The 57,671-nt window shown below is 61.2% G+C and carries 48 protein-coding genes and 1 pseudogene (1 of these 49 running past the window's edge); 35 read left to right on the top strand and 14 right to left on the bottom strand.

The genetic code is table 11. From position 1 onward, the window contains the following. The 3 genes from KVT38_RS22660 to KVT38_RS22650 all read right to left on the bottom strand — a co-directional run. Positions 1-435: the 5' end (the start) of a carbohydrate ABC transporter permease gene (locus tag KVT38_RS22660; RefSeq protein ID WP_217596020.1), read on the bottom strand. Its footprint begins 444 nt before the window's first position; 435 of the gene's 879 nt are visible here — the first part of the coding sequence; it begins with the start codon at positions 433-435; its stop codon lies beyond the left edge, outside the window. A gap of 18 nt (positions 436-453) precedes the next feature. After that, positions 454-1,446 carry an ABC transporter permease gene (locus KVT38_RS22655; RefSeq protein ID WP_217596019.1) on the bottom strand — a complete coding sequence of 331 codons (993 nt, stop codon included), beginning with the start codon at positions 1,444-1,446 and terminating at the stop codon, positions 454-456. Between the two features lie 382 nt (positions 1,447-1,828). Beyond that, positions 1,829-4,171, bottom strand: coding sequence for a helix-turn-helix domain-containing protein (locus tag KVT38_RS22650; protein ID WP_217596018.1), 2,343 nt, complete (start codon positions 4,169-4,171; stop codon positions 1,829-1,831). 313 nt (positions 4,172-4,484) lie between these two features. Between KVT38_RS22650 and KVT38_RS22645 the strand changes: the two genes are divergently transcribed. The 12 genes from KVT38_RS22645 to KVT38_RS22590 all read left to right on the top strand — a co-directional run bounded on the left by KVT38_RS22645 (position 4,485) and on the right by KVT38_RS22590 (position 20,701). Further along, positions 4,485-7,676: a fibronectin type III domain-containing protein gene (locus KVT38_RS22645; RefSeq protein ID WP_217596017.1), complete on the top strand. Its 3,192-nt coding sequence runs from the start codon at positions 4,485-4,487 to the stop codon at positions 7,674-7,676. Positions 7,677-7,836: 160 nt separating this feature from the next. Next, positions 7,837-10,008, top strand: a complete 2,172-nt coding sequence (locus KVT38_RS22640) for a right-handed parallel beta-helix repeat-containing protein (RefSeq protein WP_217596016.1) — start codon at positions 7,837-7,839, stop codon at positions 10,006-10,008. Positions 10,009-10,218: 210 nt separating this feature from the next. Further along, positions 10,219-11,532: an aspartate aminotransferase family protein gene (locus KVT38_RS22635; protein WP_217596015.1), complete on the top strand. Its 1,314-nt coding sequence runs from the start codon at positions 10,219-10,221 to the stop codon at positions 11,530-11,532. Positions 11,533-11,550: 18 nt separating this feature from the next. Next, a complete protein-coding gene (locus KVT38_RS22630; protein ID WP_217596014.1) occupies positions 11,551-12,342 on the top strand; it encodes an IclR family transcriptional regulator in 792 nt (263 codons plus the stop codon). Positions 12,343-12,378: 36 nt separating this feature from the next. Next, positions 12,379-12,774: a RidA family protein gene (locus tag KVT38_RS22625; protein WP_217596013.1), complete on the top strand. Its 396-nt coding sequence runs from the start codon at positions 12,379-12,381 to the stop codon at positions 12,772-12,774. Further along, entirely contained in the window at positions 12,771-14,303 is a 1,533-nt protein-coding gene (locus tag KVT38_RS22620) for a M81 family metallopeptidase (RefSeq protein ID WP_217596012.1), read from the top strand. The genes KVT38_RS22625 and KVT38_RS22620 overlap by 4 nt, the downstream gene beginning before the upstream one ends. Before the next feature lie 17 nt (positions 14,304-14,320). Further along, complete coding sequence (locus KVT38_RS22615) at positions 14,321-15,208, top strand: fumarylacetoacetate hydrolase family protein (protein WP_217596011.1); 888 nt, start codon at positions 14,321-14,323, stop codon at positions 15,206-15,208. After that, on the top strand, positions 15,208-16,344 hold the full coding sequence (locus tag KVT38_RS22610; protein ID WP_217596010.1) for a Gfo/Idh/MocA family protein: 1,137 nt from the start codon (positions 15,208-15,210) through the stop codon (positions 16,342-16,344). The genes KVT38_RS22615 and KVT38_RS22610 overlap by 1 nt, the downstream gene beginning before the upstream one ends. A 405-nt stretch (positions 16,345-16,749) precedes the next feature. Then, positions 16,750-18,084, top strand: a complete 1,335-nt coding sequence (locus KVT38_RS22605; protein WP_217596009.1) for an ABC transporter substrate-binding protein — start codon at positions 16,750-16,752, stop codon at positions 18,082-18,084. A gap of 83 nt (positions 18,085-18,167) precedes the next feature. Further along, positions 18,168-19,040 carry a carbohydrate ABC transporter permease gene (locus KVT38_RS22600; protein ID WP_217596008.1) on the top strand — a complete coding sequence of 291 codons (873 nt, stop codon included), beginning with the start codon at positions 18,168-18,170 and terminating at the stop codon, positions 19,038-19,040. A gap of 13 nt (positions 19,041-19,053) precedes the next feature. Further along, the gene (locus KVT38_RS22595; protein ID WP_217596007.1) at positions 19,054-19,872 is read left to right on the top strand and encodes a carbohydrate ABC transporter permease; all 819 of its coding nucleotides are present in this window, start codon (positions 19,054-19,056) and stop codon (positions 19,870-19,872) included. Positions 19,873-19,903: 31 nt separating this feature from the next. Further along, positions 19,904-20,701: an SDR family oxidoreductase gene (locus KVT38_RS22590; RefSeq protein WP_217596006.1), complete on the top strand. Its 798-nt coding sequence runs from the start codon at positions 19,904-19,906 to the stop codon at positions 20,699-20,701. Here the strand turns inward: KVT38_RS22590 and KVT38_RS22585 are convergent. Continuing rightward, the gene (locus KVT38_RS22585) at positions 20,673-21,350 is read right to left on the bottom strand and encodes a FadR/GntR family transcriptional regulator (protein WP_217596005.1); all 678 of its coding nucleotides are present in this window, start codon (positions 21,348-21,350) and stop codon (positions 20,673-20,675) included. The genes KVT38_RS22590 and KVT38_RS22585 overlap by 29 nt on opposite strands. A 224-nt stretch (positions 21,351-21,574) precedes the next feature. Here KVT38_RS22585 and KVT38_RS22580 point away from each other — a divergent pair, with 224 nt between their 5' ends. The 11 genes from KVT38_RS22580 (at position 21,575) to KVT38_RS22530 (ending at position 34,909) form a co-directional block, all read left to right on the top strand. Continuing rightward, a complete protein-coding gene (locus KVT38_RS22580; protein WP_217596004.1) occupies positions 21,575-22,252 on the top strand; it encodes a FadR/GntR family transcriptional regulator in 678 nt (225 codons plus the stop codon). Positions 22,253-22,357: 105 nt separating this feature from the next. Next, positions 22,358-23,314 carry an aldo/keto reductase gene (locus KVT38_RS22575; protein ID WP_217596003.1) on the top strand — a complete coding sequence of 319 codons (957 nt, stop codon included), beginning with the start codon at positions 22,358-22,360 and terminating at the stop codon, positions 23,312-23,314. A gap of 42 nt (positions 23,315-23,356) precedes the next feature. After that, positions 23,357-24,562 (top strand): pyridoxal-phosphate dependent enzyme, encoded by a 1,206-nt coding sequence (locus KVT38_RS22570; RefSeq protein ID WP_217596002.1) that lies wholly within the window; start codon positions 23,357-23,359, stop codon positions 24,560-24,562. 25 nt (positions 24,563-24,587) lie between these two features. Further along, entirely contained in the window at positions 24,588-25,604 is a 1,017-nt protein-coding gene (locus tag KVT38_RS22565) for a Gfo/Idh/MocA family protein (protein ID WP_217596001.1), read from the top strand. Next, the gene (locus KVT38_RS22560; protein ID WP_217596000.1) at positions 25,601-26,341 is read left to right on the top strand and encodes an MBL fold metallo-hydrolase; all 741 of its coding nucleotides are present in this window, start codon (positions 25,601-25,603) and stop codon (positions 26,339-26,341) included. Before KVT38_RS22565 ends, KVT38_RS22560 begins: the two co-directional genes overlap by 4 nt. A gap of 51 nt (positions 26,342-26,392) precedes the next feature. Beyond that, positions 26,393-27,337 carry a succinylglutamate desuccinylase/aspartoacylase family protein gene (locus KVT38_RS22555; protein ID WP_217595999.1) on the top strand — a complete coding sequence of 315 codons (945 nt, stop codon included), beginning with the start codon at positions 26,393-26,395 and terminating at the stop codon, positions 27,335-27,337. Positions 27,338-27,396: 59 nt separating this feature from the next. Further along, entirely contained in the window at positions 27,397-28,323 is a 927-nt protein-coding gene (locus KVT38_RS22550) for a dihydrodipicolinate synthase family protein (RefSeq protein ID WP_217595998.1), read from the top strand. 43 nt (positions 28,324-28,366) lie between these two features. Continuing rightward, a complete protein-coding gene (locus KVT38_RS22545) occupies positions 28,367-31,342 on the top strand; it encodes a DUF2341 domain-containing protein (RefSeq protein ID WP_217595997.1) in 2,976 nt (991 codons plus the stop codon). A gap of 34 nt (positions 31,343-31,376) precedes the next feature. Further along, positions 31,377-31,853, top strand: coding sequence for a NanQ anomerase/TabA/YiaL family protein (locus KVT38_RS22540; RefSeq protein ID WP_217595996.1), 477 nt, complete (start codon positions 31,377-31,379; stop codon positions 31,851-31,853). Positions 31,854-32,110: 257 nt separating this feature from the next. After that, on the top strand, positions 32,111-34,561 hold the full coding sequence (gene nirB, locus KVT38_RS22535; protein WP_217595995.1) for a nitrite reductase large subunit NirB: 2,451 nt from the start codon (positions 32,111-32,113) through the stop codon (positions 34,559-34,561). A 12-nt stretch (positions 34,562-34,573) separates the two neighbouring features. Further along, the gene (locus KVT38_RS22530; protein WP_217595994.1) at positions 34,574-34,909 is read left to right on the top strand and encodes a nitrite reductase (NAD(P)H) small subunit; all 336 of its coding nucleotides are present in this window, start codon (positions 34,574-34,576) and stop codon (positions 34,907-34,909) included. 3 nt (positions 34,910-34,912) lie between these two features. Here the strand turns inward: KVT38_RS22530 and KVT38_RS22525 are convergent, their stop codons facing one another. After that, positions 34,913-36,085, bottom strand: a complete 1,173-nt coding sequence (locus tag KVT38_RS22525) for an oxalate decarboxylase family bicupin (protein ID WP_217595993.1) — start codon at positions 36,083-36,085, stop codon at positions 34,913-34,915. A gap of 227 nt (positions 36,086-36,312) precedes the next feature. Between KVT38_RS22525 and KVT38_RS22520 the strand changes: the two genes are divergently transcribed. The 4 genes from KVT38_RS22520 to KVT38_RS22505 all read left to right on the top strand — a co-directional run bounded on the left by KVT38_RS22520 (position 36,313) and on the right by KVT38_RS22505 (position 42,435). Continuing rightward, on the top strand, positions 36,313-39,657 hold the full coding sequence (locus tag KVT38_RS22520) for a discoidin domain-containing protein (RefSeq protein WP_217595992.1): 3,345 nt from the start codon (positions 36,313-36,315) through the stop codon (positions 39,655-39,657). Positions 39,658-39,811: 154 nt separating this feature from the next. Then, positions 39,812-40,828 (top strand): class II fructose-bisphosphatase, encoded by a 1,017-nt coding sequence (gene glpX, locus KVT38_RS22515; protein ID WP_217595991.1) that lies wholly within the window; start codon positions 39,812-39,814, stop codon positions 40,826-40,828. 128 nt (positions 40,829-40,956) lie between these two features. Then, entirely contained in the window at positions 40,957-41,604 is a 648-nt protein-coding gene (locus KVT38_RS22510; protein ID WP_217596029.1) for a helix-turn-helix transcriptional regulator, read from the top strand. A gap of 24 nt (positions 41,605-41,628) precedes the next feature. Next, positions 41,629-42,435: a pyruvate, water dikinase regulatory protein gene (locus KVT38_RS22505; RefSeq protein WP_217595990.1), complete on the top strand. Its 807-nt coding sequence runs from the start codon at positions 41,629-41,631 to the stop codon at positions 42,433-42,435. 113 nt (positions 42,436-42,548) lie between these two features. On the opposite strand, the gene KVT38_RS22500 is transcribed toward KVT38_RS22505, so the two are convergent. Beyond that, on the bottom strand, positions 42,549-42,701 hold the full coding sequence (locus KVT38_RS22500; RefSeq protein WP_217595989.1) for a DUF1540 domain-containing protein: 153 nt from the start codon (positions 42,699-42,701) through the stop codon (positions 42,549-42,551). Between the two features lie 268 nt (positions 42,702-42,969). Here KVT38_RS22500 and KVT38_RS22495 point away from each other — a divergent pair, with 268 nt between their 5' ends. From KVT38_RS22495 to KVT38_RS22480, 4 genes are all read left to right on the top strand, one after another. Next, positions 42,970-43,416 carry a MarR family winged helix-turn-helix transcriptional regulator gene (locus KVT38_RS22495; protein ID WP_217595988.1) on the top strand — a complete coding sequence of 149 codons (447 nt, stop codon included), beginning with the start codon at positions 42,970-42,972 and terminating at the stop codon, positions 43,414-43,416. A gap of 70 nt (positions 43,417-43,486) precedes the next feature. Next, positions 43,487-44,452, top strand: a complete 966-nt coding sequence (locus KVT38_RS22490; RefSeq protein WP_217595987.1) for a ring-cleaving dioxygenase — start codon at positions 43,487-43,489, stop codon at positions 44,450-44,452. Positions 44,453-44,494: 42 nt separating this feature from the next. Beyond that, entirely contained in the window at positions 44,495-45,097 is a 603-nt protein-coding gene (locus KVT38_RS22485; RefSeq protein WP_217596028.1) for an alpha/beta hydrolase, read from the top strand. Positions 45,098-45,222: 125 nt separating this feature from the next. Further along, positions 45,223-45,573 (top strand): VOC family protein, encoded by a 351-nt coding sequence (locus KVT38_RS22480; RefSeq protein ID WP_217595986.1) that lies wholly within the window; start codon positions 45,223-45,225, stop codon positions 45,571-45,573. A 352-nt stretch (positions 45,574-45,925) separates the two neighbouring features. On the opposite strand, the gene KVT38_RS22475 is transcribed toward KVT38_RS22480, so the two are convergent. The 3 genes from KVT38_RS22475 to KVT38_RS22465 form a co-directional block, all read right to left on the bottom strand. Further along, positions 45,926-46,198, bottom strand: coding sequence for a hypothetical protein (locus KVT38_RS22475; RefSeq protein ID WP_217595985.1), 273 nt, complete (start codon positions 46,196-46,198; stop codon positions 45,926-45,928). A 118-nt stretch (positions 46,199-46,316) separates the two neighbouring features. After that, positions 46,317-46,559: a hypothetical protein gene (locus KVT38_RS22470; protein WP_217595984.1), complete on the bottom strand. Its 243-nt coding sequence runs from the start codon at positions 46,557-46,559 to the stop codon at positions 46,317-46,319. A gap of 83 nt (positions 46,560-46,642) precedes the next feature. Further along, positions 46,643-47,215 carry a xanthine phosphoribosyltransferase gene (locus KVT38_RS22465; protein WP_217596027.1) on the bottom strand — a complete coding sequence of 191 codons (573 nt, stop codon included), beginning with the start codon at positions 47,213-47,215 and terminating at the stop codon, positions 46,643-46,645. A gap of 148 nt (positions 47,216-47,363) precedes the next feature. Between KVT38_RS22465 and KVT38_RS22460 the strand changes: the two genes are divergently transcribed. Beyond that, positions 47,364-48,290: a divergent polysaccharide deacetylase family protein gene (locus KVT38_RS22460; protein ID WP_217595983.1), complete on the top strand. Its 927-nt coding sequence runs from the start codon at positions 47,364-47,366 to the stop codon at positions 48,288-48,290. On the opposite strand, the gene KVT38_RS22455 is transcribed toward KVT38_RS22460, so the two are convergent. Continuing rightward, positions 48,197-48,955: an N-acetylmuramoyl-L-alanine amidase family protein gene (locus tag KVT38_RS22455; RefSeq protein WP_254639455.1), complete on the bottom strand. Its 759-nt coding sequence runs from the start codon at positions 48,953-48,955 to the stop codon at positions 48,197-48,199. The genes KVT38_RS22460 and KVT38_RS22455 overlap by 94 nt on opposite strands. 144 nt (positions 48,956-49,099) lie before the next feature. Next, on the bottom strand, positions 49,100-50,329 hold the full coding sequence (locus KVT38_RS22450) for a nitrate/nitrite transporter (RefSeq protein ID WP_217595981.1): 1,230 nt from the start codon (positions 50,327-50,329) through the stop codon (positions 49,100-49,102). 443 nt (positions 50,330-50,772) lie between these two features. Between KVT38_RS22450 and KVT38_RS22445 the strand changes: the two genes are divergently transcribed. The 3 genes from KVT38_RS22445 to KVT38_RS22435 all read left to right on the top strand — a co-directional run bounded on the left by KVT38_RS22445 (position 50,773) and on the right by KVT38_RS22435 (position 55,359). Then, positions 50,773-52,851 (top strand): FAD-dependent oxidoreductase, encoded by a 2,079-nt coding sequence (locus tag KVT38_RS22445; RefSeq protein WP_217595980.1) that lies wholly within the window; start codon positions 50,773-50,775, stop codon positions 52,849-52,851. Positions 52,852-52,926: 75 nt separating this feature from the next. Then, positions 52,927-55,098: an assimilatory nitrate reductase catalytic subunit NasC gene (nasC, locus tag KVT38_RS22440; protein ID WP_217595979.1), complete on the top strand. Its 2,172-nt coding sequence runs from the start codon at positions 52,927-52,929 to the stop codon at positions 55,096-55,098. A gap of 57 nt (positions 55,099-55,155) precedes the next feature. Further along, a complete protein-coding gene (locus KVT38_RS22435; protein WP_217595978.1) occupies positions 55,156-55,359 on the top strand; it encodes a YqzE family protein in 204 nt (67 codons plus the stop codon). 43 nt (positions 55,360-55,402) lie between these two features. Here KVT38_RS22435 and KVT38_RS22430 read toward each other — a convergent pair whose 3' ends face one another. From KVT38_RS22430 to KVT38_RS22420, 3 genes and pseudogenes are all read right to left on the bottom strand, one after another. Then, positions 55,403-56,302 (bottom strand): hypothetical protein, encoded by a 900-nt coding sequence (locus KVT38_RS22430; RefSeq protein WP_217595977.1) that lies wholly within the window; start codon positions 56,300-56,302, stop codon positions 55,403-55,405. A 137-nt stretch (positions 56,303-56,439) separates the two neighbouring features. After that, a complete protein-coding gene (locus KVT38_RS22425; RefSeq protein WP_217595976.1) occupies positions 56,440-57,366 on the bottom strand; it encodes a YqhG family protein in 927 nt (308 codons plus the stop codon). A 3-nt stretch (positions 57,367-57,369) separates the two neighbouring features. Beyond that, positions 57,370-57,671 (bottom strand): annotated as a pseudogene (locus KVT38_RS22420) (ATP-dependent helicase); the annotation flags it as partial.

Genomic DNA, 57,671 nt, shown 5'->3' with positions numbered 1-57,671 from the left:
GAGCGCGGGGATGATGAGCGCGGCGAGCGAGTTTTTCAAGTGCAGGTACTGCGTCATTAAGATGTAGAACGGAATCAGGCCGCCGTTGAACAGCATTGTGAAAAATACGTAAAACGTAAGCGGCCGATTGTACCTGAAATCGCGCCGCGAGATCGGGTACGCCATGAGCGCCGTGAGCAGTAGCGACAAGAACGTGCCGATGATCGTGATCATGATCGTGACGCCGTAGCCGCGCAGAATCGTATCCGGTTTTTCGAAGACGATCCGGTAAGCTTCACCGCTCCATACCCGAGGGACGAACTGGTAGCCGTACTCGAACAGGCTGTCTTCCGAGGAGAGCGAGATGGAGACGACAAGGATGAACGGCGCGACGATCAGCAGGCAGACGACGATAAAAAACGCGTTGATAAACCAATTGTTCGATTTGACGGTCATAGCGGATTCGCCTCCGGATTAGAAAAGCGCGTTGTCGCGGTCGATGCGGCGGACGATATAGTTGGCGGACACGACGGTGACGAGGCCGACGAACGACTGCAGGAATCCGACGGCTGCTGCGGAGTTGATGTCGCCGAGCTTCGTGAGCGCGCGGTACACGTACGTGTCGATGATGTCGGTCGTCGGGAAGTTCGGTCCGACGTTGTTAGGGATGAAGTAGTGGAGTCCGAAGTCGCCGCGGAAAATGTTGCCGAGTCCGAGGATGAACAGAATGATGACGAGCGGCTTGAGCAGCGGGAGCGTGATCCGCGTCATCATCTGAATGCGGGTCGCGCCGTCGAGCTTGGCGGCTTCGTAATACTCCGTGCTGATGCCTGTCATCCCGGCGTAGTAGACGAGCGTCAAGAAGCCGACGCCTTTCCAGAGTGCGATTAGCGGCAGGATGTAGATCCAGGGCGCCGTCTCCAAATACCAGTTGTGCTCGGGCAGTCCGAGGAAGGCGAGCACCTTGTTCGCGAAGCCGTTCTCAAAGTCAAGAAACGCGTTGCCGATGTAGCCGACGAGCACCATCGAGAGGAAGAACGGGAGGAACAACACGGTCTGGTAGATTTTCATCAACCGTCCGGACAGCTCGTTCAGCAGCAGCGCCAGCAGCAGCGCCGCGATCGTTCCCGTAATGATGTAGGCGAAATTGTACAGCAGCGTATTTCGAATGATCCGGTACGCGTCCTCCGCCTTGAATAAAAACTCGAAGTTGCGGAATCCTACCCACTCGCTTCCGAAGATGCCGCGGTCATATCTGAAGTTTTTGAACGCCAGTATGAGGCCGATCATCGGCAGGTAGGCGATGACGAGCTTGAACAGAATGCCGGGCAGCGCGAGGATGAGCAGTTCCCGGTTTTTGCGCAGCAGCCGGATCTCGTTGCGGATCCAGCCGGTTCGCTTTGCCTGCGAATCGCCCGGAACGAGGGAATCCGCGGCGCTTAGCTTGACGGGTTGAGTCTTGGCCATGGGGATCACCTCCAGCTTGGATATGAACCCATCATGCCACGGGCCACGCATAGGAGATACGATTCGATGTTCGAATAACTGTCCGGCGGGCGTGTATTAAATGCGAATTCATATGTTTTTTGAGAAAAGGGAGCCAAAATGAGGCGCGGGCGCGCGGGGGAACGGAGATAACGGGAAAGAACGCAAAAAGAACGAAGCCGGGCCGGCTTCGTTCAGGCAAGTAAGAATGCGATACTTCGCTATCCGGCCGATCCGATCGCCAGTCCACCGAATAACAGTGCCGCACATCGCTATCCAGCCAGTCTGATCGCCGATCCGCCAAATAATACGACCGCACATCGTTATGACAAGACTCGGCTTGTCTTGGTGCGACCGCTGTCACTCACGAGCTCAGCGACCGCTTGATGCGATACTCCTTGGGCGTGCTGCCGAACTTGCCCTTGAACAGGCGGAAAAAGTAGCTCTGGTTCGAATAGCCGCACTGGTCCATGATCTCGGCGATCGTATCGTCGGTCTGGAGCAGCAGCCTGCGCGCGTGAGCGAGCCGCACCTCGTTGATGTACTCGGTGACCGTCGTGCCGCAGTGATCCTTGAACAGCTTGCCTACGTAGGCGGACGTCAGCTTGACGGTGGAAGCGATCGATTGCTGGCTGAGGTTCGGATCCTGGAATTTCTGCTCGATGAGTGCCTTGATCGTGCCGACGAGCCATTCGTAGCGCTCTGTGCCGGGCGTGCGCTGCGCTTCGCAAATTTGCGCGCATGCGGACAGGAAGGACATGTAGATGTCCTCGAGCGAACGGTCGCCCTCGGTGATCCGCGGGATCTGCTCGGGATCGAGGGGCAGCGCGGCGAGCCGGTTGTTGATCATGTCGGCCGCCGTGTTTTTGACGGCCCAAGCGAGATCGGATACGGCGCGGAGCATGTCGTCGTACTGGAATTCGGCAAGCAAGGCAAACGCTTTTTCGAGCTCGCCGCCGGCGTTTGTCATCTGGCCCTTTTTCAGCGCTTCGGTCAGTCGCCGCTCGATGTCGGCCGGCAGCGTCCGGCGTCCGCCTGACAGGTTGGCACGCACGTCCGTGGGCCGGACGATCGATCGATAGCCGCGCGCGAACATATACAAGCAGAGCTGGTAGGACTGGCGGTAAGCGGCGGACAGCTGGCTCAGCCTAGGGACGGGATCGCCGATGCCGCAGGTGAGCGACAGTCCGTAATAGCGCTCGATCGTATCCTGGATCTCCCGAACGATCGGAAGCGCCTTGTCCATGTCCGCATCGACGCCGGGACCCGACAGGACGAGCACCGATTGCCCGTCCGGCATGTCGACGGACTCGCAGCGGTAGGCGGCGGACAGCTGCTCCTGCGCGATGTTGAGGATGGCGAAGCCGTGAAGCTTCCTGGCCGCGGGCGCCGTCGCGCGCGCGTAGTCGACGTAGCGGTCGATGCGCAGAACACAGACGCAATAGGGACCTTTGGGATCGAGCTGCAAACCGTGGCGTTCGATCAGCTGCGCCATGTCCGCCTCGAGGATGCTGCCGCCGTCCGACAGAAACGTTCGCAAGTAATGCTTCTCCACGATCTGCTCCGCGCTGATCTCCCGCAGCTTTTCCGACAGCCGCAGCACGTTGTCGCCCATCAGGTCGAGCTCGTTCTCGCCGCCGCCCGTCGCCGCGTCGCTCAGATGCGGCCGAATGCGGCGCAGCATCGCGTCGATCGGACCGTACAGCTTGAAGGACAGCCAAATCGAGACGGCCGCCGCAATCAACAGAAACGCGCCCGTGACGAGCAGCGCCTTTTCGCGATTTTCCCCGACTTCCTTCATGAGCGGCGCATAGGGTTGTATGTACAAAATCGTCCAGTCGCCGATTCCCCGCATGAACGTGACGATGCTCTTGCCGTCTCCCGCGTTGCCGACGACAAAGCCGGATTGCGCTTCCTGCTTAGGATCGGCGCCCGCGACCAGAGCAGTGACGGCTTCCGGCTTGGGCGCGTACACGTCGCCCGAATGACCGTCCGACAGCAGACGGCCGTCCGGCGTTCGGATGAAGATCGCGCCTTGGCCGCTGCCGGCACCGTTCATTCTGCGCAGACTGTCGAACACCCAGTCCGGCTTGACGTACAGGATCAACGCGGACTCTTTGCCGTCATAGGCGCGCAGCGCGTCCGTCACGATAAAGGCGAACGCGTCGACGCCTCCGCCTTCGCCTGCACCCTTGTCTCCGCCGCTCAGGCTGACGGGGATGAGCCTGGACGTCGGCAACGGCACGGGCGAGCGGAGCAGCCAGTCCAGCATTTTTCGCTTCGTCTCGCCGCCGTCCACGAGAAATTCACTCGACGAGCCGTACAATTCGCCGCTTCCCGCGTTGTAGACGGCCATCGAGTGCAGGAAGGAGGAGCTTTCCATCAGCTTCTCCATCTCGTTGTACCCGCGGATATAATCCATCTGCGGGAGCGGCTCCGAATACATGAGGGGAATCAGGAAGTTGTCGTCGTAAGCGAAGGTGGACAATCGGACGATAATCTCGTTCATATAGGACAAATTGTACTGAATCTGCGTCAATACCTTCAGGTTGGAATCCTCCTGCACGCTTCGGACGGATCGCTCGAGCACGTAGGAGTTGACGGCGGACAGCCCGGTCAGGATGAGCGCCATGGCGATCATGATCGAGAACAGGACACGCTGAAAATAACGCCTGGACTTGTAAAAGCCGAACCCGAATCCCTTCATCGTTCGCTGTTCCCCCCGCCGCCGTGTTGACTTCTCTATTTTTAAATGGAATCGCTTTAAATTGCAACCGGTTACTTAAAGGAAATGCGAGCGCCGCTCCTTCCTGCGGAAAAGAGTTATTCACGCATTTCATAGCCGTCTGGGCTTGCTTTTCCAACTTTGTACAGTTTAACGGCGGACGATTCCGTGCGACGATGGATTCACGGAGGAGGTGAGTGCGGCGCCGTCGAATAGAATGCCCGCAGCGCGGGCCAGCATCACGGAGCGAAGCGGAGCCATACCAACCTAATGATGAAAAGAGGGATTCGTGAAGATGTCCAAAAGGAACGGTTTGTCGGCCCTATTCAATCGGAAAGCCGCCGGCGTGTTCTGCGCATTGACGATCCTGGCGCCGGTCGTTCCGGCGCCTGCCGCTTTTGCCGCGACAGTTAATGTAACCGCTTACGGTGCAAACGGAAGCGACAGCGCAGACGACTTGACGGCCATTCAAAACGCGATCAACGCCGCGTCCAGCGGGGACACCGTCTACGTGCCGTCGGGCACCTACTATTTATCGGGCAGTCTTCAAGGCAAGACCGGGATCAAGCTGCTCGGCCAAGGCCGCAATACGACGATTCTTAAGTACAACGGCACCGGCACGGGCGCCATGGTGTCGCTGAACAGCACGAGCAACGTCGAGATCGGCGCGCTGACGCTCGACGCGAACAACAGCACGACGCTGGACGCGGGCATCTGGAGCGAGCCGGGCAGCGGCCACAACATTCACGACAACCGGATCAAAAACCTCGCCAAGACGAGCGGCTTCGCGCCTTTCGGCATTCTGATGTCGGCTTCGCCGAACGTGACGATCAAAAACAACGATTTCGTCAACATGGGCACCGGCTCGATGTGGGGCGCCGCGATGCGGGTCGGCTGGGGCTCGAACGCACCGGTCATCGAAGGCAACACGATCGCGAACACCGGGCGCGGCGGCATTTTCGTCAACGACGGCGTCGACGGCGCCATTATCCGCAACAACGTCATCGCCGGCTCGGGCATTTTTAACGAAGGTCTCGGCATCGAGCTCCATACGAACGTCAACCACTCGATCGTCGAAGACAACCAGGTCGACCACTGGCTGTCCGTCGTGCGCTCGGAGTACAACGCGATTCGGCGCAACACGGTGCATACGACCGACAATACGGTCAAAGGCATCGGGCTCGAGATCATGTCCAACCATTCCGTGACGTCCGACAATCTCGTCGACGGCGGCCAGCAGGTCGGCATGCAGCAGTCGCCGGGCACCGGCTACCAGCTGTGGAACTACAACACGATCCAAAACATCGTCATGTGGGGCATGCAGCTGCAGGGCGAGGGAACGGGCGAGACGGAGCAGTTCCAATACTTCTATAAAAACACGATTAAGGACGGTCCGATCGGCAACCCCGCTGCCGCCTATCCCGGCTACGACGGCAACGCAGTCCGCATCCACGGCAACTCGAAAAACATTACCTTCGACAGCAATACGATCACGAACAACGGCCGCAAGGCGATCGAGATTACAACCGCCGCGGGCACCGACCGCATCAGCTTCGTGAACAATGTCATCACGAACAACGGGGGCCCGTCCATCGATCAGTATCCGTCGTCCGCGGCGGATCTCGAGTGGGCGAACAACACGGTCACCGGCAACGGCACCAACACGCAGCTGACGAGCCGCGGCTTCGCAGGCGACGCCAAGCCGACCGCGAACTTTACGGCGCCCACGAGCGTGCAGCTCGGCCAGCCCGTAACGTTCACCAATACCTCGTCCGACAACGGCTCGATCGCCGAGAACCTGTGGGACTTCGGCGAAGGCGTGCCGGTCACGACGGTCAACCCGACGTACACCTACCAGAAGGCGGGCAACTACCGCGTCTCGCTGGTCGTCTGGGACAATACGGGACGCGCCAACATCAAGGAGCAGACGATCAACGTTTATTCCGGTCCGCCCGACACGACGGCGCCGAGCGCGCCTTCGAGCTTGACGGCACCCTTCAAATCGAACGTGACGGTCAATCTGTCCTGGAATGCATCTACGGACAATGTCGGCGTCGTCGGCTACGACGTCTACCGGAACGGCACGCTGCTCGGCTCCACGACCGGCGCGACGACGTATAACGTGACGGGACTTACGCCGAGCACGACCTATATGTTTACGGTCAAGGCGAGGGACGCGGCGGGCAACGTATCCGCGGCCAGCAACACGCTGTCCGTCACGACGGACGCGGGCGATACGCAGGCCCCTACCGCGCCGACCGGCTTGACTTCGACGGCCAAGACAGACACGACCATCACGCTAAGCTGGAACGCGTCCACGGACAACATGGGCGTCACGGGTTATAACATTTACAACGGTTCGACCCAGATCGGCTCCTCGGCCGGCGCGGTGTCGATCACGCTGACGGGTCTCAGCCCGAGCACGGCATACACGCTGACCGTCAAGGCCAAGGACGCCTCGAACAATATTTCGGCGGCGAGCAACGCGATCACGGTCACGACGAATCCGCTCGCGAACTGGGTGAACTGCGCGGGCGAAAACAATCCCTGCAACTTTACAGGTACGAAGGAGGTGCGCTACGGGGCGAACGGCAGCTATGTTTACGGCACCTACACGAACACCGTCTTGTGCTCGAACAACGGCTTCGGCGTCGACCCGGCGCCCGGCTATTACAAAACATGCGACGTCAACATGGCCAGCAGCGGCGGGAGCGGAGATACGCAGGCGCCTACCGCGCCGTCGGGCCTCACGTCGCCGTCCAAAACCGCGAATTCCGTCAATCTGTCGTGGACGGCTTCAACGGACAACGTCGGCGTGACGGGCTACGACGTCTATAACGGCAGCGCGCTTGCCGGCTCTACGACAGGTGCGACGACATACACGGTGACGGGCCTTGCGGCCAGCACCACGTATAGCTTTACGGTAAAAGCGAAGGACGCTGCGGGCAACCAGTCGGCCGCGAGCGGCGCGCTGTCGGTCACGACGAGCGCCTCCGGCGGCACGACGCCGACCGGCACGATCGTGCGCGAGTACTGGACCGGCATCACGGGCCCGACCGTCGCCAGCATCCCGGTGTCGACGACGCCGACGGGCACGGCCGTCCTGACCAGCTTCAAGGGCCCTACGAACTGGGGCGACAATTACGGCGACCGGATTCGCGGCTACATCGTGCCGACCGTCACCGGCACGTACCAGTTCGCCATCGCGGGCGACAACAACAGCCAGCTGTACCTGAGCAAGGACAGCACTGCAGGCAACAAGGTCAAGCTCGGCGAAGTCGTCGACTGGACCAACGAAGAAGAATGGGACCGCAACGCGTCGACGCAGCAGTCCGGCTCCATCACGCTGACGGCGGGCCAGCGCTACTACGTCGAAGTGCTGCACAAGGAAGAAGGCGGCGGCGATCATGTCGCGGTCGGCTGGAAGACGCCGGGCGCGAGCGCGTTCGTCGTCATCGACGGCGCGCATCTCGCGCCGCTTCAATAATCGAATCGGCCTGACTCGACGAGGCAGCCGGCAAGCGGAGCGTTACGGGCCGCGAGCCGCGCTGCCTTAGGCGGCGAAGGGACATAAGGGCATGGACCGGGAGGAGTCGAACGGGATGGCGAATCGGAAAAAGAGTGACGCCGAAAACGAGGGCGCTCGTATGGCAGGGGTAAGCGAAGACATCGGCGGGGACGCCGCGGAGATCGATGTGGACGGTGTCAACGGCACGTCCGTAGCGGCGGACGGCAGCACGGCTCGTCCGTACCCGACGGTACACGCCGCGCAGGCGGCTGCCCGCAAGCTCGCGGCCGGCGGGTACGAAGGCCGGATCGTCGTCCGCATCCGTCCGGGGACGTATGCACTGCCTGAGCCGCTGCGCCTCGGCAGCGCGGATACGGGCGGCGGACGCTGCGCCGTCGAATACTGCGGCGACGCGAGCGGCGGCGGCGAACTGCCGGTCCTAAGCGGCGGCGTCGAGATCGCGGGCTGGGAGCCTTGGCGGGACGGCATCTGGCGGGCGGCGGTGCCCGCGGGCGTGCGGCCGCGTACGCTGTACGCGGACGGCGCGCGTATCGCCAAGGCGCGGCTGCCGGCCGTCGGCTACTACGAGACGGGGCATGCCGAGCCGGGCGGCGAGCGGGACGGCATCCGCGTCGGCGAGCTGCCCGCGGACCATGCGGATGCATTCGAGGCGGCCGCGCGGAACTGCGCGGGCATGCAGGCGTTCGTATGGCCCGGGGAAGGCGAGTGGAATTGGTTTTCCGAGACGATTCCCGTCCGCGAGGCGAGTGCCGAGACGGGGCGCATCGTCTTCGCTCGCCCGTCCACCTGGGGCATCGGGGGCGGTTCGCGCTATTTCTTGCAGGGCTCACTCGCATTTTTGCGAGAGCCGGGCCAGTTTCATTTCGACGATACCGCCGGCATGCTCTACTATCGCCCCGTCTTGGGGAAGCCGCTCGCGCAGCGCGTGATCGCGCCTGCCCTGCATCGCATCGTCGAGATCGCCGGCGACGGCGAGGGACGTCCCGTCTCAGGCATCGTCCTGCGCGGTCTGGAGCTGGTGCATACGGATTTTTACGACGATTACCGGATCGTCTCGGACGAAGAGGCCGCCAACACCGAGCCGGACGTGCAGCGCAACGGGCTCATCTACGTGCGCGACGCCGAAGACGTTAAGGTCGAAGGCTGCCGGCTCCGCTTGGCCGGTTCGTCGGGCGTGCTCCTTGATCGCCGCGCCTTGCACGTTGAGCTCACGCGCAACGCGATCGAGCACGTGGGCCATCACGGCATTTACGCGGTCGGCTACGCGCCGGGAGAAGGCGATTTTCAAGATCCCGCCGCCGCGAACCTGAATAAGAGGCATCTGATCGCGGACAACGAGATTGTGCACGGCGGCGAGCTCGTCGGCCATGGGGCGGGCATTCAACTGTACCAATGCGGGGGCTGCGACATCGCGCACAACCGGATCGCCCACATGCCCCGGTACGGCATCTCGATGAAGGGCGTCCGCCAAGGGGCGATGCCGCCGTCGCTGTGGGGCATTCCCGTTACGTGGGACAATCACTACGACTTTCTATTCGCGCGGGACAACGTGATCCGATACAACGACATTTCGGACGTCATGACCGACAGCCAGGACGGCGGCCTGATCGAATCGTGGGGCGTCGGCCTCGGCAACCGGATTCACGGCAACCGGCTGCACCACAGCGGCATCCGTTTTTCGTTCGGCTTCGGCATTTATCTCGACGACGCCTCGGACGGCTTCACGGTGACGCACAACGTGCTCGATCATCTATACGGCGCGAATACGGGCAAGCTGTGGATGGCGATATTCGCCAAGGGCATCGGCAGCGTGATCGCGAACAACCTGATCGTCGACAATACGGACGCCGTGAACGCGATCGGTACGCAGGAAATGGTCGGTGAGGCGAACCGGGATCTCGTGATCGAACGCAACCTCGTATCGAATTCCGGACGGATGTTCTGCTTCGTCAACTGGAGCCCGGAGCGTCTTGCGCGCGCGGACCGCAATTTGTACTGGAACGGTGGCGCGCCGCGGATCGTGTCGGGCGAGCTGCCTTCGCCCGCCGTCTCGCTGGCCGAAAATCCGGCATGGGGCTTCGACTACGATTGGGAGTCCTGGCTCTCCGTGTCCGGGGGCCGCTTCGAAGCGAACTCGCTCGTTGCAGATCCGCTGTTCGCCGCAGGCGAGGAAGGCGGCTACAAGCTGCAGCCGGATTCGCCGGCCTATCGGCTCGGCTGGGAGGACATCGACTGGTCGCTGATCGGGCCAAGGCATCGGCGGCAAGAAAATTCATATGAATCGCCATAGGCACGCTCAAACGCCGCCGCCGGACCTGCTCCGGCGGTTTTTGCGTTCCCGGCGTTCACGCCTTTTCTGACGTTTCCGGCCCGGCCGAAACGATCGTCTACGATCTTTTCGCGCACGAGCATATACAATCCGGATTTTCGATGCTATATTAAAAATGAAACAATGGTTTTAATAAGTGAAACCAAGTAAAAGAGGAGTGGACAAAAAGAGATGAGCATCTACGAATTATCGAGAACCCGCTACGATCAATCCAAGCGCTATTTGGCCGGCGGCGTGGCCAGCTCGCTGCGGGCGGCGATGAAGCCGGTGCCGTTGTTCGCGGAATCCGCCGAAGGGGCGGTCGTTCGCGACGTCGACGGCAACGCGTACATCGATTATTTGCTCGGCTACGGTCCGCTCATTCTGGGACACGCCTACGGGCCGGTGAATGAGAAGGTGTATGCGGCGATGCAGCGCGGCATTACGTTCGGTCTCCAGCATCAAGGCGAGATCGAGCTCGCCAAGCTGCTGACCGAAGTGCTGCCGTGCGCCGACAAGGCGGTGCTGAGCGGTTCGGGCACCGAGGCTGTCATGCTGGCGCTGCGTCTGGCCCGCGCGTATACGGGAAGGTCGAAGATTATCCGGTTCCACGGCCATTACCACGGCTGGTCGGATTCGATCTATACGTCGTTCCCGAGCGCCGACATGCCAAGCGCGTCTGCGTCCGCGGCGACGACAGGCGCCGTGCCTCCGGGCACTGCCGGACAGAGCGAGCTTAGCCTGCACGACGTCATTCTGCTCCCATGGAACGACCAAGCCGCGCTCGAGGCCGCGCTGGCCGAGCATGAAGGAGAGATCGCCGCGGTCATTTCCGAGCCGGTCATGTGCAACTCGGGCTGCATTGTGCCGCGTCCGGGCTATCTGGAATTCATGCGTAAGGCGACGGCAGATCGCGGCATCGTCCTGATTTTGGACGAGGTCATTACCGGCTTCCGCCTCGGGCTCGGCGGCGCGCACGGCCGCTTCGGCATCAAGCCCGATCTCGTCACGATCGGCAAGGCGATGGGCGGGGGCTTCGCGGTGAGCGGGGTAGCCGGAAGAGCTGAGCTGATGGCGCTGATCGAGAACGGGACGGTGAGCCATCTCGGCACGCTGAACGGCAATTGCGTCGCGACGGCGGCCGCACTGGCGACGATCGGCGAGCTGGCTAAGGACGACGGAGCCGCTTATGTTAAGATGGAGAAAAACGCAAGCAAGCTCACAGCCGGCCTTCGGACGCTTCTGGGCAAGCACGGCATTCGAGGCGTCGTCAACGAGATCGGACCCGTATTCCACTTCATGTTCACGGAGCAGCCCGTCGTCGAGGACTTTGCGTCGTTTAACCTCCGCGACTCCGCCAAATACGCGCTGTTCGCGGAGCGGATGCTGGACGCGGGCGTGCTCGTGCGCCCGAACGGCCTGTGGTATGTGTCCGCGGCCCACGGGGACGCCGAGATCGAAGCGACGCTTGATGCGGCCGATCGCGTATTGGGCGGCTTGCGATAACGAAACGGAGAGAACGAGATGGACAAGGACCTGGCCGACAAGCCGGATAGATACACGATCCAGACGATCGACAAGGCGCTGACGCTGATCGAACTGTTGGCGGAGCGGGGGTCGCTTAGCTTGATCGAGCTGACCGAGCTGCTGGATCAGCCCAAATCGTCGACGTACCGGATTATTCTGACGCTGCAGAACCGGGGATTCATCGACCGGGACGACGAGGACGGCAAGTACTGCCTCGGCTACAAGCAGCTGATGCTGACCCGCAGCATGCTGGAGCGAAGCAGCCTGAGGACGGCGGCGCTCGCGGAGATGAAGAAGCTGTCGGAGCGGTACGGAGACACGGTGAACCTGGGCGTGCTGGTGGACGGGGAGGTCCTGTACATCGAAATTCTCGAGAGCCAGCACCCGCTGCGAATGACCGACACGGTAGGTTCGCGTTCGCCGTTTCACGCGACGGGCATCGGCAAGGCGATCGCCTCGCAGCTGCCGGAGGAAGAGGCGCGCGAGCTTGCGGAGCGCTGCGGGCTCAAGCGGCTGACCGCGAACACGATCGGCGAGTGGGACCGGCTGCGCGCCGAGCTGGAAGCGGTTCGCGCCAGGGGCTATGCGTTGGACGACCAGGAGATCGTCGAAGGCGCTCGCTGTGTCGCCGCTCCGGTATTTAACCTGCACGGCAAGGTGGAAGGCGCGATCAGCCTTTCCGGGGCGATGCATCGCTTCGGGGCAGACAAACTGGACGACATCGCGGCGCAGGTCGTACTGGCTGCGAACGCCGTCTCGCGCAAAATGGGCTATAGACAGATCGAATAGACGAATTCAATACAATAGAAGAAAGAAGGAATCCATATGTCCGAATGCATCCAAGCCGGCCGAGCGCCGCAATTTCCGTTGCCGTTCTCTCACGCGGTCAGATCCGGCGACCATGTCTACGTCTCGGGGCAGGTCGGCGTCGATCCGGCGACGCTCGCCAAGGATGGGGATACGATCGAGAGCCAGACGATTCGGGCGTTTCGCAACATCGAACTGATTCTGAACGAAGCCGGCCTGACGCTGGACCATGTCGTTAAAGTCAATGCGATTCTGTCGAGGGGCGAAGATTCCCCGGGCTACAACAAAGCGTATGCCGAGATTATGAAGGCGCCTTATCCGGCGAGGACGACGGTTCATGCCGGCATCGGCGACTACCTGGTCGAGATCGACGTGATCGCCAGCGCGACTTCCGTCCGGGGAGAAGCCCGATGATTGCCGAGTCCGGACGAAGCGCGCGGTCGTTCGCCGTGGCGGGTCTCTTGCATGAGACGAACACGTTCGCCCCGTTCGCGACGGAGATCGATGCCTTCTCCGCCGAGAGGATCCGGGGTGCGGAAGCTTTTGTCGCTCGCTACGAGGGAACCCGAACCTCGATGGGAGGCGCGATCGCCGCGGCGAAGAAGCTTGGCGTCGAGCTGAAGCCGGGCGTTTATGCGGCCGCGACGCCAAGCGGAACGTTGGCGGACGCGGCGGCGGAGGAGCTGATGGCAGAGGTCGTCGCATCCGTCTCTTCCGAATCGGCCGGTCTGCTGCTCATCGTGCACGGAGCCATGGTGGCGGCTTCCTATCCGGATCTGGAGGGCGAGCTGCTGCGCCGGCTTCGCGCGAAGCTCGGCCCGGGCTTTCCGATTGTCGCGACGATCGACCTTCACGGCAACGTCAGCGCCGATATGGCGGAGCTGGCAGACGTCATCGTCGGCTATGATACATACCCGCACGTCGATATGTTCGAGCGCGCGGAGGAGGCGTTCGAGCTGCTCGTCGGATGCGCGGCTGGGCGGATTCGCCCGGCAAGAGCGCTCGCCCATACGAACATGCTCGTCGTTCCGCAAGGGATGATGACGGAGCAGGGGGCGATGAAGGAGCTCATGGAGCGGGCATTCGCGATGGAGCGGACCGCGGGCGTGCTGAACGTGACCGTCGCCGGCGGATTTCCCTACAGCGACGTCGCCGATGCGGGCATGAGCTTCATCGTGACGACGGACGGGGACGAAGCGCTCGCCTCCCGGCTTGCGAAGGAGCTCTGCCTGATGGCGATAGGCTTTAAGGAACGGTTCGGCATATCGGCCTTGTCGCCCCGGGATGCGATCGCCGCAGCGCTCGCCGCTCCAGAAGGGCCGATCGTCCTCGTCGAAGGCTCGGACAACGTGGGGGGCGGCGCTCCGGCGGACGCCACGCATACGCTGGCATGCCTCACGAATCTTCCGAAGCGGGCGCTGGCCGTCATCTGCGACGAAGCGGCCGTTAAAGCCGCTATGCTCGCCGGCATCGGCGGCACGTTCCGGGGGCCGGTAGGCGGTCGGCACGACGAGCTTCACGGGCTGCCGGTGGAATTGGAGGGCAGGGTCCGTCTCGTATCGGATGGCGAGTACCGCCATGTCGGCCCCTACATGACGGGGCAGTTGGCGTTCATGGGCCTTACGGCCGTCGTACAATGCGGCAACCTGACGCTGGTTCTGACCGAGAGGCGGGTGCCGCCTTGGGATCTCGGACACGTACGTTCGCTGGGGCTGTGGCCGGCGGACTACGATATCATTCTGGCGAAGTCGGCGATCGCCTGGCAGACCGCCTTCGGTCCCTTTGCCAAAGGCGTCGTTCACGTGGATTCCCCGGGCTGCTGCAGCGCGAATCTCGCTCATTTCCGTTACGCGTCCGTCACGCGCCCGATCTATCCGCTGGATGAAGGAGAACCGCGTTTGCGCCTGTCCGTTTTTACTTCGGCTTTTAAACTTGATCGCTGAGAAAGGAGCACTTATCGATGAAATTGCTTCATTTTATCCGGGACGGCGCGAGCCGCCTCGGCATTCGGATTGCGGAGGGTGCCGTACTGGACGTAACGGAGGCGCGCGGCGCGATGTCGGGCGGAGCGGACGCCGCCGTTCCCGCTACCGTCGGCGACGCGATCGAAGGCGGGCCGGAGGCGATCGCCGCTCTGCGGGCGCTGGCTGAGCGTGCGGAAAGCGCTTATGTGCTCCGCGAGGAGGAGCTCGTCTTCGCGCCTTGCGTGCCGAAGCCGGGCAAGATCGTCTGCGTCGGCCTGAACTATCGCAAGCACGCCGAAGAGACGAATGCGCCGATCCCGCAGTCGCCGATTCTGTTCAGCAAATACGGCAACGCTCTTGCCGCGCATCGGGAAGACATTCCGCTGCCCGCCGTCTCGGACCAGGTCGATTACGAAGCCGAGCTTGCCATCGTCATCGGACGCAAGGCCAAGGATGTCGCCCGCGAGGAGGCGCTGGACTATGTATTCGGCTACTGCAACGCCAACGATCTGTCGGCAAGGGATCTGCAGCTGCGCACCTCCCAATGGCTGCTGGGCAAAACCTGCGACAAATTCGCGCCGATCGGGCCCTGGCTGGTGACGGCGGACGAGGTCGGCGATCCGAACGCGCTCTCCATCTCCTGCTCGGTGAACGGGGAAACCCGGCAATCGTCGAATACGGCGGATATGATTTTCCATTGCGACGAGATCGTTAGCTATCTGTCCCGGCATATGACGCTGGAGCCGGGAGACCTCATTCTCACGGGGACGCCCGAGGGCGTCGTGCTGGGCTATCCGGCCGAAAGGCAAGTCTATCTGAAGTCCGGAGACGTCGTCTCGGTTGAGATCGAAAAGCTCGGCCGCCTGACGAACAAGATGGTCTGATGGCAAGCATCGGCGTCGGTGTGATCGGCTGCGGATATTTCGGCGCGGAGTTCGCGCGTATTCTTGGCGGAATGGAGGACGTTCGCTTGGCTGCCGTCTGCGGCGGCGGGAATCGCGATCTCCGCGGCTTGGCCGACATGCTTCGCTGCGATGCGGAGTCTGACGCGGACGCGCTTCTCCGTCGCGCGGATGTGGATGCCGTAGTCGTGGCCAATCCGAATCATTTGCACAAGGCGTCCGTTATCGCGGCAGCCTCGCAGGGCAAGCACGTCTTCTGCGAGAAGCCCGCCGCCCTGTCGCTGACCGATTGCATGGAGATGGTGAACGTTTGCCGCGAGAACGGCGTGCGGCTCATGCTGGGCCACATTTTGCATTTTCTCCCTGGCATCGGGCAAGTGAAAGCCTGGGTGGCGGCAGGAGAGCTCGGCACGCTCACGACCGTTCACGCGGCACGAACGGGCTGGGAGGACGCGCGTCCCCAATCAGCATGGAAAGGAAATCGCGCTCAATCCGGAGGACAGCTGTTTCACCATATACACGAGCTGGATTTGCTGCTGTCGCTGATGGGACCGGTCGAGCGACTCGTCATGCTGGGAGATCGGGGCGCCCATCGCGAAGAGCACGGCTTCTCCGGCGAAGACGACGTGCTGCTGTTGAGCCTTCGATTCAAGAGCGGGGCGCTCGGCACGCTTTATTACGGATCGAGCTATCGCCGCGGCGAGCATTACGTGAAGTTAAACGGAACGAACGGCTCCGTCTGGGTCGACTGGCATCAATCCGCGATTGAGTTCAGGAAAGTAGGAGAGCCGCCTGTCCGCGTCGGGATAAACGGGGACGCGCAGGAGGACGAGCAACGTGCTGCATGGTTTCGCGGCGAGCGGGGCGGCGGAGTCGTATTCGGAAGCCCCGAGGAGCGCCCGCCCGATTTCCTGCGGACGCCGATGAAGCGGGAAATGCTTGCATTTCTCGCTGCCGTCGGCGGCAAGTCGATCGAGACCGACTTTCAAGCGCTGTTTGACGGAACGGCGGCGCTTCGTTCGGTAGCGGTGGCCGAGGCGTCTATGAGATCCGCCGCGAAAGATCGCATGATTAAGCTGACATCCGACTGCTTTGATTGCGATTACAATGGAAAATGACGTTATATTACCTTACACATTTTGCGAAAATGAATCAAAATGATTGACAGGCGTGGAGCAACAGTGTAAGCTTTATCTATCATCTGGTCATACCATACTCTTCATTTTTTTGAACGGCTGAGAGATATATACGATCGGACTTTTGTAGGAAGATCTGAAAGCGCCGTTGTGAAAAGGAAAACGGGAGAGGCTTTTGTTCATGCCTGGTGGTATGACCATAATACTAATTCGGGGGTGTCTCTCAAAGCTTGAGGTTTGGTTGAAGAGTGGATCTGGCAAGGTTGCGCATGAAGAGAGCTTGAGCAGCGAAGAGACGCAAGCTTAACGACTTTAGGTCGGTTCGGAATCGAGAGGATGAACAACCGGAAGGCGGCAACTCGAACTTCAAACCTTAGGGGGATACGCATGAGAAAAGCGAACGGGATAGCGGGCGCACTCGTCTTATCGATCGGATTTATCGCAGGCTGCGGCAATGGCGGCAATAACGAACGGCCGGCGGAAGGCAGCGCTACGGCAAGCGGGAGCGCGTCCGGGCAAAAGGTGGAGCTGACCTGGTGGGTCGATGCGCGGGAGGACTTGCAAAGCGCCTATGCATCGATCAAAAGTGATTACGAGACCGCTCATCCGGGTACGACGATCAAGCTGGTCAAGACGCCGGATGACAAGATCGCCGAGAGAATCAGCATTGCGATCAACACCGCAGAGCTCCCGGACGTCCAGCAAGGCGCCATCGGCTGGCCGCTCACCTACGCGAAGAAAGGGCTGCTCGTTCCGTTGGAGGAAGCGATCGACAAGGAAGATTTCGAGACGGGCGTTCTGGATTCGCTATCGGTCGACGGGCATCTGTACATCATTCCGAACAGCATTACGGCGCCGGGTATGATGGTGAATCTGGATCTGTTCGAGGCCAAGGGAGCAACCGATCTGCTGCCGAAGAACATGGCGACGTGGACGTACGATCAATTCAAAGAAGCGGCCAAGGCTGTCAACGACCCGGCAGCCGGCATTTATGGCTTCGGCACGTATGCGGGCGATACGGGCGGCGATCAGAGCCACCACCTGTTCCTGTGGGGCTTCGGCGCCAGCACCTGGTCCGACGACAAGACGAAGGCGGTCCTAAATTCTCCGGAAGGGGTCGAAGGACTCGATTACCTGACAAGCCTGATCGACGAAGGGTTGACGCCGCCTGGCGTGCCGGGCCTGAAGGCGGGCGCGGTCATCAACGAGATGTTCCTGCAAGGAAAGATCGGCATGACCTTCGGCAGTCTGGCGAACTTCGGCGCATTCGACAAGGCGTTCGCGGAAGGCTCGGCCAAGAAGTTCAACTACGACATTGTTCCCTACCCGAGCAAGGACGGCAAGAGCTCGAATTCGCTTCTTCTGGGCTATGGCACCTGGGTCTGGAATACGAAGGACGAAGCGAAGATGAGCGCCGCCAAGGACTTCGCGACCTTCGCCAACAGCAAGGAAAGCATGGCCAAGATGGCGGAAGCCGCCAGCGTCATCGCGACGCGCAAGTCGATGGCGTCGAGCTATGCGGAGGATTCCCCGCAAGGCAAGACGATCAAGCTGTCCGCGTACGCGAAAGATATCGGACTGTCGATTCCGGGCTACGCCGAGACTCGCAACGCGTTTTTCCCGGAGCTTCAGGCCGCATTCACGAAGCATAAGACGGCGCAGCAGGCGCTCGACGACTGGGTCGCCAAGGCGAACGAGATCATCGCATCGAACGCCAAGTAGATTGCAGGAGCCAGGCCGGAGGGTTCATCCGTGAGGGCATGAACGCCTCCGGTCAAGTTCATGGAGAGAGTTGGGATAGGAACATGGCATCTAGAGCTTACCGGGAGTTTTGGGGTTTCTTCTTCATTTTGCCGTTTCTCCTCGTATTTGCCGCCTTCGAGATTTATCCGTTTCTTGACGCGATTTACCTGAGCTTGTTCGACTACGGCATTGGCCGCAAGGAATGGGTCGGCTTCGGCAACTACGCGCATCTGCTCGGAGACGAAGTATTCCTCAAGTCGATCCGCAATACCTTCCTGCTCGTCCTGGGCGTCGTGCCTTTATCGGTAGGCTTCTCGCTCGCGACGGCCAGCATCGTCATCCACAAGTCGGCGGCCGTCGCTTCGTTTTTCCGGGCGAGCTTCTATCTGCCGATCGTCACTTCGCAGGTCATTTTGTCGATCGCCTGGCTGTGGATTTATAATCCGATGACAGGGGTCGCGAATTACGGACTCTCCCTGCTTGGGATCGGGCCTGTCATGTGGCTTTCGGATTCCTCGGTTACGCTGATCGCGGTCATCCTTGTCGTGATTACCTGGTGCGTCGGACAGCCGTTTATTCTTTATATGGCAGGTCTGGGGGGGATTCCGGCCTCCTACGGCGAAGCGGCTTCGATCGACGGCGCATCGCCATGGCGGAAGTTCTGGAGCATTACGCTGCCTCTGCTGAAGCCCACGACGCTGTATATCGTCGTGACGACGACCATCGGAGCGTTCCAGACGTTTGTCGTGATTCAACTGCTCACCGGAGGCGGACCGAATTATTCGACGACGACGATCATGTACCTGCTGTACGAGACGGCCTTCAAGTACGGGAATCTGGGGCTTGCTTCGGCCATGGGGGTTTTGCTTGCCATACTGATATCGATGTTCTCTCTGATTCAATTCAAATTCTTCCGTTCCGATGTCGAGTATTAAGGGGGCGCCTCCGATGACCAAAGGATTGAAATGGGCTGTCGACCTTGTCCTCTATCTATGCGCGCTATTTTTTCTGTTTCCGATCTATTGGATGATCACCGGTTCGTTCAAGAGCCAGTCGATGGCCATCCGTATTCCGCCGGAGTTGTTCCCTTCCTCTCCGACGACGGCCAACTATACGAAGCTGTTCGCGGAGAGCGAGGTGGTTCGCTGGCTGCTCAACAGCGTGCTGATCGCAGGAGGCGCGACCTTGCTTACCTGCGCCGTGGCGACGATGGCCGGCTATGCATTCACCAAGCATCGATTCACCGGGCAGGCCGTTTTGTTCGGGCTGGTCATCGTGACGATGATGATTCCGCGTCAGCTGGGTCTTGTTCCGCTGTTCACGCTCATGCGGAATCTGCATCTGGTCAACAACAGCTGGAGCGTCATTCTTCCGGTCCTGGCTCTGCCGTTCGCCGCCTTTCTTATGAAGCAGTTCAGCCAGACGGTGCCGAACGAACTGCTCGAGGCGGGCAAGATCGACGGCTGCAGCGAGCTGTCTCTGTTCGCACGGCTGTTTGTGCCGGTCGTCAAGCCGGGAATCGGCGCGCTTGCCATCTTCGTATTCTCGTTCACCTGGAACGACTACCTGTGGCAGCTGATTATGCTCAGCGACGAGGCGAAGATGACGATCAACGTCGGCATTTCCACCCTTGTCAGCGAATTTTCGGCCAATTACGGCGCACAGATGGCGGCGGCTACGATGGGCTTCATTCCGATATTTGTCGTCTTTATCGCGTTTCAACGTTATTTTGTCAAGGGAATAACGGTGGGCAGCGTGAAAGGGTAATCAATATGGGAGAAAAAAGGAGGGCGCGGCGATGAATGTGATGGAGCTGTTCCGCCTCGATTCCAAGGTGGCGGTCGTGACGGGAGGCTCAGGCCTGTACGGCGCGCATATCTCGACTGCGCTCGCACAGGCAGGCGCTACCGTCGTGATCGCCTCGCGAGGCGTGGCCGAATGCGAATCTCTCGCCGCCAAGCTTCGCGACGAGGGCGCGGACGCCGCCGCGCTTGCGCTCGATCTCGGAGACGAAGCCGGCATTCAATCGTTCGTCGCGCAGACGCTGGAGCGTTACGGACGCATCGACATTTTGATCAACAATGCCGTCTCCCGGGTCGGACTGGCCGATCTGGAACAGACGGAGGCGGCAGGCTGGAACGCGGCCGAACAGGTGAACGGACTCGGCACGATGCTGCTGACCAAAGCCGTCGTGCCCGCGATGAGGAAAAGGATGGAAGGAAACATTATCAATATCTCTTCTATTCAAGGCATATTGGGCCCGCATTTCCCCATTTACGGCAGCACCGGCAGAACGAGCGGAATCGAATATACGTACAACAAGTGGGGATTGGTCGGCATGACCAAGTGGCTGGCCAATTACTACGGGCCTTATAACATCCGGGTCAACAGCATAAGCCCCGGCGGGTACAACCCGACCGGCGGCCCGGAGGACGCCGACGATGAATTTATGCAAAAGTACAAAGAAAGAACGCCGCTCGGAAGGATGGCCGACGACGACGATATCAAAGGCGCTGTCGTCTACCTTGCCTCCCGCGCTTCATCGTACATAACGGGACATAACCTCGTTATGGACGGGGGGTGGAGCAGTTGGTAGTCAGGTGCTTCTCGAGTAGCTTCTTTGCGAGCTCCAGGTTGCCTTCGCGGATGGCGTTCAGGTAGAGAACATGTTCGCGTGCGTGCGCGCGATGCGCCTCGTCGGTGTCGTCGAAGCGGGCGTTCAGTCGCAGAAACGCTTCTGTCATCTCCTCCAGCGTCCTGTTGCCTAAGGTGCGTACGAGCGCCAGGTGGAAGCGGGCGTCCAATTCGCTGCGCGAAGCGGCGTCCAAGCCGGCGGATTGCTCGAAGCGGTCCGCAAGCTCGACAAGATCGTCCCATGCCCGGACGCCGACTCTGGAGGCGGACTCGCAGGCGGAAGCTTCTATGAGGTAGCGGATGCCGAGCATGTCGCTCTGCCGCTTAGGCTCCATAAGCTGGATGAAGTTCAGCTGTTCGTATAGCGGATCGAAAAAATGAGCGGCGACGTAGCTGCCCTCGCCATGGCGAATCTGAAGCAAGCCGGCGCTCTCGAGGGAACGCAGCGCTTCGCGCAGAACGGCGCGGCTGACGCCGAGCGTCTGGCATAGCTCGCGTTCGGCCGGAAGCTTGTCGCCGGGTTTCATCTCGTTGTCTAGCATATAGGTCTTCAGGTTGCGAACGATCAGCTCGGTCAACGTGTATCGCTCGGTCTTGTCAATCGGCTTCATGGACGTTAGTCTCCTTCTGCGTCAACGATGCGGCTGGCTATACCAATGGTCAGACCACTAAATAAAGGGTACCCCTCATTCCGTGCGCTGTCAAATGGAGGAAGGCGCCGGAGTCGCGATTGACAGTGAACGAAGCGACGAGTAGCGTTGAAGGTACATGATACGGAAAAAGCTGCGATAGTCTATCCTGTCTAGCAGTAAGGCGGAGTGCCGGAGGTGAGTGCATGTTGAATTCGTCGGAGAAAGTGAACCTGTCCCACATCGTGAGCGAAAGAATCAAGGCGTATATCTTAGAGAAAGACATGCGGGAAGGCGATAAGCTGCCCTCCGAGAAGCAGCTCATCGATGCGCTGGGCGTTAGCCGAACGGTCGTTCGCGAAGCGTTGAAGTCGATGGAGATGCTCGGTATCGTGAAAATCAAAACGGGTGACGGAATCTATGTGGGAGGACCGTCGTTAAAGCCGATCCTGGAGCAGGTTTCGTTTCGCTGGCAGCAGGACGAACGCAAGATGACCGAGCTGGTAAAGACCCGTCGCATTCTGGAGCTTGGCGCCGTGGAGATGGCGATCGAGCACTACGATGTCGCCTTCCTGGATCAGATGGACGAGTGGAATCGCCGGATGGCGGAAAAGGTCGATCGGGGTCTGCCGCCGATCGAGGAGGATCTGGCGTTCCATGAGACGCTGTTCCGGGCAACCGGCAACGAGACGTATCTGGAGCTGAGCGGACTGATCAGCGACTTCTTTCTTAAGATTCGAACGCTGCACTTCGATTCTGTAGAGAGCTCGAGAAAATCGGTCGACGAGCACCAGAACGTGACCGATGCGATTCGGGCGAAGGACGTGGCAAGAGCGAAGCGGGAGATGGAGATACACCTGGCTCCGCTTCAGAAGTTTATTTAATCGGGTTCGACAGGAGAGCGCGAATGGATGCGGCATTCCGGCATCGATTCATTCCCTCTCCGCTTTCTGATAACTGGTCATACCATCATAGCGGAGGTTGAAAGGGTGAATAAGGACGGTCGAACGGGAGCTGGCACCGCGCCGATCTCGAAGCTGACGCTCGGAACGGCGCAGCTCGGATTAAAGGGCTACGGCATTGCGAATGCAGCAGAGGAAGTGGATGCCGACCGGATGCTGACGGCATGTGAAGAAGCAGGCATCCGCGCCTTCGACACGGCTCCGGAATACGGGAATTCGGAGCGGCGGCTCGGCGATTACTTCGGGAAGAGCGAAGCGCCGGCGGAGCGAACGGTTATGTCCAAGGTCAAGCTGCCGACCGGATCGGCCCTGAGCGAGCGAGAGATCGAAGCTTTTATGTACCAGAGCGTGAGCGCCAGCCTGGAGCGCCTTCGCTTGCCGCGATTGTCGGTGCTGAAGCTTCACGACCCGGACGCGCTTGGACGCTACGGAAGCGCAGTGACGAGGACGATGCGCCGGATGAGGGAGGAAGGCCTGATCGGCGCGGGCGGTTTGTCTTTGACGGGGCATACGGCCGAGCAATACGTCGCGCTGGCGGATCAAATCCGGGACGACGTCTATTCGGTCGTACAGATTCCCTTTAATGTTTTCGATCATCGCCTTATGCGGCTCGGCGCGATTGAACGAATGCGCGAAGCGGGCAAGACGATCGTCGCAAGAAGCGTGTTCCTCCAAGGCTTGTTCACCCTGGAGCCTGCCTTGCTGCCGAGCGGGCTGGCCGCTGCCGAACCGCTGCTGACGTCGCTGCGCAAGATGGCGGAAGACGAAGGGATATCCGTACTTCAACTCGCGTTTTCCTTTGTTCGGGATTATCCCGGCATCGACAGCTTGATCGTCGGAATGGAACGGCCGGAGCAGCTGGAAGCCAACATCCGCCTGCTGAACGGACCGCCGCTGTCCGAACGGGCGGCGGCGGATATCGGCAAGCTGTTCGGCGAGGTGCCCGAGGAGCTGCTTATTCCCGGCCGATGGAAGCAAGGGTAACGGGAAGACGAAGGGCACGCCATATTTTGAGGAGGGAACGTCATGATCGCGATTTGCAGCGCCTGCGGCATCGCGGCTTCGTCCGGTACTCCGTACGCCTGCTCCTTGTGCGGAGGCGCTTTGCTGCTTCAGTACGAGCGGCCGGACGCGAACTGGAACAAGGGAGCGGTCCAAGGAATCTGGAAGTACGCGGCTTTGCTGCCGGACGTTCCCGTCGGCAGCCGGATCGAACTGGGAGAAGGCGGGACGCCGCTTGTGCGAAGCGTGTCGTTGGCCGGACGGCTCGGCGTCGACTCCCTGTATTTTAAGTACGAAGGCGGCAATCCGACCGGGTCGTACAAGGATCGGATCGCCGCGATGGGCGTCTCCTGGGCGCTCGCTCAAGGGAAAGAAGCCTGCATCGGCACGTCGTCCGGCAATGCCGGCGCTGCGGCGGCCGCTTATGCGGCGCGCGCGAAGCTCCCCTATCATCTTTATGTCTTGGAGAACATGGCGGAAGCGAAGCTGGCGCAGGTGCTGGCCTATCGCGCGTCGGTTCGCAAGGTGGTCGGCTTCGGCTATAGCCCCGAAGTAGGGGAGGAGGTGTTCGAACGCGTCGTCGCGGCTTCGAAGGCGCGAAACTGGGAGATCATGGTCACCGCCTTCCGCTTCAATCCCTATGCGATGGAAGGCGTCAAGACGATCGCGTACGAGATCGCGGAGCAACTGGGAGATGCTGCTGCCGCAAGGGTATATGCGCCGGCGGGCGGCGGAGGATTGTACGTCGGCATCTGGAAGGGCTTCGACGAGTTGAGCCGCTTCGGGCTGGCCGGGGGCAAGCCCCATATGGTAGCGGTACAGCCGGACGGCTGCGCCAACATCGCGGTCGCCTATCGGCAGGGCGCCAAGCATCCGGCGCCCGGGCCGGCAACCTCGAGCATCTCCGGCCTGCAGGTGCCGAATCCGCCGGACGGCGATGCGGCGCTTGCGCTGATGGCGGCGGGAGACGGCTCGTGCGTATCCGTCCCCGACGACGATATTTATGCGGCCCAACGACTGCTGGCGGAGGAGGAAGGCATCTTCTGCGAGCCGGCGGGCGCAGCCGCGCTGGCAGGCTTGATCCGCGAACGGGACAACGGCAGGACGTTCGATCGCGGACCGGTCGTCTGCATCGTCAGCGGCGTCGGCTTCAAAGACGGCGCCAGCGTGGCCGAGATGGTGAAAAATCGGGACGTTCCTCTACTGGAAGTGTCCGCGTTGACGATTTAATTCAATTGCGACGAGGAGGTACGCCATGAAGGAGCTGAAGCTGGCAATGATCGGGCTCGGCAGGTTTGCGGAGCTTCACGCCGGCATCTGGAGCCGGATACCCGGCGTGAAGGTGACCGCGATCTGCGATCAGGACGCCGAGAGATTCCCGCGGTTCAAGGCTTGGTTCCCGGACGCCGCGTGCTATACCGACTGGCGGGAGCTGCTGGATAGCCAAGCCTTCGACGCCGTCGACGTGCTGACGCCCGAACATTTGCACGACGAACCGACGATCGCCGCGCTTCGGGCGGGCATCCATGTTTTCGCGGAAAAGCCGATCGCCCATCGACCGGAGGCGGCGGAGCGGATGATCGAAGCGGCGGAGAGCGGCGGCAAGGTGCTGATGATCGGGCATGTGCTGCGCTTCGATCCGAGATATGCCGCAGTCAAGGACAGGCTTGCCGCCAACCCGTTCGGACGGATCCGTACGATCTATGCCAAGCGCAACAACGGCAGCGTTTTTTTTCCTATCTACAATCGGGTGCATCCGGCCTATATCCTCGGCATTCACGATATCGACCTGATGCACTGGTATATGGACGACGAGGTCGAAGAGGTGTACGCCCTTCGCTCCTCGGCAGAACCGGGCGGTCCGCCGGACGCCAGTTGGGCGATGCTGACCTTCCGAAAGGGCGGTATCGGCATTTTGGAAAACAATTGGCTTCTGCCCGGAGGGGCGCCCGCCCCGGCCGACGTTCGAATGGAGATCTCCGCGGAAAGAGGGGCGGTCATGATCGTCGATCCCGAACCGGGCGTCTATTATTCGGACGACAGCAGGACCGACGTTCATGGTTTTTTCAACGATCATGTTCTTCACGGCGCGAGAGGCGGCTCGCTTGCCGCCGAACTGAGCCATTTCGTCGAATGCGCGAGAGCGGGCGCACCGTCGGAGATCCTGAAGCCGCGCGACGCGCTTCGCGCGCTGCGTGTCGCCGCCTGCGTCGAGCGGTCGGCCGCGGAAGGAAGAGTCGTACGCATAAGCGAGCGGGCGGGAGCGCCATGAAGCTGACGGAGCATGTGTATGCGGTCGGCGGGGGAGCGCTCGGCCCGCTCGTCAGCGACGCGCTCGATTGCAACGTTTACGTCTTGAAGACCGGCGACGATTACACGCTCATCGATGCGGGCGCGGGGCGCGGGACGAAGGCGATCTTGTCCAACCTGCTGGCGGACGGCATCGAGCCGGAACGCATACGGCGCCTGATACTCACTCATGCCCACGCCGACCATTCCGGCGGCGCCTTCGGCTTGCGCACTCGACTGAAGCAGTTGAGCGTCGCTGCGAGCGCCGCGACCGCCGATATCGTCGGCCGCGGAGACGAAGAGCGGATGAGTCTGATCGAAGCGAGAGCGGCGGGCGTGTATCCGCCGGACTACCGGTTCGAGGCGTGTCCCGTCGATCGTATTCTGTCTCCTGGCGAGGTGCTGGAGCTCGGGGGCGGACTGACGCTTCGCGTGCTGCCCGCTCCCGGTCACAGCGCCGATATGATCGCACTTTATTGTCCGGAGCTTCGCGCATTGTTCGCAACCGATGCCGTGTTCCCGGGCGGGAAGCTGGCAGTGCAGACGACGCCGGATTACAGCTTGGAGAAGTATCGGGATACGATCGCGCGGCTTGCGATGCTGGATGTGGAGCAACTGTATGCCGGACACGACCGGCCCTTGACTGCAGGCGGCGGTGCAAGCGTTGCGGCGGCGAATGCCCGGTTCGAAGCGGGTCTGCCTCCGCTTAGCATCGTGTGACCGAGGATAGCGACGTAGGCCGACTTAAACGAATGAAGGGATGAGCCATCGATGAAAAAAAGCAGTCTCCTAAAGCTCGAGACCGGCGGGGAACCGGTGTCGATTCCGCTTCTCGAGATCGAAGGACTGACAGACGGGCCGCGGCTGCTCGTATTCGCCGCCGTTCACGGGGACGAATACGAAGGCGTAGAGACGATTCTTCGACTCTATGAGAGACTTTCTCCGGAGGAGCTCGCCGGAAGCCTCGTTATGCTGCCGATCGCAAATCCGTATGCTTACCGCGCGGGCGCCCGCATCAGTCCCGATGACGACACGAATCTTGCGCGCGTCTTTCCGGGCAAGCCGGACGGCACGGTAACGGAGCGGCTTGCCTCCACGCTCCACGGTCTGATCGCCGAGAGCGACTTCTTTCTCGATCTTCACAGCGGAGGGACGCACTATGCCGTCGCCGCGCTGGCGGGCTATTATCACGATCCGGAATCGGCGTTCGGCCGCCGCTGCCGCGCTGCCGCCGAAGCGTTCGGAAGCCCCTTGCTCTGGGGGCACGAGCGGATCGCGCCGGGCAGAAGCGTATCGTCGGCCCAAGCGCTCGGGGTTCCTTGGCTGTACACCGAAGCGTACGGCGGGCGCAGAATTCGGCCGGAAGACTCGGATCTGTTTTACCGGGGAGCCTTGCGTCTCATGAACCACCTCGGCATGCTCGTCCGTCCGAATGCTTCCGAGCTTGGGCTGGCGCCGTCGACGATACGCACGATACATGGCGACGGCAACTTCGACGAATCGGTCGCCGCCGCCGCGGACGGCTTCTTTATACCGGACGTTCCCCTGCTGACGGAGCTTCGGTCCGGCGATCGCATCGGCACGATCCGTTCTTATGGCGGCGAAGTGCAGGACGAGGTTCGCGCTTCCTCGGACGGCATTCTGGTGATGCTGCTGGGCACCCCGATCGTTCGCAAGGGGGATTCGATCTATTTGATCGCGCCAATGCACGGTTGACTTTTTATGTCTTATTTTTTTAAAACTAACAGGCTTTAACTACGGGAGGATAACTTCGTATGACAGTGCAATGGTCCGAGAAATTCAAAGGCGTCATCGTCGCCATGAATTCATGCTATGACGCGGAAGGCCGGGTCAGTCCCGACGCCGTTCAGAAGCTGACGCGGTTTCTGATCGGCAAAGGCGTCGACGGGCTGTATGTCGGGGGAAGCACCGGCGAAGGATTGCTGCAGAGCGTCGAGGAGCGCAAGCTGGTCCTGGAGGCCGCAATTGAAGCGAGCGCGGGAGAAGTACCGATCATCGCTCACGTCGGCGCGCTCGCTACGCAGGACAGCATCGAGCTGGCCGTGCATGCCGAGAAAGCGGGAGCTGCCGCATTGTCGGCGGTAGCGCCTTTTTACTACGGCTACTCGGAGGATGCCGTAGGCCGGCATTGGACGGCGATCGCGGACAGCACGGACTTGCCGTTCATCATCTATCATATCCCAGCGACGACCGGCTTCAGCTTGACGAAGGGGCTGCTTGCGCAGCTGCTCGACAATCCGAAGTTCATCGGCATCAAAACGACGGCGGCGAGCACATACGAGCTCCAGCAATTCAAAGCGATGGGCGGAGAGCGCTTCCTGATGTTCAACGGACCGGACGAACAATATCTTGCCGGACGGATCATGGGCGCAGACGCGGGGATCGGGGGGACGTACGGCATCATGCCGGAGCTGTTCGTTCGGCTCGAGCAGGAATATGCCGCCGGGCGGATCGAGGCAGCCCGCCAGGTGCAGTTCTGCATCAACGACATTATCGCCGACCTGCTGACCTTGCCTGTATACGCGGCATTGAAGGCGCTCATTCGCCGCAGGGGGGTCGACTGCGGGGACGTCAGGGCGCCGCTGCCGAAGCTGTCGTCGGGCCATGCGGAGAAGATCGATGCGCTGCATGCGAAGATCGAGCTCGCCATTCGTAAGTTCGCATCCGTAAGCATGCTTTGAAACGAATCGAATACCACTAGACGATGAGAGAGGTGCTTGATTTATGATCAAACGCTCCAAGCTCTGTCTGCTGCTTGCCGCGCTCGTGACGGTTCCCTTCATTCCCGCGCCATGGCCGGGAGAGACGCAGGCGGCGTATGCCGAGCGATTGCCCGGCAGCGTCGGCTACCTGAACGACGACAGCTCGCCGACCGGCGGCTCGCTCGGCAACTTCGGTTATACTTCGTCCGCGGCCTTCGATTACGCCGGCCGGAGTGTCGGCATCGATTTTCAGACGACTCGATCGTTCAGCGAGCTTCGGCTCATCGACGACGACAGGACGAATCGAATAAACCACAGTTCGGATCTGGCCGTCTATACGAGCAACGACAACGTGACTTATGTCCCGCTGACCGGCTGGAGCTTCCACAAGTCGGGGAATTCCATCGTGCTTCGGGATTTCTCCGCCTCCGCGAGATACGTCAAAGTGCACGCCAACTTCTCCGACGCGGGAAATGCGAGCGTGTGGTTAAAGCAAGCGAATCTGCAAAACCTGCTGGAGGCGCTCGATATCCAGCCCGAGCCGGGAACGCTAAGCGGGACGGTCGGTTATGTGAACGACGACCGCAATCCGGCAGCTGGCGCGGTCGGGAATTGGGGCCAGTCGGTTTCCGCCGCGCTCGATTACGCGTACCGCAGCGTAGGTGTCGACCTGGGAGCGACCGTCTCCTTCAACACGGTCGAGCTGAAGGAACCGTCAGGACCCTCGCGAATCGAGAAGTCCGATCTGTCCCTTTACGTTAGCAACGACAATACGACGTTCGCCAAAGTGACGGACTTCGATTTCCTCAAGCTGAACAATCGAATCATCCTGTACAATTTTTCCGCTACAGCCCGGTATGTCAAAGTTCACAATCATTTTGACGATGCCTCGTTTACGTTCTCGAACCCGAATTTGCAGCAGATACTCGCCGTGGCGAACCGGCCGGCCGGCCGGTGGACGGCAGGAGGCGGGGGCGTATGGGCGTTCAAGAAGGCGATCTCCGTGTCGAACGGCGGAGGGCAGCTCCAGGAGGACCGCGCCGTTTACGTGACGAAGACGTCGATCGGCGCAAGCGCGCTGCAGGCGGCGGGCAAGCTCGGCTACGATTATGCGGACGTACGCTTTGCGGACGCAAGCGGTCGGGAGCTGGCCTTCGAGATGGACGACGGCGGCTTCTCCGTAAGGATCCCGAGCCTCGCGGCGGGGGGAAGCGGGACGATCTGGCTCTATTACGGCAATCCGTCCGCTTCGTTCACGGGAGGCGGTCAGGAAGCGCTGCAGGTGGAGTACGGCAACAAGACGCTGGAGGATCATACGACGACGCCGTTTAAGGATAACGTCAAGCCGGTACGGCTCGCGAACGGCAGCCTGATGATGGTGGCCAACCGGGTTCAGTCGACGACCAGCGGCATTTATGCGAAGTATTCGACGGACGGAGGGCGGACGTGGACGACGCCGGTCGAGATCGCGAATCTGAACAATGCGGGCCGGGACGAGCCTGCGGGACTGTTCGTCGATCCGGACAACGGCGACGTGCTGCTGTTTTTCTACTCTTATTACGGGTATACCACGACGGACTGCCTGAACGCATGCCGCAACGATCTTTACATGGCCAGATCGACCGATAACGGACAGACGTTCACGACTCCCCGGCAGATCGACACGGGCACGCTCGTCTACGACGGCGTTACCTACCCGGTCAAGTATAACGTCACCTACGCTAACCCGATCCAGATCGCCAACGGAGATTGGATTTTCCCGTTCGCTTACGTGAAGGATCCCGAAGGCGGCTTCGCCGTCAGCGTCGTCTATTCGACGGACAAGGGCGCGACCTGGCAGCGCAGCGCTAGCCAGCTATCCGTTGCCGCAAGCGGGGGCGAGGGAGGTCTATCCGAACCCTCCATCCTTCAATTGGCAGACGGCTCGCTTAAAATGTACATGAGGCAGCAGGTCGCGACCAAGGTCCGGCTGGCGGAGAGCGTCTCGACCGACAACGGGCGAACATGGTCGATGCCGGTCGACGCGAATATGTTCTCGTCCAATACGATGTCCGTATTGACGCGCCATTCAAACGGCGATGTCCTGCTGCTGTGGCCGGGCAATAATGCGTTCGGAGGGACGAGCTATATCCGCAATCCGCTCACGCTGGCGTACAGCAAGGACGAGACGGCATCCTGGAACGCGATGCGCGACTTGCTCGGACGCACCCGGCTGTCCGGCCCCGGCGTGAACGCCGATACGATCAGCCGTCCCGCGACGCAGCCGTCCACCGTCATGATCGACCCGGACACCTATCTATTCGGCTGGTGGGGGACGAATCTGTCGACCGCGCAGACGTTGCTGATCGAGGATTTTCAGCGATATCTGTATAAATCCCACGGCGTGTCCGACGACTTCGAATACGAGGAGCTGAAAAACGATTACTGGTGGCAGCTAGGCTCGACGATCGCGGTCAGCCATAACCAGGCTCGGAGCGGAGCGGGATCGCTTCGTCTGCTGGACGACAACACGGCAAGCTTGACCGCGGGCAGCCGCCTCTTCCCCGGGATGAGGCAGGGCATCGTCAAATTCAGTCTGTACGCGCACAGCCTCGCAGACTCGTTCTCCTTCTCCCTGAGGGAGCCGTATTCGTACGTGCACTCGGCAGAAGGAACGATGTTCCAATTTTTCGTCGAGTCCGACGGTTCGTTGAAGGTGTACAACTCGGCAGGCAGCCGGACAGAGCTGCCGGTGACGACGGATCTGACGCTGAACGCTTGGCACGACATCGAACTGCGCTTCGACGCGACGGCCGGGACGATCGGGATTTACGTCGACGGAGCCTTCAAGGGCACGGCCGGCACCTACAAGAGCGGCAATCTCGTTACGCATTTCAACATCGCCTCCGCGAGCACGGGCGCGACGGGCACCGATGTTTATATCGACGACCTGACGATCCGGAATACGGAAGCGGGTCTGCCGGCGGCCGGTACGATCGGGACGGAGCAGCCGGCCTAACGGGTTCTGACAGGACAGGAGGATGGACTGCAACATGATGGCAGGTTGGTTGGAAAATGGGGCCATGCAATGGGAGGCTGCGCCCGCGGGGCTAAGGCGCGCGATGGCCTTCCTTCGGGAGACGGACTTCAGGTCGATGCAGACCGGCCGGATCGAGCTGGACGGAGAGCGGATGTACGCGCTCTTGTCGGAGTCGGTGACGCGCTCTCCCGAGGAGGCTCTCGGGGAGGCGCACGGTCTCTATGCGGACGTTCATTATGTGCTCGACGGGGCGGAACGAATGGGGTTCGCGCCGGGAGCGGACGGGACATCCGTCAAACAGGATTTGCTGAAGACGGAGGATGTCGTCTTGTACGATCGACTGGGGCAGGAGAGCTGCCTTTATCTGAGCAAAGGGATGTACGCCATCTTCCTGCCCGGCGAGATTCATCGTCCGGGCATTTATATAGAGGCCCCGGCTTCAATTCGCAAGGTCGTAGTTAAGATTCGCCGGGATCTTCTGAAAGTGTGAAAAGAGTTCCGTTCGCAATGACGAAGGGATGCGGGCTCTCGTTCGACCGCCGCCGGTTTCGCGCCGGCGGTTTTTTTGCCGTTTGCTGGCCTCGCGCCGCCTTCCGCAGCCGTCTATGACCTTTATCACATCGCGGTCGCCCGAGGGGGTATAAAATGAGAGCAGCATGAAAAGCCAATTGCCCTGTCGGTTGGCCGCGAGACGCAATTCGCGAATCTCGCGCCGTTCGAGCCGTGGCAACGAAAGGAAGTCATCCCATGCAGCAACCTAGCGATCGTCAGCGCCTCATCGTCGTCGGCAACGGAATGGCGGGCATCAACACGGTCGAACAGATCCTCAAGCTGGCTCCCGAAGCTTATCGGATTACGGTTTTCGGCAGCGAGCCCTATCCGAATTACAATCGCATCCAACTCTCCTACGTGCTCGAGAAGAGCAAGTCGATCGACGAGATCATTCTGAACAGCCGGGCGTGGTACGCGGAAAACGGCATCGAGCTGCATACCGGAACGACGGTGACGCGAATCGATACGGCGGCGAAAACGGTGACGACGTCGGACGGCGCAAGCGCTCCTTACGACAAGCTGATCGTCGCGACGGGCTCGAAGCCGTTTATGCTGCCCGTTCCGGGTGCGGACAAGCAGGGCATCGTCGGCTTCCGCGACATCGCGGATTGCGAGACGATGCTCGAGGCGGCGGGCAAGTACCGGAAGGCGGCGGTTATCGGCGGCGGGCTGCTCGGGCTTGAAGCGGCCAAAGGGCTGCTGAAGCTGGGCATGGACGTCACGGTTGTGCATCTGCTCGGCGAGCTGATGGAGCGCCAGCTCGATCCGACGGCCTCGCATCTGCTCCAGCAGGAGCTTGAGCTGCAGGGGCTCAAGTTCGCGATGGGGAAAAAGACGGAGGCCTTTCTCGGCGGCGAACGCGTGAGCGGGATCAGATTCGCGGACGGCTCGGAGCTTGCGGCAGAGTTCGTCGTCATGGCGGTCGGCATCAAGCCGAATGTCGAGTTGGCCCGCGCGAGCGGCATCGAGACGAACCGCGGCATCGTCGTCGACGACCTGCTCCGCACGTCGGCCGAAGGCGTGTACGCGGTCGGGGAGTGCAACGAGCACCGCGGCGTCAGCTATGGCCTGGTCGCGCCGCTGTTCGAGCAGGGCGCGGTGCTCGCGAAGCATCTGTGCGGCGTCGACACCGCCCCCTATGCCGGCTCGGTCGTGTCGACCCAGCTGAAAATCTCGGGCGTCGAGGTGTTCTCGGCGGGCGAGTTCATGGACGCATCCGATCTGACGGTCGTGCGCATGCACGACGAATGGCGCCGAATCTACAAGAAGGTGCTCATCCGCGGCGGCGTCATCGTCGGCGGCGTGCTCGTCGGCGACAGCAGCCAGTCGGCGCGGCTGCAGCAGTGGATCCGCACGGGCGCGGTCATGAACGACGAATACCATGGGATCGTCATGGGGACGGCCGCCGCTCCGGCGGGAGCGGGAGCGGCGGAGCTCGCCGACGAGGAGATCGTCTGCGGCTGCAACGGCGTCACCAAAAAGATGATCGTCGACGCGATCCGCGAGCGCGAGCTTACGACGGTCGACGAGATCAAGCTCGCCACGGGAGCGACGCGCTCGTGCGGCGGCTGCAAGCCGGTCGTCGAGCAGATTCTGAAGCTGACTCTCGGCGACAAGTACGATTCGGCTGCTGCCAAGCAGGCGGGCATCTGCGACTGCACGCCGCTCACCCGGGACGAGGTCGTCGCGGCGATCAAGGAGAAGGGGCTCATCACGTCCAAGGAAGTCCGCTACGCCCTCGACTGGAACAACAAGGAGGGCTGCTCCAAGTGCCGGCCGGCGCTGAACTACTACCTGGGCATGATCTGGCCGCAGGAGCATGAGGACGAGAAGGACTCGCGCTTCGTCAACGAGCGGATGCACGGCAATATCCAGAAGGACGGCACGTTCGGCGTCGTGCCGCGGATGTACGGCGGCGTCACGACGCCGGAGGACCTGCGCCTGATCGCCGACGTCGCGGTGAAGTATAAAGTGAAGCTCGTCAAGGTGACGGGCGGCCAGCGGCTCGACCTGCTCGGCGTGAAGCGCGAGGATCTGCCCGCGATCTGGTCGGACCTCGGCATGCCTTCGGGCTATGCGTACGCCAAGGCGCTCCGCACGGTCAAAACGTGCGTCGGCTCTCAGTTCTGCCGCTTCGGTACGAAGGATTCGATGGGCATGGGCATCGTGCTCGAGAAAAAGTACGAGCGGCTCGACATGCCGGCCAAGTTCAAGATGGCGGTCAACGGCTGTCCGCGCAACTGCGCCGAGTCGTCGACAAAGGACATCGGCATCGTGGGCAACGAAGGCGCCTGGGAGATTTACGTCGGCGGCAACGGCGGCATCAAGGCCCGGCTGGCCGAACTGCTCTGCAAGGTGAAGACCGACGAAGAGCTGATCGAGATCGTATCGGCGTTCATGCAGTACTATCGGGAGACGGGCAAGTATTTGGAACGCACGTCGGATTGGATCGAGCGGATCGGCCTCGAGAAGGTCAAGACGGTTATCGTGGAGGATGCGGCCGGGCGCAAGGCGCTGGCCGAGCGGATGGAAGCCGCGCTCGCGCGGGTGAGGGAGCCTTGGCAGGAGATCCTCGACAATCCGAATCTTCGCGAGCGATTGTTCGGAGAGATAGCCATTCCGGCCGGCGGCGGCAGGAAGGAATAGGAGGATGCGAGGATGACAAGAGAACAACTGGAGGCAGCGGGATACCGCCTCGCAGGGAGCGTCGAGCGGTTTCCGGCGCGCATCGGCAAGCTCGTGCGGCTTGGCGAATCGGAGATCGCCGTGTTCAAGACGACGGAAGGCGACATCTTTGCGCTGGAAAACAAGAGCCCCGGTCCGCGCGGCGGCACGATCGTCGACGGCATCGTGTCCGGGAACGTGCTGTACGATCCGATCTGCGACTGGCGGATCGGCCTGGCGGACGGCGCCGTGCAGGCGCCGGACCGCGGGCAGGTCGCCGTGTTCCCCGTCCGCATCGTAGACGGGGACGTCTATATCGGCCGTCCCTAAGGATTAAGGATATTTGACGACCGGCCACTTCACCTTGCGCAGCGCGTTCAGCAGCTCGGGCGAGGCGTTCAGGTTCGCCTGCACCAGGTCTCTCGGCGTGAGCGCCATCCATTGGTTCAGCGAGACGTCTGCGAACCGGTCGCTCCGGAACATCTCGAGGAACCAAAGCGTCTCGCTGCCCGTGTTTTGCACATAATGCCCGAAGGCAAAGGGAACATAACCCACGTCTCCCGCCCTGACGTCGAAGGTCCGGGCGGTACCGTTGCCGCCGAAGACGGTCATGCGGCCCTGACCCGAGAGATAGTACTGCCATTCGTCGTTGTTCGGATGCCAGTGCATCTCCCGCATCGCGCCCGGCTCGATCTCAACGAGCGCGGCGGCGATCGTCTTCGAGATCGGGAAATTGGTGGAATCGACGATGCGCACGCTGCCGCCCGGCGTCCGAAGCGGCTCCTGCGCGAGCAGCTTGTGCTTAAAGGAGAGCGGGACGGCGCCGTAGGGCGACTCGACGGCTTCGGATGCGAGGGGACCGGGCACGCGATCCTCGAAAATGTACAACTGTTTGTCCGGCCGGCCGTCGAACGCGGATTCGGGCACGCCGAAGTTCGCCGCCAGCACGTCCTTCGGCGTATGCGCGAACCAGTCCGAGATCGACAGCGTGTTCAGATCGGAAAAATTGCCGTCGTCGAAGACGAGCAGAAACTCGCAGCCCTCCTCGAGCGCCTGGATCGAATGGGGCAGTCCGGCCGGGAAAAACCACAGATCTCCCTTTTCCACGTCGGCAATGAAGTTGCGGCCCTGCGCGTCGACCGACGTGATGCGGGCGCAGCCCCAGATCATGTACGCCCATTCGGACTGCTGATGCCAATGAAGCTCGCGCACGCCGCCGGGCACAAGACTCATGTTGACGCCGGCCAGCGTCGTTGCGATCGGCAGATCCCGCACGGTGATCTCCCGGGACCAGCCGCCATGATTCAACTGCATATGCGTATCCGAAAACGAAAATTTCATGTTGGGGAGCAAACCGGCGTCGGTGGCCGGCGGCACGAGCATATCCGGATTTTCCAGATCTCTCAGCACGTCGCGGGGTCCGAAGTCGGGACCGCCGGCGCCGTCCTTGCGGACGGGCTGGGGCACTTTAAGGGGCCCCGCTTGTCGGCGGGGGACGTTTTCCATAAGCTTCAGCTCCTCGTTTTAACTGCCGGACTGCCGTCCTGCTGCAATTGTATGAGCGTCGGCTTGGGCTATATGTGCACAACCGAGTGTCCAACGGCGAGATTCAAATATCGCAATCGGCGAGCGTCGCCGCAGTGGAGGAAAGTGCAGATCTTGCACTTTCCTTTCTTTGCGTTCCTGCTATGTTCTGGGTGTAGTTAAAAAAGGATACCAGAGGAGGCAGTATGATGTCGGTAAGATTAAATGGGTTCCGCACGCTTGCCATGGCTTGTGTCTTGTCGCTGGCGGCAGGGCTCCTCCCCCCGCCCGGCGCGAGTGCCGCAACGACGTATCATGTATCGGCAGCTTCGGGCAGTCTGACGGGCAACGGCACGACCACGCCGTTCAAGACGATCAGCCAGTGCGCGGCGGCCATGACGGAAGGCGATACGTGCATCATCGAGTCCGGAACGTACAGGGAGACGGTGACGCCTGCCAACTCGGGCACGTCGACCGCGCCGATCCGGTACGAGGCGGCCGCGGGCGCGACGGTCGTCGTCAGCGGCACCGAGCCGCTTGGCGGGTGGAGCGTGCACAGCGGCAATATTTACGTAGCGAATTTCACCGGGACGCTCCCCGCCAATGAAAACCAGTTGTTCGTTAAAAACGGTACGACTGTGACCCCGCTGTGGGAGGCGCGGTGGCCGAACATTGGCGCCTACGACTTGCCCGGGCTGATGAATGGCGTAGCCGTGGCGGACAGCGGCGACGAGAATACGATTACCGATGCTGCGCTCGTCTCGACGAACGTGAATTGGAACGGCGCCAAGATCTGGGTTCGCGGCGGCAACGCCTATCAAGCGATGACCAGCCAATTGACGAGTTACAACGCCACGACCGGCGCATTTACTTATGCGCCGATCACGGGCTATTACGATGCGCTGAAGCCCAAGGCCGGCAGCACTTATTTCCTCAGCGGCATCCTCGCAGCGCTGGACGCGCCTAAAGAGTGGTACGTCGACACCGCCGCTCAGAAGGTTTATTTGTGGGCGCCCGGCGGCGGAGCGCCGACCAATGTGGAGATCAAGAAGCGCAAGACCGCCTTTAACTTGAACGGCAAAAACTTTATTCAGCTGGCCGGCATTCAGACATTCGCGGCCAACATTACGATGAACGGCTCGAACAACAACCTGCTGGACGGCGTGAAGGCTGAGTACGTTTATTACTCGAATTACTCCCAGAACACGACAAATCCCGACCAAGTGAACGGCGGCATCGCGATCGTAGGCAACGACAACGAGATTAAGAACAGCACGATCGCTTATTCGACCGGCACGCTGATCAATATCAGCGGCAGCAATAACAGGATCGTCAACAACTACATTCACGACGGCAGCTATATGGCCTCCTACGATCCGCTGCTCAAGCTGACAAGCGGAACGAATAACGTTATCAGCAGCAACAAAATGGAAAATTCGGGCCGTTACATCATCTACTGGAACAACGGCATCGCCGAGATTTCCTACAACGATATCTCGAACGGCATGTGGCTGTCCCGGGACGGTGCCTTGATCTACGCATGGGGGACGGATCTGGGCAACAGCAACATCCACCACAATCTGATTCACGATGCCGTTCACGGCAGCACGGCGAACGATATGCGCGTAGGACTGTATTTCGACAACTACACGGAAAACGTCGTCGCGCACCATAACGTTATTTACAACAACGACGTCGGCATTCAGATGAATACGCCGGGCAACTACAAGCTGATTTACAACAACACGGTCGTAGGCAACCCGACGGCCAGCATCGGCTACGGCGGCGATATGTTGAGCCCGTACAAGAGCGAGCTGTACGGCACGCGCGTATTCAACAACATCTTCACCGATCCGGTGTCCCTGACCGAGGACGTCGTCCGAGGGTTCAACACGATTACGGATGCTGGTCTCAACTTCGCGAATGCCGCGAACAAAAATTTCCGGCTGAACATCGATTCGACGGCCGTTAATATGGGCGCGATTATTCCGGGCATCACGGACGGTTACGTCGATGCCGCGCCCGACGCGGGGGCTTACGAGTACGGCGGCACGGACTGGACGGCCGGCATTTCCGCGCTTGCGCCGACGTCGTACGTGCCCGTCGCGACGCCTTATATGAACCGGGTATACAACAGCGGCTTCGAGAAGCTTCTGGAAGGCTGGACGCCATGGACGACTTCCTCTGCAACCACGACCGACAGCAGCATCGAGGGCACCTACGCCAACTCTGACTTCCGCAAGCGCGGCGTGCGAACGCGGTTGAAGCTGGGCGCCGGGGGCGGCGTCGAACAGCTGATTACGGGCCTTTTGCCGAATACGACTTACAAATTCGTCGCTTGGGTGTATACGGACACCGGCGGTCAGGCCATCAACGTAGGCGTGCTCAACTACGGCGGCACCGCGATCGACGTCTCCCAGAGCACGGCCAATCAATACGTTCGCAAGGAAGTCGAGTTTACGACAGGCGCGACTAACACGTCGGCCAGAGTGCGAATCTGGAGAGCGGCGGGAGCGACAGGCAATGCTTATGCGGACGATACCGGCCTGTTCGAGACGGCGGCTTACAATCCCGGCGTTTACAAGAACCAGGCGGCCGGCAAGACGACGATCACCGCAAGCGGCGCGCTCGGTTTCCCCGAACGTTTGACGGACGGGGTCAAGACGGCGTACTCCAACATGGACGATACCGGGCCGCAATGGGTCAAGATCGATCTGGGCCGCAGCTACGAGCTCGACAAGATCAGTTTGCTGCATTATTATACCGCGACGGACATCCGCACCTACCATGACGTCATCGTGCAGCTGTCCAACGATTCGACCTTTGCGACCAAGACGACCGTCTTCAACAACGACGCCAACAATTCGGCGGGGCAGGGGACAGGGACGGACGGCGAGTACGCAGAGACGGCGGACGGCAAAAACATCACGTTTGCGAAAACGAATGCGCGGTATATCCGCCTCTGGTCAAACGGAAGCACGAAGTACGACACGCAGCACTACACCGAAGTCGAGGCATGGGGCGTGCCGGCGGTCACGCCGACCTCGCCGCTGCAGGGACGCAAAAACGTGGCGCCTTTGGCCAAAGACGCCCGTATTACATTTAGTTCGGCTTTAGGGAATCCGAACCGGGTTACGGACGGCAAAATGGACAACGGCTTTGCCAATCAGGACGGCCCATCGGGCGGGCCTGCCAGTCCGCAATGGGTTCAGCTCGATCTGGGACAGAAATTCAGAATCGATCAGGTGAAGCTCTGGCATTTTATCACTTTTGACCGGATCTATTATGACGTCATTATTCAGCTGTCGAACGATCCGACGTTCCCGGCATCGGGGACGACGACCGTCTTCAACAACGATGCCGACAATACGGCCGGACAAGGCAACGGGACCGACCCGCTGTACGCGGATAATGCGGCCGGCAAAACGGTGAACTTCCCGCTGACCACCGCCAGATACGTCCGTTTGTGGGCGAACGGGAATCAAAACAACAACTCGCAGCATTACGTGGAAGTCGAAGTATATGGATCGCCGGATTACGGCATGGGAACCTGAATCATCGTTTCGGATTCAAAGAAAAGCGCACATGCTGCGCTTTTCTTTTTTTTGAATAATAACGATAGGCCGCCATCATTTATGTTGCACTATTTAATTATTAGAGTGTATTATATATAAAAAATACACACTATTAAATTCGGAGGCTGGAGACATGGAGAGAGAGCTGGCACTTGAGATCGTACGGGTAACGGAGCTGGCCGCGCTGGCGTCCGCGCCGTGGATGGGTAGAGGGGACAAGCATCACGCAGACGGCGCGGCCACGTCCGCCATGCGCGCGATGTTCGATTCGGTATCGGTGAGAGGGACGGTCGTGATCGGCGAAGGGGAGTTGGACGAAGCCCCGATGCTCTATATAGGCGAAGCCGTCGGCAGCGCGCATGGGCCCGAGGTCGACGTCGCCGTCGACCCGCTTGAAGGCACCGAGATCGTCGCCCGCGGGCTGAACAACGCAATGTCGGTCATCGCTGTGGCCGGCAAAGGAAGTCTGCTGCATGCGCCGGATATGTATATGGAGAAGCTGGCCGTCGGGCCCGAGCTCGCGGGCAAAGTGAGCCTGTCCGATCCGCTGGAGAAGACGCTGTTTACGGCGGCGGAGCAGCTCGGCAAACCTGTGCGGGAATTGACGGTCATGCTACTGGATCGAGAGCGGCATGCACATATCGTGCGGACGCTGCGCGACGTGGGCGTGCGAATCAAGTTTTTGTCCGACGGGGACGTTGCCGGTGCGCTTGCGCCGTCGTTTCCCGAAGCCGGCATCGACCTGTACGTCGGCTCGGGCGGCGCCCCCGAAGGCGTGCTGGCCGCCGCCGCGCTGCGCTGCCTGGGAGGCGAGATTCAGGGCCGTCTCATGCCGGCGGACAAGCGCGAATACGACCGCTGCCTCGAGATGGGGCTGGCCGACCCGGAGAAGGTGCTGACGATGGACGACATGGTCGGCACGGGGGATGTCATCTTCGCTGCGACCGGCGTCACGCCGGGCGAATTCATGGGCGGCGTGAGGTACCTGCCCGGCGATCGTGCGGAGACGCATTCGATCGTCATGCGGGCGAAGACGCGGACGATCCGGCATATCCGGTCGCTCCACCATCTGCCGAGCAAGCCGCTTCTGCTCGATTTGGCCTCGCGGAGCGCAGAATCGTCTCTTTCGCCCAATATTGCGGCCTATTAATCAATCCTGTACACTATTCGTAGCTTCGCTCCGAAGCGGCCCTGACGGAAGCCTGCAGGGCCAAGCTTCAATTGGAGAAGCTTTGAAGAAGCGATCGCAATAGTTCGGACTGCCGGGAGGGAGCACCAATCGAACTGACGCCAAGACAGCTTGCCATCGTCGAGCGCGTGCGGAGCCATGCGCCGATCACGGGCGATCAGATCGCCGAATCGCTTGGCATCAGCCGTCCGACGATCCGGTCGGACTTGTCCGTGCTGGTCATGCTCGGGCTGATCGACGCCAAGCCGAAGGTCGGTTATTTTCCGGGGCGTCAGCTGTCGCCCGACGGACGGGCCAGGGACCGGCTGGTCGCGCTGAAGGTGAAGGATATGATGAGCAGGCCGGTCGTCATTGCAGAGACGGCCAGCGTGAACGATGCGGTCATCTCGCTGTTCGTGGAAAATACCGGCATATTGTCGGTGACGGACGGCGACGGTCATCTCGCAGGGCTCGTCACCATCAAAGATCTGCTCAAGGTGACGCTGGGCAATCCGAATGCGGCCTCAATCCCGGTGAGCATGGTCATGACCCGCTTCCCCAGAATCGTCACGGTGACGCCCGAGGACACGCTTTGGGACGCCGCGAAGAAGCTGCTGCACCACCAGATCGGCGGGATGCCGGTCGTGCGGCCGGCCGGGGACGACGGCGCCGGCCGACGGGCGCCCCTCGAAGTAGTGGGCAGAGTGTCCAAGACGACGATGACGCAGGCGCTGGTCGATCTGACGGAGATTACATAAGAAGGCTAGGATGGAGGAGACGAGATGTCTGACCATGCGGAGCATACGATATTCGTGTGCTCGGATGCACTCGGGGATACGGCCGAAGCGGTCGCGCGGGCGACGCTTCGCCAGTTCGCGACGGACAAGGCGGTCATTCGGCGCTTCGGACATATCAAGACCGAGGACGAAGTGAAGGCTATATTGAAGGAAGCGGTCGGCGGGCGCGTGCTCATCGCCTATACGCTCGTACAGCCCGAGCTCCGCGATACGATGCGCGAAGAGGCGCTCAGGCTCGGCGTTCGCGCCGTCGACGTCATGGGGCCGATGATGCAGGCGTTCATTGACACGTTTAACGACGCGCCGAAGTATCAGCCCGGCTTGCTGCACGAGATGGACGAATCTTATTTTCGCAAGATCGAAGCGATCGAATTTGCCGTCAAATACGACGACGGCAAGGACCCGCGCGGTCTGCTCAAGGCGCAGGTCGTCCTCGTCGGCGTATCCCGGACGTCCAAGACGCCGCTCAGCATTTATTTGGCGCACAAAGGCATCCGTACGGCCAACTACCCGCTCACGATCGAGGTCAAGCCGCCGGAAGAGCTGTTCATGAGAGGGAAGGACCGCCTGCTGATCGGGCTGACGATGGATCCCGAACGGCTCACGCGCATCCGTTCGGAGCGGCTCAAGGCGCTCGGCCTGCCCAGTCAGGCGCACTACGCGTCGCCGGATCGGATTCGGCAGGAGATCGAGTTCGCAAGCAAGATCATGGACCGGCTCCAGTGTCCGGTCATCGACGTGACGGAGCGGGCGATCGAGGAGACGGCCGGACTTATATTGGAGATGCTGTGAAACCTTCGACCAAATGCGCTAATTAAGCTTGATAATCATTATCAGCCCTGTTATAATTCAAAAAGAAAAGAAGGAACCGGCGAAGTTCCTTCTCCTCAAACGAATTTATTGGCTTACTTTACTTCGAAAGTACCGCAGTCCGTCTCTTCGGACTTGGAAGGCTCCTTGCGACTGTGCATCGTGACGAAGATGCTTTCCGCTTTGCAGTGATTTTCTTCCGCCCAGTAGCGGCAGAAATTGACTTCGCAGCGAACGTCCTTTGCCATGTTGTTCACCTCGCTCTCGCGGGCCGAGCATCGAATAACGAGGTCGTCAAGTTGGCGCTTGACGCAGCCTCTGCCTCTTCCCGGACGGGGAGGGGTTATTTGAATTTCGGCGTTATTTATTCTTTTATATACTACCAGATATGCTTGTCTGAATCAATGTATGCCATATTTATGGAAGGACTGCGCAAGGTTGACAACGTTCATTCAACATGATATCTTTAATTTAAGATAAATGACATTGAGATAAATCGAATCGGAGTGATCGAGAATGTCGAACCCTAACGGCTCGGATCAAAATATATCGCTGAAGCTGTTCGTCGTGCTGTCGAAGGCGTATCGAAGTCTGATGGATCGGGCGGTGCGGGACATGCGCGAGCAAGGGCTCAGCCCGTCCGAGTTCGGCATTATGGAGGTGCTGTACGCCAAAGGAAGGACGCCGATTCAGCAGATCGCGGGCAAGATGCTGCTGACGAGCGGGACGATGACGTACAACATCGACAAGCTGGAGGACAAAGAGCTGATACGGAGGGTGCTCAGCCGGGAAGATCGCCGGGTCGTGTTCGCGGAGCTGACGGAAAAAGGGACGGCGCTGTTCGACGACATTTTTCCCAAGCACGCGAGCAAAATACAGGGCATGATGGACGTGCTGACCGGCGAAGAACAGCAGGAAGCGATTCGGCTGCTGAAGCTGCTCGGCAAGGGCGGAGCGGACTAGCCTCGGCGGATTGCATTGCAAGTCATGCGGGGATGTGGGTATTAAAAAAAATTCAAAGGGGTTGATTGCGATGTCGCTCAAGCTCAAAGGCATTCATCACGTATCGGCGATCACGGGCACGGCTGCCGGCAACGTCGACTTTTATACGAAGACGCTCGGAATGCGGCTGGTCAAAAAGACGGTGAATCAGGACGATACGTCGGTTTATCACCTGTTTTACGGGGATGAGCGGGGCAATCCGGGCACGGAGCTGACGTTTTTCGAATTTCCGACCGCGTGGCGGAGCCGACCGGGCACGAGCAGCATCTCTTCCGTGTCGCTGCGCGTGCCGAGCGACGAGGCGCTGACATACTGGCAGCATCGCTTCGTGCAGCACGACGTCGAGCATGATGAGATCATCGAGCGCGGCGGACGGCTTACACTGGCCTTCCGCGACCCCGAGGGACAGCGTCTCATTCTGGTGTCCGACGAGCGCGATACCGGCGTCGCCGGCGGGGTGGCATGGGGCAAAAGCGAGGTGCCCACCGAATTCGGCATCGTCGGTCTCGGTCCGGTCCAGCTCACGGTCCTCCGCGCGGCGCCTACCGAGCGGGTATTGACGGAGCTGATGGGTTATAGACAGAAGGGACAGTATGCTTCGGACATCGCAGGCCAGCCCGACATCGTCGTTTTCGAGACCGGGGAGGGCGGCAGCGGCTCGGAAGTCCATTTGGAGGAGCGCAACGATCTGAAGCAGGAACGCCAGGGCATCGGCGCCGTGCATCACGTAGCCTTCCGCGTGGAAGACGAAGCCGAGCTGCGCGCCTGGATCGGGAAGATCTCGTCTGCGGGTCTCGTCAACTCGGGCTTCGTCGACCGCTTCTATTTCAAATCGCTTTACTTCCGGGAACCGAACGGCATCTTGTTCGAGCTGGCGACGGACGGTCCGGGCTTCGACACCGACGAGCCGCTGGACCGGCTCGGCGAGCGGCTCGCGCTGCCGCCGTTCCTCGAACCGCACCGCGAACGCATCAAGGCCGGCTTGAAGCCGATCTGAGGCACCGACCCGCATGATTAAAAGGAGGAGAATTCCATGTCTATGATCCATATTTTCGAACCGGGCAAGAGCCCGAACGCGCCTACGCTGCTGCTGCTCCACGGCACCGGCGGCTCGGAGCGCGACCTGATGGGCGTCGGCCGCATGCTGAGCCCCGAAGCCGCGCTGCTTGGCGTCAGAGGCAACGTATCCGAGCGCGGCATGGCCCGCTTTTTCCGGCGCATCGCCGAAGGCGTATTCGACGAGGCGGACCTGATCGCGAGGACGGCCGAGCTGAACGCCTTCGTCGACGAGAGCGCGGACAAATACGCCTTCGACAGGCATAATGTCGTGGCCGTCGGTTATTCGAACGGCGCCAATATCGCGGCCAGCCTGCTCTATCATCACCAGGATGCGCTCAAAGGGGCCGTGCTGTTCCATCCGATGGTGCCGCGCCGCGGCATCGCGCTGCCCGATCTGACGGGCGTGCCGGTGTTCATCGGGGCGGGACGCAACGATCCGCTCTGCACGATGGCCGAGAGCGAAGAGCTCGCGGCGGCGCTTGGCGCTGCCGGCGCGGCGGTCGAGACGCATTGGGAGAACGGCGGGCATCAGCTGTCGCGGACCGAGGTCGAAGCGGCTGCGGCATGGCTTCGCGGCGTGTGACGAGCAGCGGCCGGGCGGCCGTTTAAGACCGGAAGCGGCGATCATCGGCTTGACCGGTCGGACTGGCGGGGAAGTCCGTGAAAAGGAAGAAGCGCGCAATTTAAGCGCGCGGTTGGGGGCAAAGGATGAAAGTCAAACGAATCGTGGCGAACGTGGCGGCGCCCGATCTGGCGGCGGCCAAGCGGTTCTACGGGGAAGCGCTCGGCCTCGACGTCCTGATGGATCACGGCTGGATCGCCACGTACGGGTCGGATGCCGACATGCAGGCGCAGATCAGCGTCGCGACGGAGGGCGGCTCCGGCACACCCGTGCCGGACTTGTCCATCGAAGTCGACGATATCGACGATGCTCTCGCGCGCATGCAGGAAGCTGGATTTCCCATCGAATACGGACCAGCAGACGAGCCTTGGGGCGTACGGCGCTTCTACGTGTGGGACCCGTTCGGCAGACTCGTGAACATTTTAGCGCATCTGTGACTTCGGCTGCCGTGGAAGCGGCTGCGATCATTGAAGCACGGAATGTAAAAAAGTTACTCTACAACCTCAAGGTACGGAATAAATGGTGCTGTAGGGGTAAAAAGTTACTTTACGGGCACGTGGTAAGGTTTAAAGGATGTTGGGAGGGTAAAAAGTTACTTTACAGATTCGCCAATCGGTATAAGTGGTGCTAGAAGGGAAAAGAGTTACTCTACAATCTCACGGAACCGAATAAATGGTGCTGTAGGGGTAAAAAGTTACTTTATAGGTACGTGGTACGGTTTAACGGTTGCTGGAAGGGCAAAAGTTACTCTACAGGTTCGCGTAGCGCCTCGCCCATCGCATGCGAGCGTCAATAGCGGCACGCAGTGCCGCTAAGCGCCTCCGCCCTAGCACGCCAGTACCAATAGCGGCACTGATTGCCGCTAAGCGCCTCACCCATCGCACGCGAGCGCCAATAGCGGCACTGCATGCCGCTAAGCGCCTCGCCCATCGCACGCGAACACCAATAGCGGCACTGCATGCCGCTAAGCGCCTCGCCCATCGCACGCGAGCACCAATAGCGGCACTGCGTGCCGCTAAGCGCCTCGCCGGCAGCATGCGAGCACCAATAGCGGCACTGCATGCCGCTAAGCGTCACCGCCGGCAGCGTGCGAGCACCAATCGGCGGTGCGCGCTAATGCCAAAAAGGGACGAAGCAGAGCCTTCTGCTTCGTCCCTTTTGGCATTTCAGGCCTTCAGGATTACCGGCGGCGAGTTGCGCCTGCCGAACGGGCTGCGCCGCGGAAGCCGCCTTCGAAGTCGTCGGAGTATACGTCCTTCGTCGTGCATACGGTGACGTGATGGTAGACGGGCACGCAGTGGTGGCGCCGGACGACCTCGACCGTCTGCACGACTTCGACGTGCTGGGGATGGTAGTAGTCCTCGTATACCGTTTGCGGCGGATCGTATACGGTCTTGCTAACGCATTTCGGGCAATCCGACATATCTGCCAACTCCTTCGCTTGGGATGTCGTACAGTATACGGGTCGGACGCCCTGTTGGACTGTTCATCCGCCTAGCGGGCGATTTATTCCTCGAATTCGATGCCTTCCTCGGACATTCGCGCGATACGGGCCAGCGATTCGACGCGGAAGCCGGCGTCGAGGAGCAGCTGTCTTCCCGGCTGGAATGCCTTCTCGATGACGATGCCGATGCCCGCTACGGAAGCGCCGGCTTTGAGCACGATGCCTGCCATCGCCTGCGCGGCTTGTCCATTCGCGAGGAAGTCGTCGACGATCAGCACGACGTCAGAGGGCGAGAGGAACTGCTTGGAGACGGAAACCTCGCTCTCCTCCTGCTTCGTGAAGGAGTAGGATCGCTCGGTCCACAGGTCGTCCTGGAGCGTGAGCGATTTGCGCTTCTTGGCGAAGACGAGCGGCACGCGCAGGCCCAGAGCGGTCATAAGCGCCGGCGCGATGCCGCACGATTCGAGCGTGAGCACCTTGGTGACGCCGGCGTCCTTGAACAAAGAGACGAATGTCTCGCCGATGTCGGCCATCAGCACCGGATCGACCTGGTGATTCAGGAAGGCGTCGACCTTGAGCACGTCTGGCCCGAGGACGCGGCCTTCCCGGCGGATTTTTGCTTTTAGCTTTTCGATGACTGGCAGCCCCTTTTTTACGGATCATTGTCCATTATAAAGGATGCGGCCCGACTTTTCTTATTCTTCCGCGCATAATGGCTGTAATTTCCACGCAAAATGAGACAGCCGAGCGAACGTTTGGAACGAAGAAGGGCAGGGATGCGGAATGAAAAAAGGATGGCGATGGAAAAAGCTTCTGCTGAAAAGGAACGGCATTCGGCTGGCGGCGGTGGGTGCGGCTGCGCTGTTCGCCTTGAATGCGTGGCCCGCGCCGTCGGCGGCGAACGCGGGCGTCCCGGCCGAGCAGGTCGCGCTCAAGGAACATACGGTTGCGGTCGTCATCGACGACTTCGGCAACCGGATGAAGGGAACGGCCGAAATGCTGCGGCTGCTGATTCCGATCACCGCTGCGGTCATGCCGTTCCTGCCGACCTCGCAGGCGGACGCGGAGGCGGCGTACGCCGCGGGAAAAGAGGTGATCGTGCATTTGCCGATGGAGCCGGTCAAGGGCAAGCCGAGCTGGCTGGGGCCGCGGGCGATCTTGACCGGCTTGTCCGATGAGGAGATTCGCCTTCGCACCGAGGCCGCGATCGCGGACGTGCCGCATGCGGTCGGCATGAACAACCATATGGGCTCGCGCGCGACGGCGGACGAACGTGTCATGCGCATCGTGCTGCAGGTTTGCAAGGAGCACGGATTGTTCTTTCTCGACAGTCGAACGTCGTACAAATCCGTCGTGCCAAAGCTGGCGCGCGAGATGGGCGTGCCTCTGCTGCAGAACGATTTGTTTCTCGACGACGTTTACACGGACAGGCATGTCGGCGGACAAGTATTGCTGCTTAAGGCGCGCGTGCAAAAGCAAGACCGCACGGTCGTCATCGGCCATGTGGGGCCGCCGGGGTTGATCACGTCCGGCCAGCTTGCGGCGGCGATTCCCGGCTTGCGCCGGGCGTCGGTCAGATTCGTCAAGCTGAGCGAGCTTCTCCCGCCGTCCGCGCCTTATTCGTTGCCGGGGGCGGAGCTTCCAGGCTCGGCGTCAGCCGAACTTGCGCCGGGATCCAAGCTGCGGGAAGACAGCCCTACGAGCCGATAGGCTGCGATGCCGTCGGCGATCGCGGTGGCGATAGCGGTCTGGCCGGCCGAATTCGTGAGCATGTTCAGGTCGCCAGGGTTGCTGATGAAGCCGGTCTCCACGATGACGCTCGGGGGACCGGCTTTTTTGAGCACGTAAAACTGGTCGCCCGCGAGCGGCGGAACGTTCGTATGCTGCTGCTTGTTCAGTCGTTCCTGAATGAACGAGGCGAGCAGCGCGCTTCCCGCATCGAGCCGGTGGAGGACGACCGGCCCGCGAACCGACTTGCGCTTGGACCAGTTGACGTGAACGCTGATGAACACGCCGGCGCCGATGTCGCGGGCAAGCCCTTTGCGCTGCGACAGGTCGCGCTGATGGCGGGAGGATCGAAGCCAGCGGTTGTCGTCGCTCAGCGCATAATCGCCCGTGCGGTTCAACACGGCATGCATGCCCCGGCTTCTCAGGATGAGATAAAGCTTGCGGGAGATGGCCAGGTTGATGTCCTTCTCCAGAATGTTCCCGACATGGGTGCCGCCGTCGATGCCGCCGTGTCCCGCGTCGATCAGTACGTCGGCGACGGGCAGCGTATGCCTGGCGGCGGGACTGCCTGCGAACGGCAGCGCAAGGCCCGCGTCCGCAGCCTCGGCATCTGCGGAGGGAAGCGGGAGCGGGCCATGAGCTGCCATAAGGCATACTAATGCTGCGCAAATGCGGCGTGTAAAATAGGATGACATTCGATCGTCGTCTCCTTCCGGCCCGGGGCGAAGATTATGCCGTTAGCGTGGCTCGGAAGGGGCGATCTCATTCATCGGAGCGGAGTGGGTGAAGTCTCACGCTTCGGCTTCAAGCTTGGCTCTGCCGTCAGGGCTCAGCCAGGTGCGCTTCCAGACGCCCTGCACGATCGACAGCGAGACGAGCGCGGCGAGCGCGATGCAGGCCATCGTTATAAAACCGGGCGTATAGGAGCCGGTCTTGCCGTACAGGCTGCCCAGCAGCAGCGGCAGCAGGTAGCCGCCGAAGCCGCCGGCCGCGCCGACGATGCCGGTCAACAGCCCGATGTCGGCGCCGGAGCGCTGCGGGGTCAGTTGGAACACGGCGCCGTTGCCCGTACCCAGACTCATCATCGCGAGGAACAGGAGCGGGATGACGACGGCCAGCGGCGGCAGCGAGGAGATCGTGAGGAACAGCAGACCCGCGGCGGCATACAGAACGATCAGCATGCGGATGCCGCCGATTTTGTCGGACAAGTATCCGCCTACCGGGCGGAAAAAGCTGCCCGCGATGACGCAGACCGTCGTGAAGTCGGCCGCACGGACCGCGGACAGGCCGTATTGGGCGTTAAAGAAAATGGTCAGGTAGTTGGTCAGGCCGACGAAGCCGCCGAACGTCACGCCGTACATCAGACAGAACAGCCACGTATCGCGTTTTTTTAGCACGGTCGCGTATTGGGACAGCTTTTTCGGCGCGGGCTGCGTCGGGCTTTCTTTGGCGAATACGGTGAAAATGATGAACACGAGCCCGATCGGGATGAGCGCAAGCCCGAATACGGTCTCCCAGCCGCCGAAGTGCGTGGCCAGCCGGTTGGCGAACAGCGTCGAAAATACCGTACCGCTGTTGCCCGCTCCCGCGATGCCCATTGCGAGGCCTTGATATTGAGGCGGATACCAGCGGCTTGCGAGCGGCAGTGCGGCGGCGAAGGAGGCGCCCGCGAAGCCGAGCAGCAACGCTACGATATAGAGATGGTTAAGCGAATCAACGAATTGCCATCCCCATACGAGCGGCACCATCGTCGCGAGCAGGCCGAACTGCCCCGTGCGCTTGGGACCGATATAGTCCGTCATAAATCCGAATACGAGCCGGAGCAAGGAACCGCCGAGGACGGGCAGCGCCACCAGGTTCGCCTTTTGAATCGGCGTCATCGGATAGTCGTTCATCATGATGACCGCGAGCGGTCCGATCAATACCCATACCATGAAGCTCATGTCGAAATACAAAAACGCGCTGAATAAGGAAGGTTTGTGCCCGCTCTTCCAAAATCCTTTGTCTCTTACGATTTCCATTCGAATCCGCCTCCCATGATATACAAGGTCACATATGGCTTGGGTGTCGTCACGCGCCATGGCGGAGGTCGGAAAATCAAAAAGACGCACCTTGACCATGGCGAAAGTGACACCCCAGTGCGCGGTACGTCGTTGTACCGGGCGATCGGATGCTTTCGGTCACGTCATTGTGAGCCAATTTGGATTATACAGGGGCTGCAAAAGACATGTCAAGATATATAACATAATAATAAAAATGGCCGTTATCCTTACACCATTTAGAGAATATATATAATATTAAGTAATGATTATTGACATGAAAACGATCAGCACCTATGCTTATTGGAGAATCCGAGGCACAACGACGTGCCCGAAAACGGCGACGCAGCCCGCCCCTGATGGAGGGGACGGGTTTTTTGCGCACTTTTTCGGGAATGTGCCGCGGCGCAGGAAGGAGAGTATCCATGACCAAGCCCAAGCTCGTACTGGTCGGCAACGGCATGGCCGGCATTCGATGCCTCGAAGAGATTCTCGCGTTGGCGCCGTATGCCTTCGACGTCACCGTCATCGGCAAGGAGCCGACGCCGAACTACAATCGCATTCTGCTCTCCAAGGTGCTGCAAGGGGGGACGTCGCTTCAGGACATCATTCTGAACGATTGGGCCTGGTATGCGGAGCGGGGCATCCGGCTGCTCACGGGACAATCGGTCGTACGCGTACGCGCAAGCGAACGAAGCGTGGAGACCGATTCGGGGCAGCGCTACGAATACGACAAGCTCATTCTTGCGACCGGCTCGTCCGCCTTCGTGCCGCCGCTTCCCGGCGCCGGCAAGCCCGGCGTGCTGGCATTTCGGACGATCGACGATTGCCGGCAGATCATGGAGGCCGCCGCCAAATACCGCAAGGCTGCGGTTATAGGCGGGGGGCTGCTCGGTCTGGAGGCGGCCAGGGGGCTGCTCAATTTGGGCATGGAGGTTGAAGTCGTCCACAACTCGCCCTTTCTGATGAACCGCCAGCTCGACCGCATGTCGGCCGAATTGCTTCGTGCCGCACTGGAACAACAAGGCATGCGATTCAGGTTGGGCAAGACGACGACGCGGATTTTCGGACGCAAGCGTGCGGAAGGTCTGCTGTTCGCCGACGGCACGAAGCTTGAAGCCGATCTCATCGTCCTGTCGGTCGGCATCAGTCCGAACGTCGCATTCGCGAAGGCGAGCGGCATCGAGACGAATCGGGCGATGATCGTGAACGATTATATGGAAACGAACGTGCCGGACGTCTACGCGGTCGGCGAATGTGCGGAGCACAGAGGCATCGCGTATGGGCTCGTGGCGCCGCTCTACGAGCAGGGCAAGGTGCTGGCGCGTGTCGTCTGCGGCCTTGAGACCGAGCCTTATGTCGGGAGCATGCCCTATGCGCAGTTAAAAGTATCGGGCATTAACGTGTTCTCGGCCGGCGTCGTGCGCGATGGAGAAGCAAACACGGTGCTGCAGGCTTACGATGGCTTGCGGGGGACGTACAAACGGGTCACCGCGGAAAACGGGCGTATCGCGGGCGTCGTCCTGTATGGGGATACGGACGAAGGGCAGACACTCCTCGGCCATTTGAAGCGGCGCTCGAAGGTCGAGGCGCTGGCGCGAACGCCGGCGAGCGGGGCGCAAGCCGGCGGCACAAGCGACGCGGCTGCCGCGGCGATGGCGGACGCGGATACGGTGTGCGGCTGCAACGGCGTATGCAAAGGCGCGATCGTCCGCTCGGTGACGGAGGACGGCTCGGATACCCTTGCGCTCGTCCGGGAGCGGACGAAGGCGTCGAGCTCCTGCGGGGGCTGCAGCGGCATGGTCGAGGCGATCCTGCGCGCGGCGCTGGCCGGCGCCGCCTCGGCCGCGCCGCCCGACCCTGCGGTATGCGACTGCACGCCGCTTGGGCATCGCGCGCTTCGACGCGCGCTCGCGGAGAAGGGCTTGCACGCGCCTGCGGAGGCGATGGCCGCATTGGAATGGCGGACGGCTGACGGCTGCGTCGTCTGCAGGCGCGCGCTGCGATATTATACCGGCTCGTACGGCGCAGCCGTGGATGAAGGCCGACTGATCGTTCATGTCGGGACGGTGACGCTTGATCGCAGCGAGTCCATGGCGGGGTTGTCCGCGGGCATGGGCGAATCGCTGCGCCGCAGGCTCGCGGATGCCGCGCTGCCAAGCCGGGTGCACGTTGCCGTCGCGGGCTCGGCCGCCGAACCGGTCGGCCTGCTCGTCCGAGATGTCGGTCTCAACCGGGCGCCGGCAGGCTGGGAGTTGTACGCGGGGGGCCATGCGGAGCGGCCGGTCAAGCAAGCGCAGCTCATCGCCGTGGAGCCGTCGGCGGATACGGCGCTCGAGATGGCCGAAGCGCTGCTCAGGTGGTACCGGGCGGAGGCGGACTACGGCGAGCCGGTCTGGCGATGGTTGGAGCGGATCGGACTGACCGCCGCGCGCGAGCGGCTGCTCGACGCCGAAGCCCGCGAAGCGCTGCTGGCGGAAAGCATCGCGGTTGGCGCGAATTGACCCGCGTTTGAAGCAAGTAAGCAAGAAGGAGAGCGGCCGGCGAAAGCGCCGGCCTCGCATAAGGAGGATTAGCCCATGCAGGCCGCGCAGACAAACCAGGCAAGCCAAGCAAAACAATCAAGCCAGGCAAATCAGGCAAGCTTCGATACGCAGTGCCCGTTCTGCAGCGTTCAGTGCAAGATGCGAGTCATCGAGGAGCGGCATACGGACCGGCGGCCGACGTACAAGATCGAAGGGCTACCCAACGCCGCGTCCGAAGGACGGCTATGCGTCAAAGGCATCAATGCGTATCAGCACGCGCTGAGCCGTGAACGGCTGCTGATGCCGCTGCTCAAGACAGACGGCGCCTTCAGAGAGATTTCCTGGGAGGAGGCGCTGAACATCGTGGCGGATCGCTTTTCCGCCATCCAGGCGGAGCGTGGCGCGGACGCCGTCGGCCTCTACGGCGGCGGCTCGCTCACCAACGAGTCCGCGTATGTGCTCGGCAAGTTCGCGCGCGTGGCGCTCGGGACGAGGTACATCGATTACAACGGCCGATTTTGCATGTCGGCAGCGGCGTCGGCAGGCGTCAAAACGTTCGGTCTCGACCGGGGGCTGACCAATCCGCTGTCCGAAGTGACGCAGACCGAGTGCATCGTGTTGGCCGGTACGAACATCGCGGAATGCCAGCCGACGCTGATGCCGTACTTTACGAAGGCCAAAGAGAACGGCGCCCGCATCATCGTCATCGACCCCAGGAAGACGAAGACGGCCGAGATGGCCGACATTCATCTGAAAGTGAAGCCCGGCACGGACCTGGCGCTCGCGAACGGCCTGCTCAAAGTCATCGTCGAAGAAAAGCTGACGAATGCACCGTTCATCGCCTCGCGTACGAGCGGCTTCGAGGACGTCTTGTCCTACGTCTCGTCGCTCGACCTGGCCGATATCGCGTCGCTGACCGGCGTCGACGAGGAAGACATCAGGCAGGCGGCCCGCGCTTTCGGGAAGGCGGCCACCGGCATGATCTTCACCGCGCGCGGCGTCGAGCAGCATCGCGACGGCCACATGGCCGTGCGGGCGTTCCTGAACCTGATCCTCGCTACCGGCAAGATCGGCAAGCCCGGCTGCGGATACGGCGCCGTCACCGGACAAGGTAACGGTCAGGGAGGCAGGGAGCACGGGCAAAAGGCGGATCAGCTCCCCGGCTATCGGCTCATCGAAAACCCGGAAGACCGCGCCTACGTCGCGAGCGTATGGGGCGTCGACCCGGCCGATCTGCCGGGCAAGGGCGTCTCCGCCTACGAAATGATGGAGTTCGTCCACAAACGGGACATCCGCGCGCTGCTCGTCATGTCCTCCAATCCCGTCGTTTCGAACCCGAACGCGGACTTCGTGGCAGAAGGCTTGCGTCGCCTCGATTTTCTCGTCGTGGCGGATCTGTTCCTCTCGGAGACGGCGCTCATGGCCGATCTCGTTCTGCCCGCGACCGCGTTTATGGAAAATGAAGGCACGCTCACGAATCTCGAGGGCCGCGTGCTGCTGCGGGGCGGCGACCGTCCGGCGCCCGGGGAAGCCCGCCACGATTGGCGCATTCTTTCCGACCTTGCGGCACGGCTGGGCAAAGACGCGTACTTCCCTTACTCGACGGCGGAGCAGATCTTCGAGGAGCTCCGACTTGCGAGCAAGGGCGGCGCCGCGGACTATTACGGCATCACTTACGAGCGTATCAGGAAAGAGGGCGGCGTCTACTGGCCTTGCTCCGATCCGGAGGGACCGGGCACGGCGCGGCTGTTCGAGCGGAAATTCGCGCATCCGGACGGCAAAGCCGCATTCGCGAAGGCAGTACATGACGTGCCGGGGGAAACGGAGGACGAAGCGTACCCGCTCGTTATGACCAACGGCCGGATGCTGTCCCACTATTTAACCGGGGTCCAGACGCGGCGCAGCCCGACGCTGCTCGCCAGGGAGCTCGAGAACGTCATAGAGATCCATCCGCGCACGGCCGAGCGCTACCGCATCGGAGACGGCGAGCTCGTGCGGGTCGCGTCGCGAAGAGGCAGCATGATCGTGCGCAGCCGGCTGACGGCCGACATCCGGGAGGACACCGTGTTCGTCCCGATGCACTGGGGCGGCGTGCAAAACGTCAACAACGCCACCAACCCGCTGCTCGATCCCTTTTGCAAAATGCCGGACTTTAAAACGTCCGCTGTGCGAATCCGGGCGCTGAACGCGTCCGATCTGGCCGCTTTGAACGAGGCGGAGGGATAAAAGCGTACGCAGACGGGCAAACTGACCTCATCAAGCATCGCGAGGGAGGTAAGCCCGATGAGCGATACGACGGATTATTTGAAGTACGTGGCTGAACGGTCGGTCGCCTATATGAACCTGCCTGCGGACGAACGCCGCGAGCGGCGCAAAAAAAAGCGCGAGCCCTGGGCGATCCGCTGGTTCGGCCAGCTGCTGCCGCTCGGCATTCGTATCTGGTGGGCCGGACGCAAAAAAGAAGAAGAGCCTGCGGCTCGGGTCTGACGACCACGGGCGCCGCGGGCTCTTTTTTGCATAACCGGTCGAATTAGCAATAAAAAAGGCCGTTGCCAGTCTTCGCGAGCGCGTCGAGCGGAATAAAGCGCCAGCCGTTCATGTCGAGCGCAAGATCGAGGCGGCCGCTTTGCCAGCGCTGGTAGCCGACGACGGACTGCGCGTACAGCATCTTGTCGCCGAGCGGCTGGGCGACATATACCAGGCGATCGTTCGCCTTGATGCGGGCGATCAACCGATCCGGCTGGGGGGCGAACGGCTTGTCGCCCAGCAGCCATGACAGCCGCTCGTAAGGATCGAACGTGTCGGCGGCGTTGTCCGGCAGGCGAAGTTCGCCGGGCTTGCCTGGAAGCGAGTCCTCGGGCATATATGGTTCGCTTGCCGCGGCCGCCATCCACTGCGCTTCGTCGTTGACAGGCAGCAGCTCGGCCGATTTTGCGTCCAGCCAGAGCGTCTCCTTCGCGAGCTTCACCTCCCAGGCCGCGGCGAACGGGTGAATATAATGCTTGATCGTGCGAAAAGCGTTCGAGCCCGCGCTCGGGATGTAGCCGCCTGCCGCCAGCGCCATGCGAAGCGTCGCCGTATCGAACAGCGGCTTGGGACCGAGGCCGTATTCGCCCAGCCTGCAGGAGCCGTCTTCAGCGGCGTAAACGACGGCATAACCGAGCGGGGCGCCCTTCGGGCCGACGACGGTCGCGAGCCAGCCGTGGGTGCCGGGACCGAGCGCCTCGACGCGAGGCGAGCCCGTCTTCCATAGTGCAAAGCCAGGCTGCGCGGACAGCTGCGCCACGATGGCGGCGGCGCATCGAGCCGGATCGGCGGAATCCGGCATTGGCGCGGCGGCGGAGCGGGCTGCTTGCATGGCGCTTAAGGCGGAGAGCAGAAGGACGAGCAGCAGCGTTCGGCCGGCGGCAAACCGGTTGGCTTTTTGCATCGTAATCACCTTTGGTCGTTGGATTGTTCGGGCTTGTCCGTACATTGTACCGAAGCCGCGCCGCCGATGGTGCCGGATGCTGTCCGGCGGCTCGTCTTGCAAGGCTTCTATTTTTGTCGCAACGGGGCTAAAGAGCGCTAATGAATGCCCGGCAGATGGAAGAGCCCGCAGTTCATGACGGATAACGTCACTCTCGGCCGGTACTGCCAGTCGATCTCGGACTCACGTTGGGCGAGCCGCTGCGACAGCGTCTCCTTTTCTTCGTCGGTCGTCGCCCGTCCGATCATCGGATCGTAGTAGGAGCGAATGCGCCGCAGCTCGTCCTGACGCCGGTCCTCGGCCTCGGCCGCCCAGACGAAGTCGCCCGACCTCAGCTTGCGCTCGAGCGCCTGCTCGAGCTGGTTCATCGCCTTCTTGAGCGACAGCCCGTTCGGCAGCAGATGTACGTTGGAGGGAAGCTTCGGCGTCAGCTTCCGACCGCGCAGCCCGTCCAGAAACCGCTCGTCAATGTAGCCGGTGGCCAGAGAGATGCCCCAGCCGTACATTTCCTCACGCTTCATGTCGCATTCGTAGTCCACCTTGAAGTTGACGCCGAGCCATGCCGTGTACGGGTTCGAGCCGAGCCGGTCCGCCCGCCCGCGCGGCGGCTCCTCGAACATGGCGACGCAGCGCCCGCCGTCCCTTACCGCGCCGAAGATCTGAGCGAGCCGCCCCGATCCGAAGTACAGGTCCTCGCGCAGCACGCGCACGGGGGCGATGTTGAAGCCCAGGGGAGAAAGTCCCGGAGCGGCGTCCGGCGTCCCTTGCTGCTCGGCGGCGGTCGGCGCCTCTTCAAGGTCCGCGGCATCGTCGTCGTCGCGCCCGAACTGCCAGGAGAACGTTAGTGTCTCCGGAGGCGTGCCGGTGCGTTCCACGAAGCCCCAATAGTAGGGGCGGTTCGTCAATCGCTTGTCCGCCTCCGGAGACAGCCTGACCGTGACGCCGCCTTTCGTTTTTTCGATGATGTCGCAGCCCGTCGCTTCGAGATAGGACATGACGAATTTTTCGACCTGTCTGGCCTTCATGCGCTATACCTCCTTTTCCACCTGCGCCTTGGTCCGAAGCAGCGAGTCGCCGAGGCCGTCGATGCGGCTGCGCAGCTCGCCTTCGTCCTTCGCGTCCAGCAGCATTTTGGCGAGCCGCTTCTCGAGCGATTCTTCGCGCTCCATGCGCTCCACGATTTCGTCGAGCTCGCCGATGACCGATTCGAACATATTGATTTTCTCGTGCAGCAGGTGAACGATATGCTCTTCGATCGTTCCGTACGTGCAAAGGTTGTAAATCTTCACGTCCTCGGTCTGCCCGAGACGGTGCACCCGGCCGATCCGCT

This window comes from Cohnella sp. GbtcB17 (assembly GCF_019091135.1).
In the GTDB taxonomy this organism is placed as follows: Bacteria; Bacillota; Bacilli; order Paenibacillales; family Paenibacillaceae; genus Cohnella.
This window is presented reverse-complemented; position numbering and strand designations above follow the sequence as displayed.

Coding starts and splice junctions, on each gene's coding strand:
- KVT38_RS22655 (WP_217596019.1), bottom strand. CDS start 1,446: ATGGCCAAGACTCAACCCGTCAAGCTAAGCGCCGCGGATTCCCTCGTT.
- KVT38_RS22650 (WP_217596018.1), bottom strand. CDS start 4,171: ATGAAGGGATTCGGGTTCGGCTTTTACAAGTCCAGGCGTTATTTTCAG.
- KVT38_RS22645 (WP_217596017.1), top strand. CDS start 4,485: ATGTCCAAAAGGAACGGTTTGTCGGCCCTATTCAATCGGAAAGCCGCC.
- KVT38_RS22640 (WP_217596016.1), top strand. CDS start 7,837: ATGGCAGGGGTAAGCGAAGACATCGGCGGGGACGCCGCGGAGATCGAT.
- KVT38_RS22635 (WP_217596015.1), top strand. CDS start 10,219: ATGAGCATCTACGAATTATCGAGAACCCGCTACGATCAATCCAAGCGC.
- KVT38_RS22630 (WP_217596014.1), top strand. CDS start 11,551: ATGGACAAGGACCTGGCCGACAAGCCGGATAGATACACGATCCAGACG.
- KVT38_RS22625 (WP_217596013.1), top strand. CDS start 12,379: ATGTCCGAATGCATCCAAGCCGGCCGAGCGCCGCAATTTCCGTTGCCG.
- KVT38_RS22620 (WP_217596012.1), top strand. CDS start 12,771: ATGATTGCCGAGTCCGGACGAAGCGCGCGGTCGTTCGCCGTGGCGGGT.
- KVT38_RS22615 (WP_217596011.1), top strand. CDS start 14,321: ATGAAATTGCTTCATTTTATCCGGGACGGCGCGAGCCGCCTCGGCATT.
- KVT38_RS22610 (WP_217596010.1), top strand. CDS start 15,208: ATGGCAAGCATCGGCGTCGGTGTGATCGGCTGCGGATATTTCGGCGCG.
- KVT38_RS22605 (WP_217596009.1), top strand. CDS start 16,750: ATGAGAAAAGCGAACGGGATAGCGGGCGCACTCGTCTTATCGATCGGA.
- KVT38_RS22600 (WP_217596008.1), top strand. CDS start 18,168: ATGGCATCTAGAGCTTACCGGGAGTTTTGGGGTTTCTTCTTCATTTTG.
- KVT38_RS22595 (WP_217596007.1), top strand. CDS start 19,054: ATGACCAAAGGATTGAAATGGGCTGTCGACCTTGTCCTCTATCTATGC.
- KVT38_RS22590 (WP_217596006.1), top strand. CDS start 19,904: ATGAATGTGATGGAGCTGTTCCGCCTCGATTCCAAGGTGGCGGTCGTG.
- KVT38_RS22585 (WP_217596005.1), bottom strand. CDS start 21,350: ATGAAGCCGATTGACAAGACCGAGCGATACACGTTGACCGAGCTGATC.
- KVT38_RS22580 (WP_217596004.1), top strand. CDS start 21,575: ATGTTGAATTCGTCGGAGAAAGTGAACCTGTCCCACATCGTGAGCGAA.
- KVT38_RS22570 (WP_217596002.1), top strand. CDS start 23,357: ATGATCGCGATTTGCAGCGCCTGCGGCATCGCGGCTTCGTCCGGTACT.
- KVT38_RS22565 (WP_217596001.1), top strand. CDS start 24,588: ATGAAGGAGCTGAAGCTGGCAATGATCGGGCTCGGCAGGTTTGCGGAG.
- KVT38_RS22560 (WP_217596000.1), top strand. CDS start 25,601: ATGAAGCTGACGGAGCATGTGTATGCGGTCGGCGGGGGAGCGCTCGGC.
- KVT38_RS22555 (WP_217595999.1), top strand. CDS start 26,393: ATGAAAAAAAGCAGTCTCCTAAAGCTCGAGACCGGCGGGGAACCGGTG.
- KVT38_RS22550 (WP_217595998.1), top strand. CDS start 27,397: ATGACAGTGCAATGGTCCGAGAAATTCAAAGGCGTCATCGTCGCCATG.
- KVT38_RS22545 (WP_217595997.1), top strand. CDS start 28,367: ATGATCAAACGCTCCAAGCTCTGTCTGCTGCTTGCCGCGCTCGTGACG.
- KVT38_RS22540 (WP_217595996.1), top strand. CDS start 31,377: ATGATGGCAGGTTGGTTGGAAAATGGGGCCATGCAATGGGAGGCTGCG.
- nirB (WP_217595995.1), top strand. CDS start 32,111: ATGCAGCAACCTAGCGATCGTCAGCGCCTCATCGTCGTCGGCAACGGA.
- KVT38_RS22530 (WP_217595994.1), top strand. CDS start 34,574: ATGACAAGAGAACAACTGGAGGCAGCGGGATACCGCCTCGCAGGGAGC.
- KVT38_RS22525 (WP_217595993.1), bottom strand. CDS start 36,085: ATGGAAAACGTCCCCCGCCGACAAGCGGGGCCCCTTAAAGTGCCCCAG.
- KVT38_RS22520 (WP_217595992.1), top strand. CDS start 36,313: ATGTCGGTAAGATTAAATGGGTTCCGCACGCTTGCCATGGCTTGTGTC.
- glpX (WP_217595991.1), top strand. CDS start 39,812: ATGGAGAGAGAGCTGGCACTTGAGATCGTACGGGTAACGGAGCTGGCC.
- KVT38_RS22505 (WP_217595990.1), top strand. CDS start 41,629: ATGTCTGACCATGCGGAGCATACGATATTCGTGTGCTCGGATGCACTC.
- KVT38_RS22500 (WP_217595989.1), bottom strand. CDS start 42,701: ATGGCAAAGGACGTTCGCTGCGAAGTCAATTTCTGCCGCTACTGGGCG.
- KVT38_RS22495 (WP_217595988.1), top strand. CDS start 42,970: ATGTCGAACCCTAACGGCTCGGATCAAAATATATCGCTGAAGCTGTTC.
- KVT38_RS22490 (WP_217595987.1), top strand. CDS start 43,487: ATGTCGCTCAAGCTCAAAGGCATTCATCACGTATCGGCGATCACGGGC.
- KVT38_RS22485 (WP_217596028.1), top strand. CDS start 44,495: ATGATCCATATTTTCGAACCGGGCAAGAGCCCGAACGCGCCTACGCTG.
- KVT38_RS22480 (WP_217595986.1), top strand. CDS start 45,223: ATGAAAGTCAAACGAATCGTGGCGAACGTGGCGGCGCCCGATCTGGCG.
- KVT38_RS22475 (WP_217595985.1), bottom strand. CDS start 46,198: ATGCAGTGCCGCTATTGGTGCTCGCATGCTGCCGGCGAGGCGCTTAGC.
- KVT38_RS22470 (WP_217595984.1), bottom strand. CDS start 46,559: ATGTCGGATTGCCCGAAATGCGTTAGCAAGACCGTATACGATCCGCCG.
- KVT38_RS22460 (WP_217595983.1), top strand. CDS start 47,364: ATGAAAAAAGGATGGCGATGGAAAAAGCTTCTGCTGAAAAGGAACGGC.
- KVT38_RS22455 (WP_254639455.1), bottom strand. CDS start 48,955: ATGGCAGCTCATGGCCCGCTCCCGCTTCCCTCCGCAGATGCCGAGGCT.
- KVT38_RS22450 (WP_217595981.1), bottom strand. CDS start 50,329: ATGGAAATCGTAAGAGACAAAGGATTTTGGAAGAGCGGGCACAAACCT.
- KVT38_RS22445 (WP_217595980.1), top strand. CDS start 50,773: ATGACCAAGCCCAAGCTCGTACTGGTCGGCAACGGCATGGCCGGCATT.
- nasC (WP_217595979.1), top strand. CDS start 52,927: ATGCAGGCCGCGCAGACAAACCAGGCAAGCCAAGCAAAACAATCAAGC.
- KVT38_RS22435 (WP_217595978.1), top strand. CDS start 55,156: ATGAGCGATACGACGGATTATTTGAAGTACGTGGCTGAACGGTCGGTC.
- KVT38_RS22430 (WP_217595977.1), bottom strand. CDS start 56,302: ATGCAAAAAGCCAACCGGTTTGCCGCCGGCCGAACGCTGCTGCTCGTC.
- KVT38_RS22425 (WP_217595976.1), bottom strand. CDS start 57,366: ATGAAGGCCAGACAGGTCGAAAAATTCGTCATGTCCTATCTCGAAGCG.